Consider the following 57,671-nt stretch of genomic DNA (forward strand, 5'->3'; position numbering starts at 1 on the left):
ACTCACGGCGGTAGACGATCATCGGAACCGCGATCGCAGTTGCCCCAACGAGGACGAGCCGCGTGGTTACCTGATACAGTCGGTCCAGTGCCTCGTGGTGTCCATCAGAGTGAAGCGTCGAGATGACCGGCGAGATGAACTGGTTGATCCCAGTCAGTGGGAGTCTGACGAACCCCCCAAGCAACGCACCGACAACGAACACGGCCCCAGCCGTTCCAGAGAGAAACCACGCAATGAGCGGATAGAAGCCGAGTTGCTGTGTCGTATACGCGAATCCAGTGAAGAACAACGGAATCGTGTACCGGAGGAACTGTACTGCGGTTTCGCGACCTCGGTCGCCCAGCAACCGTGGTCGAACGTCGTGTTTCACGCCTAGCCAACAAGCGAATCCGACACCGAGGATGGCGTTGACGGCGACAGTTCCAATCAGGACGGCGACGAGGCTGTCGAAAACGACGACACCAACAGCTGCGACACCCAGCTGAGCCAGCGGCGAGACCACCCGCATCGAAAGGTTCAGCGCTCCGACTTCTTCGAAGGATCGCAGCAACGAACCGGTGGTGCTGAGCCACACCAGCGCTGGCAGTCCGATCCCGCACAGTTCGAGGAACCGGACAAACTGTGGCCCTTCGTCGGTGAGTGCCGCGAGTGTCGGAGCCGCCAGCGTCAAACTGGTACCGAACAATACCGAAATCGACACCAACAGCACAGACCCGAAAGTCATCATGGCGTCACGTTCAGCCCGTGTGTCGGCCGTCGGAATGTATCGCGGAAACCCAGACATGAACCCGCCGGCAAGGCTACTTGGCACACGTTGGAATCGGCGAGCGAGCGCATACAACCCATACGCACTGGCGACGAATCCGTTGGTGAGTACTGCGGTCAAACCGAACGTGACGAATTTCTCGAACAGGATTGCCAGAATCGACACGGTCGCGCCGTGTGCGACACGTTCGAGAGCGTCATCCAGTTGGGCGTCCGAGGGGTCGGACACATTCTCGCACACACTCTCGTCTGGTGATCCTGTTTCATCCTTCTCTCGTTCAATTGGACTCTTTTTTGACATATTTTGTGGATTTATACAGAGTAAAGAATTCTTCTAGCAGCACCCAGAAGCGAGATAGCAATCATTGTATTAACCTAGTATATATTCTTTCATTATTCCTTCCACGGCGAGAAATGTCCGCACTTCAGCTATCTCAACTCGCTTGAATTCCTCAAAGTATCTCACAAGGATAGGTCAAACACTGGTGAACGTCTTCCGTACCGAACTGAGTCAATCTGGACGGCGTGATTGTACGACTGAGACAACTCCAGAGAAACGAATCGGAGGAGAACCTACCACAGTAATTCCACTGTCTCGTACTGCAGGTCCGACGCAAATCGGTCCTGGAGTGCACCGGAAATACCGTGCGAGACACCCCTGACTCCGCAAAATGAGTGTCTCGATTCGCCAGGTAAATCGGTCGGTCCCACTCGGAACATACTGCTAAACGGACAAACGGTGGGTTGCGTAAGAGTCCGCGTCTGACCACCGAACTACTTCTTGAACAGTATATCAACCTCTCATCTGTCGCTCCCTACACCAACGCGTGACAGACAGGCACGCTTGTGAGTGGATGGTGTTTCTGGTAACGACTTTGAGGCTCGTCGGCGTCCTCCGCACCATATTAATAGCTGATCTAGTGTAGACCAATTTATTGATTTATTTTCTTATACTTTAGTAATTCTTTCCACAGCAATTCATGCGATCTCGTCGCTGTGTTACATCTACATGCATGATGTGTAATATCCTATCTGGTGCTCTTTGTTTCGCGTGCGTTATATCACTCCTCTATCCTGCGTCTTCATCACGCCGGAGTTATAGCCAGCATCCACGCGGACACGAGTGATGCTATGGCTACCTAGTTGACAGTACCAGACAGAACACTGATAATATCTCCATAGTATTGGTTTCGTCCGAAAGTTTATAACTCCGTGAACAGGAGGATAATAAGAAACCAATGGATCCAGCATCGTCAGACATGGGTGGCGAAGCGACTGGAGAACACCTCGCAGACGAGTTGTGCGAGGCATACCTCGGGGACAACGAGGACGACGGTGGTGACGAACTGCAGCGACTCAGCCGCGAGCGGGACTTCTGGAAGCACATGTTCAATCAGCTCGTTGCCGAGTATCCGGAGGGAATTCTCATCACCGCCGCTGATGGGACGGTGACACACTGGAACGAGCGGTTCAGCGACCACATGAAGATGGCTCGATCGGACGCCCTCGGCGAGGACGCCAGCGATGTCTTCAGCACCGCGGAGGAGTCCGAGACTCTTCCTGAAGCGGTAGTTCGCACCGGCGACACAGTCGAGGAAGAAGAGCCCCACGACGTCCCCACGGACTCACTCTGTCAGTACCACGGCGTTCCGCTCCGAGCCCCGACGGGAGACGTTGTCGGCAGCTTTGGAGTGGTCCCGGACATATCCGAGAAAGTCAAAAACCAGCGCGAACTCCACGACCTCCACGAGACCGTCAGCAGTAACGTGGGCGAACATCTCTCAGAGCTCTCCGAATCCATCGACGAGGTCGGGTCGTTTGCCGAGGAGACTGAAGCATTCGCTGGCGAGGAAATCGAACGCATGGAGGGCGTCGCCGACGAGGTGTCTAACCAGTCAGCGACCATCGAGGAAATCGCCTCCAGCGCCGAAGAGGTAAGTCAGGCCAGCCAGCGGGCGCAAGATCGGGCAACCGAGGGTGAACAGACGGCTGAAACCGCTATCGACCGTATGGGGGCGGTTCAGGAGTCGGCCGAGCGGGTCAACGACACCATCGACGGCCTCACCAGCCAGGCCGACGAGATGAGTGAGATCATCGATGCGATCAACGACATCGCCGATCAGACGAACATGCTCGCGCTGAACGCGTCCATTGAAGCTGCTCGCGCCGGCGAGAAGGGGGAGGGGTTCGCGGTGGTCGCTGACGAAGTCAAATCGCTGGCTGAGGAGTCACAGGAGCGAGCCGACGAGATCGAACAGATGATCGTCGAAATGGTCGAAACGACCGATCAAACGGCAGACCGGATCGGACAGACCACGACGGAGATCGAGGAGGCGATCAAAGCCGTAAGGGAGACGATGGATTCGCTTCAGGAGATCCGCAAGGCTGTCGACGAGACTGCCACCGGTGTCAAAGAGGTCGCGGGGGCGACCGACGATCACGCCGCCAGCACTGAAGAGGTGGCAGCCACGACTGATGAGGCTGTTGACAAACTCACCGAGCTCGAGGACAAACTCGACGATCTGAGTCAGATCGCCAGCGAGCAACACGGCCGTGTCGCGGAGATCGAAGACATGGTTGACGAACTCGTGGAGTAACGCCGCTAAATATACGTCGTTGCTACAACTCAGTGCATCGAGCACCTATCCAACGGTTCGGGGGCATCTCGCACTCTCCAGTAACGTCCAGACGGCGAGACACTGCCACGAGTAGGGAGTGCACCGCGTCGTCGGTCGACTAAACACTGTGTTCGGGTTTGTTACGAACCGACCGTGGGGTCTGTGCCGCCGGCTCCAACATTTTGTACGGAGTTCTGACACTAGTACCGAAGTTACCGACAGCGACCCCGCTCCCGAATCTTTTTCATCACAGATTGCGCATAGAAATCATGGCCCTCCAAGCGCCAGGCAGCGAAAGTACCACAGAACCCGAGGACAGCACGCAGATAACGATCCAAACGGACGCGCTCACCAAACGGTACAACGATACCGCCGTGGTGTCCGGGCTCGACATCGCCATCCGCGAAGGAGAGGTGTACGGATTCTTGGGGCCCAACGGCGCGGGCAAATCCACGACGATTGATCTATTGATGGATTACACCCGACCGAGTTCGGGGTCGGCGTCAATCTTCGGGCTGGATGTACGCGAAAAGACCGCGGAAATCCACGCTCGAACAGGGATCCTTCCCGATCAGTTCGGTGTCTATGGGTCGCTCACTGGCCGCGAGCATATCACATACGTTCTCGATGCGAACGACGCGACAGGGGATCCGGCCACCGTTCTCGGTCGTGTCGGACTCTCGGAAGCGATCGACCAGCGGGCCGGTGGCTACTCGAAAGGAATGCGCCAGCGCCTCGGCCTTGGCATGGCCCTGGCGGGTGATCCGGAACTGCTGATCCTCGATGAACCGTTCTCGGGGCTAGATCCGAACGGCGTCAGGCTTGTCCGTGATCTCGTGACCGAGGAGCGAGACCGTGGCACAACGGTGTTTTTCTCCAGTCACGTTCTGGATCAAGTTGAGCGGGTCTGTGATCGTGTTGGCTTACTTGCTGAGGGAGATCTCGTCGCAGAGGGCACTCCTAGTGCCCTTCGAGAGGCTGCGGGAGTCGAAACGACGCTCCGGGTTGAGACGGATAGTCCTGAGACAGCGGTCACAGCCGCCGAACGCCTCGACGCTGTGTCCAGCGCGTGGTCCGTAGACGACACAGTCGTTGTATCGTGTCCCCCGGACCGACGGTACGGTGTCCTCACTGCACTCGACAAGGCGGGGATCAGTGTCCGGACATTTGACGTCGATACCGGAACGATCGAGGATGCGTTTGTCGCGATAGCTGAGACGTAACGGCGACCACACCGTAGTTAGTCGAGGGGCCGCCGCTGAAAGACCAGTACTGCAAGTCCCCCTACAACCCCACACCAGATCGCAAACAGCGCGACCGTGATCGACGGATGCAAGAACCATTCGGGGACGGTTGAGTCGAAGACCTGCGTGACAATGACATCCTGTGAATACGAACCCCGCTGGAGCTCAGAAAGGATCCCGATAGCGTTTCCAGCCGAGTTCGGAGCGTCAAGAACGGCGTTCGTTGCGACGCTGAACACGTTGATCGGTGGGAGCCAGCGGAGCAACACATACACTGGGTCTGCCGGTGGCGAAAACCCGCTTACTGTTATCCCTGTAATCCCACGGTAGATGAGATTTGAGACGTTATACCAACTCAGCTGTATTCCGATGATACCAGTGGTGAGTACAGCACCAACTGCTTGCCGCCGAACTAGTGTAGAAATCCCTACGCCAATGCAAGTCAGGCAGCCGACGTATGCGATTATCAGGAGGAGATACGGAGCAAGCGTGTGGAGTGGGACGACTCCGGTTGATGGGACACTGCTCACGCAGACGCCGAGGACAGCAAGCACAATCGGAATGACGAAGGCTGCTGTGCGGCCAGCGACAGTTCCAGCCAACAACTCGCTTCGTGAGATGGCTGTCCCAGCAGCCACACGGATCCGTCCAGTTTCACGCTCGACCGTCACTGCACGGAAGCTACCGAACAGCACGCCAACAAGGCCAACCGACATGATCGGACGCTGAGCGACTGCAAGTGGGAGAGTTGAGCCGAAGTAGTCGACAGCGAGTGACGGTTGCGAGCGCGTAAGAACGCTCCATGTGAACACTGCAATACCGAGCACCCAAACCCCAGGCCCACGGAGTAGGCGCTGGAACTCACGCCTGGCGACCGGCTGCCAGGACCCCGGAAGCATGTCTGAAACCCCGGATTGACCGACGGATTCGCCGGGCGCGTGGTTTGAACGTGACGGCAGCGTCGGCCGACGTTGCCACAACGCCCGGATGTACCCGACCTGAGTTCCGGGGGAGACGGGACGCCGCTTGAACCGAGCGCATCCGAGGGCGAGAGAAGCACCGGGCCAGGCGACACCAACGACGAGACCAACCCATGACTGCAGAGCTGTGGGGACGGAAGGCTTGTTTGCCAGTGTCACCTCGGAGACAACGTTGGTGATCGGCTCGGGTCTACTTGCCCACCCGAAGGCCCAGTTCGTGACGCCGAAATACGAGTTCGGGAGGCTACCCCAGCCCAGATCGGCGAAAAGCGCTGACTGGACCGCCTGGCTATCGGGTGGTGAGCCGGTGGCGAGAGTCCACACCATTGGACGGGTGAGTGAACTCCAAAGCAGACCGCCGAACAGAAAGACGATACAGCTGAGAAGTGCTGCACGGGTCGTCGAAGAGCTCGCAGCCGAAATGCCAACGATAACGCCAGTCCACGCAAACGCGTAGACAACTGACGCCAGCAGAACAACCAAGAAAATCGGCAGTGAGAACCGGCCCGACTGGAGCGCGTTGCTGCCCACAACAACACAGACAAACCCAACAACTGGGACTGAGATCGCAGCGCCACGACCCACGGTCTTTGCAATGACAAACTCGCTGCGGGTGAGTTCGGTGCCGAGTAAAACACGTGCGGTTCCTGTCTCGCGGTCACCAATGATCGCGCGCACTCCAAGTGCGAGCGCTGCGAAAGGGACGATGATGGCGACAACCACCTGTATACCTGTGAATGCCAGGGCCTCACCGAGCAACTGGCGTTGGGCGGGTGTGAACGTCGGTGCATACTGATTCATCAGGAGCATCGCGAGGACGATCACCCATGGTGTCTTCCCGCGAATGAACCTCTTGAACTCCGTTCTAGCAACGGCGGTGGAGGGCATTACGGTAGTATACAGCAATCCATCGTGTAGTTTCTTTGGGATACAAATCACACTGTGAAAGATAGTGTCCTCATTGAGGGAACCGAAACTGCACCGACGATGGTGCTCTAACTGACTACGTAATACAGGCGGCTGTGACGTAGTTATTCGTCTACCTGGCGTCTAGACGCGACAAAGACCGACCCAGACGGCACTAAGCTCAACCGTCCGACTGTTTGCGTAGAGAAATCCCCCACACAATTCGTTCCTTTCCAAAAAATATACTTATTGATGATTATTCATAGAGATTTTATGAATTAGGGTAGAAATATATTCCAAACTATTATGCGCCAGCTTCGACTCATGCGGTACATAAATGAGATCCCGGACCATGGGTAGTGAGATCAAGCTCCAGTCACCTATCACGGCACATGAAACGAGTTCATAACACGTCCCGACGGGCAGCGATCGGCGTGTTTGTGGTCGTCCTCCTCGTTGGACCTGGGATTCCGGCTGTGGCCGCACAGGCAAGCGACTCCGGGCAAGTGATCGGGAACCCGGATCTCAACGTCCTCACCAGCTCCGGGGAGTTCGAGGCTGGGACGACAACTGAGTTACAGCTCACCGTCTCGAACAAGGGTCACCTCAAGAAAGGAGGACCGTCGCAGTACGAGGATCGTGTGACGACCGCTCGGGGTCTCACGCTCGACGTACAAGATGATACGGTCCCGATCGACGTGACGACGGGAACCATCGGCGTCGGCCGCGTGCCGACTGGCACCACGTCAGTAACGCCGGTCAGCGTGACGGTTCCCGAAGACGTGGACCCGGGAGCGTATCGTGTCCCCATCGAATACTCGTACGCGTACACGCGGGCTGTGAACTACAACACGAAGGGCGCACAGTACAACGACTTCACCGAGACTGGGACGCAGTACATCACGATCCAGGTTCGAGACCAGGCGCAGTTCGAGGTCGTGGATCGCTCCACGACCGCACAGGTGGGGTCGCGAGGCGACCTCAGTGTGACGGTCGAAAACGTCGGGACCGAGCCAGCCAGGGAGGCCAGCGTCACCGCAGCGTCCCGGAGTGATGCGCTGTCAGTTGGCACCAAGTCGACGCAGTCGACGGCCCAAGTCGGCTCGTGGGAGCCCGGTGAACAGCGAACCCTCAACTACACCGTCTCGCTCGATGACGACGCTGCGACACGAGCGTACACGGCTGATCTGACTGTCGACTACACCGACCCCGATGGTATCGCCCGGACCTCGCGCACGCTGAGTGTTGGTGTGGACCCACGAGCAGAACAGCAGTTCTCCGTCGCGAACGTCTCGACCAACCTGCGCGTTGGTCGTGAGGGATCCGTCCAGGGTTCAGTGGTGAATGATGGCCCGAACCCGGTCACCAATCCAGTCGTCCGGATCGCCGCCCAGAACCCCAACATCCACGTGGATTCGACGGCGTACGCAGTCCCGGATCTCGGCCCCGGTGAGCGGGCGCCGTTCGAGTACACGGTCAGCGTGAGCGACGCTGCAAGCGCCAGCGTCCAGCAGCTCAACCTCACAGTGAAATACCGCGACCAGCGGGGGGACGTGCGCTACAGCGACGGCCTAGAGACGAACGCCGACATCAAGCCCTATCAAGACCGGTTCGCGGTGGCTGTGGAGAACAACACGCTGCAGGCGGGCGGCGAGCGGGCGCTGACAGTCACGGTCACGAACAACGGCGACGACCCGATCACGGACGTTGAAGCGAAAGCGTTCGTGGATGACCCACTCGGCAGCGACAACGACGAGGGGATCGTCTCGGAACTCGCACCGGGGGCTTCAGAGACGATCACGATCTCGCTTGACACCGGCGGGAGCACGCTCCCGAAACGGTATCCGGTCTCCATCGAGTTCCAGTACGAGCTACCCGACGGCGACACGGAAACGTCGCGGTCGTACACACTGCCGATCGAGGTGACCGCCAGAAACGGTGGTGGGCTCCCAGTCGGTCTGATCGCGGGCGGGATCGTGGTCGTTGGCGTGGTTGGCGTGGTTGGATGGCGGCGTCGGAGTCAGGACTGAACAGATGGATATCCAGATCGAATACCAGCGATATATCGACGCCGTCGACGAGTGGATCGTCACCCGTCCGAAGACAGTGTTGCTGGTGTTTCTGCTGTTATCAGCAGGGTTTCTGCTCGGTCTCGGTGGGTCCGGCACGTCCTCGGGGACCAGCCAGTTCACCGAGGACGTGCCGGCCCAAGAAGCGCTGAAAAGCGTCAACGAGGACTTCGAACGCGTGACGTTCGAGGCGGACACGGGAACGACGCAGTTGATCCAGTCGGGCACGAACGTGCTCTCGAAGCCCGAGTTGCTGCGGATGCTACGCGCACAGCACCGGCTTCGAACGAACCCCGATCTGGAGGTCGCAGGGACAACAAGCGTTGCTCGCGCGGTTGCGCGGACAGTTGACCCGTCCGCGAAGACGCTTCCCCGAGAGATCGACGCCATCGAGCAGGCGACGCCGGCGGAGATCGACACCGCAGTCGAGACCGCAGTTGAGCGTACGCCTGGGCTCACAGCCAGCTTGAGCACGGATTTCAACGCCGAATCGGCGTCAGCAGCGTCGACGATCGGGATCGTCACACATTCGCTGTCGACGGAAACCTCAAACTCAGCGGGCGCAAGCGGGTCGAGCCCGCTCACGGAGATCCAACAGCACGCTTCGTTCATCGCGTCCTCGGTCGGTGGCGATATTACGGTCTTCGGGAGCGGCATACTCGCCGCGGAGTTCGGGGACGTGATCAGTGACTCGTTGGCGCTTGTGGTTCCGGCAGCGGTTGTGTTGATCCTGTTTTTCCTGATCGTGGCGTACCGCGACCCCATTGACCTCCTGATCGGAATCGTCTCGCTTGCGATGGCGATCCTGTGGACGTTCGGGTTCATGGGGCTGGCCGGGATCGCGTTCTCGCAGATGCTGATCGCCGTGCCGCCGTTGTTGCTGGCGGTTGGCATCGACTTCGGGATACACGCGATCAACCGATACCGTGAGGAGCGTGTGCTTGGTGGCGGCGTCCGAGAATCCATGCGAACGGCCACGGACCAGTTGCTGGTTGCGTTCACGATCGTGACCGGAACGACCGTGATCGGGTTCGCGGCCAACGCGAGCAGTCAGCTCGGTCCGATCCGGGATTTCGGGCTGGTGGCTGCCGTCGGAATCGTGTTCACGTTTCTCATTTTCGGGATCTTCTTGCCAGCGGCGAAGGTGTACGCCGACACGCTCCGGGAGCGTGTGGGCGTCCCCGAGTTCGGCTCCCAGCCACTGGGGGCCGAAGACTCAGTGCTGGGCCGGATCCTTCCGGCTGGCATCCACATCGGTCGCGTCGCCCCGAAGGCGTTCCTGATCGTGTTGGTAGTGAGCACAGCCTGGGTTGGCAGTTACGGGGCCGGCGTGGACAGCCGGTTCACACAGGACGACTTCCTGCCGCCGGAGCACAACCCCCAGTATCTGGAGTACTTCCCGGCGCAACTGCAGCCCCGGGAGTACACCGTGACTGGAACCACGAACTACCTCGAGGAGACCTTCGAAACGGGTGAGGAAGACGTAACGACGGTGTACGTCGAGGGGTCGTTGACTGACGGCAGCGCCCTGGAATCGATGTGGGGTGCAGGGGCTGGGCCCCCGGATAGCTTCGTTGCCGACGACGGGCACGCCAGGGAGACGAGTATTGTCTCAGTCATTCGCTCACACGCGCGGCGTGATCCGGAGTTCGCCGCGTTGGTCGCGCGCAACGACCGGAACGCCAACGGCATCCCCGACGACAACCTGAAAACGGTGTATAGCGAGCTGTTGTCGTCGTCGGCTCGTGATCGAGCACTGAACTACATGACTGCCGACTACACCGCAGCCCGCGTCGAATACGCCGTCGAATCCGATGCGTCGCAGGCGGCGGTCACCGCTGACACCAGGACAGTTGCGGATCGCTTCCGGATGTCGGCGACCGCGACCGGCGGCGTCGTCGTGCTGAAGGCGGTCTCGGACGTGATCGCGGAGTCCGCGTTCGTCAGTCTGGTGCTTGCGTTGCTCGGGAGTGCCGTCTTCCTGGTTGCGATCTACGGGTTGCTCGAAGGGACCCCATCGCTGGGTATTGTGAACTTGCTCCCGATCGCCGTCACAGTGGCCGCTATTGCGGCGACGATGCGGTTCCTCAACGTCCCGTTCAACGTCATGACGGGGACCATCCTCTCGATCGGGATCGGGCTCGGGATCGACTATTCGGCGCACCTCGTCCACCGGTTCGCGGAGGAGTACGACGCGTCGACGGACGTGTTCGACGCGCTGACCAGGACGGTTCGCGGAACCGGTGGCGCACTCACCGGGAGCATGCTGACGACTGTCACCGGAATCGGCGTGCTCGTCATCGCGATCACGCCGATTCTGGGGCAGTTTGGACTGCTCACTGGTGCCGCGATCCTGTACTCGTATCTCGCGTCGCTGATCGTGTTGCCGCCTGCGCTCGTCGTCTGGGCGCGTGTCGTTGGCGACAGCGACGCACACCCATCATCAGTGTCCGATCACATGACACAGTCGTCATGAGGCCCCGTACACGGGGTCGAGTAACGGAGCGCAACCAGTACGCCACTGAAACGGCCTGTTGGGGCAGCAATCAGCGGTCGAACGCCCAGTGGCCGGATGGAGTGCGTTTGATGACGCCGATTTCGCTGCTTGCTTCGAAGACGCGGCGCACCTCCTCGTCGCTTGGCCGGTGATCGAAGTGGATGTCGTTGCGGACGTTCGAGATGGATAACGCGTCGTCTCGGCGGGCGTGGCGGAGTATCGACGCCCAGATGCGGTCTCTCGTGGTGGGCTCGCGGTCCATACGTCTGTGTGTGTGCCACACATCCTTTGCTGTTCGGCATGCGAGCCAATGGCGCGTCAGCCGGCCGCGTTCCCGCCGGACACGAGACGTGCCGTACAGAAGCAGGGGTCAGTGGCGTACACGAGCCGGCCCACATGGGGACGGTTGTGCGGCGCTTCCGTTCGTCCACAGCCGTACGGCCAGTTCCCGCGTTCTGTAGACATCCGCTGAAGCAGCGCGCAGCACGGACTCCACGGATCTCGACGCGCGAAGGCTGGCATCGACATCAGTGCTGGCTGTCTACGGTGTGATCCATGTAGCCCACCCGCTGGGAGGGCCACAACTAGAACCACCAGCCGATAGCTGTCGTATCAACCCAGGAACGAGAACGTTTAAGATTTGTGTGGCGTATCACTGATACATGGGACCAGAGACGGTGCTTCTCGCGGGGAAGCCCGGGGACGAGGGCCGTGGAGCACAACTGGCGGAGGCCGCAATCGCGGTGGCGGAGCCGGCTAATGCTAGGCTACTCGTCGCACAGGTGTTCACCAGCGACGAATACGAAACCACCACGAAGAGCCTCGGGCTGGACACCGAATCCGAGATCACACCCGAACAGATCGCAGAGAAACACGGGACCTTCCGTGGTATCGTAGGTCGGCTTGACGACGCGACGGTCGACTACGAACTCCGGACGGCTGTCGGCCCACACGCCGACACCATCCTCGATCTCGCGTCGGACGTCGACTTCGCAGTCATTGGCGGCAAGAAGCGATCGCCAACCGGGAAAGCATTGTTCGGGTCAACAACACAGGAGGTTCTCCTCTCTGCACCGTGCCCAGTGATCTATGTTCCGGATCAGCTAGCTGAGCACGACGCCTAACCGCCGAGCGGTGATCGCGGCCCCGTTGCATGATCCTCGCCCGGCGTAGTTCACGCAGCGGTGGTGGCTGTCTCACCAGAGCAGGTGTGGCCAGACGAACTTGAACAGCAGCCAGATTAGACCGGTCAGTACCACCGTCATGATGACGTTGAGAACAACGCCGGTCCGCAGCATGTGGCGTTGTTTGATATACCCACTCCCGAAAACGATCGCGTTCGGCGGCGTTGCAACCGGTAGCGCGAACGCAAAGCTCGCTGCGATCGTGCCGGCGACCGAGAGAAAGATCGCGGTCTTGAACTCGGTGAGGCCGAGTGTGGCCGCGAAGACACTACCCAGTCCGATGAGAATCGGAACCAGGATGCTGGTCGTCGCCGTGTTGGATGTCATTTCGGTGAGGAACACGACAACGAGCACGACCACAGCGATGATGAGCACGATCGGCATGCCGGTGAGACCACCGAAGATCGTGGTTGCAAGCCACTCGGTGGTCCCAGTATCCGCGAGCGCTCGTGCGAGGGTGATGCCACCCCCGAACAGCAGGAGCGTCCCCCAATCAATGTCGACGAGTTCGTCCCATTCCATGGTGTCTGCGAGGACCAACGCGGGGATCGCTGTGACACCGACCAGGACATAGTAGAGAAGGCCCTGGTGGCCTTCAAGACCGAAGACAGTCATTCCACTGCCGCCGAACAGCGTCGTCGTCCAGATCGACGGGAGATACGACTGCAGGAACGATCCCAAACCACCTAGAATCCAGAGCCCAGCGGTCCCCGTGAAGACGACCGCGACTCGTCGGCCTCGTGTGGTGAGCGCGTCCTCGTCTTCGAGGTACAGTTGCGCCTGTCGTTGCGCTTCATCGACGTCGTCGATCTGTGGCGGGTACAGAACGAACGTGAGGACATACCAGACGAGAGGAAGTGTGATGAGTACGACTGGGAGGCCGATCAACAGCCAGTCAACGAACCCGATTTCGTAGTTGAGCGCCGCGTTGAGTTGGCCAACGAGAACAGCGTTTGGTGGAGTGCCGATTATCGTTCCCACACCGCCAATGCTGGCTGCGTAGGCTGTTCCGAGCATCATCCCGATCTGCATATTGGTGAACTCGTCGGCTGGCCCAGCCGCGGCGCTGTCGGCAGCCTGTTCCGGCGCCGTTTCACTGGCCGCTTCCCCTGCAGAGGCGACCGCGTCGTCGCTAAGCACTTGCGAGAGAACGCCAACCGCGATGGGCGTCATCATCGCGGTGGTGGCCGTGTTCGAAACCCACATCGAGAGGACGGCCGTGGAAACCATGACGGCCCCGATCAACCGTCGCGGCGAGCTCCCCATTTTCGCCATCGTGTACAACGCGATTCGGCGGTCGATGCCGTATTTCTGAACGGCGTTTGCGAGCATAAACCCCGCCATGAACAAGAAGATCAGGTGGTCAGAAAAGCCAACGAGGGCTGTGTCGATGTCGTCGTAAACCCCCGTCCCGGTGAGGAGGATCGGGATCGTCAACGCAGTCACGGCAAGCGGGAACGCGCCCGTCACCCACATTGTACCGGCAAAGAACATCGTCGCAAGCGAGTACTGGCCGGCCAGGGAAAGGCCAGTCGGAGACGGTGCAAGCGCGATGAGAAGCGCGCCAAGCGTCGCAATGCAGAACGTCACGAGCCGCTGCTGTGCGTCGTTCAGGTGCCGACGTATCATTGATACACAGATGCCCGATCTTTCCTAATTAAACATAGTGATCTCTTACAGTGCGCCGGTACCGTAGCCAGCACCGGGGCTGATCACACGATGTCACTCAGAAGTTGTGGACGATCGCAGCGATCTGCTCTTCGGTGAGTTCAGTCGCATACAGGTCGAAGAGAACCCGGCGGCGATCCATCGAGAGCGCACGAGTTCCGTTTTCCAACATCGAGAGATGCGCCTGTACGAGATCGGTCACCTCTCGTTCCACCTCGCGCTGCTCATATCCGGCAGCGACCCGGAGGAGCCGCCAGGCCACTGTGGAAACGTCCTGTAGTTCGTTGTCGGGTAGGATTTCCGTCTCGTCCATTCCACTCGGTCACTCCTGACGTTCTATTTCTGCCCTACTACCCTTTTCGCACGCACTCGCTGTGTTCTCGATCCGGGCGAGCAGAAGTTCAACAGTAAGGTGGCTTGCGGATGATCGAAGGCGGTTGGTGACTGACGTCACCGAAATCAGATCACAGGGCGAGATGATACTGATACGGAGTTTTTCTATGCAGGGACTCAGCGATAAATCAAAGCGATTTGTAGGGAGTTGGGGCTGCTTCTTCGTGAACATACTGATTAGATAGTGTGGGTTCCAGAACAAACCTGTTCCACCTCAACGCACCGAGTCATGTAATTTCGTGCGCTATCATTAGACGGAACACAGGTCAATATGCACAAATATTTTGTAACTGGTTAATACAGTTTACATGTGACGTTGCGGACTGAGAACCTCGGGAAGAGGTATGGGGAAGACAAGTGGGGCATCCGGGATGTCTCGCTACAACTTGACGACGGAATTCATGGCTTATTGGGACCAAACGGTGCCGGAAAGTCGACGCTAATGAACGTTCTCACGACGGTGATGGAGCCGACAACCGGCACTGCCTACTGGCAGGGCGAAGACATTACCACATCACCAAACGCCGTCCGGTCGGTTCTCGGCTACCTGCCCCAGGATTTTGACGTATACCCCGACCTGACGCTTGAGGAGTTCCTCGAATACATGGCTGCACTCCGTGGCCTCGATAGTGAGACTGCAAGCGCGCGCATCGAGGAGATGATCACCCTCACAAATCTGAACGATGTTCGAAGCCGGAAGCTCAAGGCGTTCTCCGGCGGGATGCGCCAGCGGGCTGGCATTGCACAGGCGTTGCTCAATGACCCAGATCTGCTCATCGCTGACGAGCCAACGGTTGGACTAGACCCCGAAGAGCGCGTTCGACTGCGAAGTGCGCTGTCAAACACTGCGGACGGACGTGTCGTCATTCTCTCGACGCATATCGTTCCGGACGTAGAAGCAACTGCGAACAAGATCGCTATTTTGGATAACGGCCAACTACTAACACACACCGGCGTTGAAAACCTCGTTGAGCGGGTCGCTGGAGAGGTCTACGAGTGTCTCGTGCCACGAGCCAACGTATCGACACTCCGCGAGCAGTATCAGGTCTGTAGTACGGTCCAGCGCTCGGATGGCGTTGCAGTCAGACTGGTTGCCACAACACCACCGACAGACAACGCGACTCAGGCCGCCCCGACGCTTGAGGATGCGTATCTGAAAACGATCGATCAGCAGCCCGGTGTCTAGGATGCGGCGACTCTATCACATCGCACGGGCGGACTTCCTACAACGGATCCGCTCGCGTCGCCTACTGGTTGTTCTTGCAGTTATCGCGTACGTTGGATACCTCGTTAATGTCGGACAGATTGAGCTGGCGTATCAGGTCACTAACGCAGGTGCCACGACGAATTACGGCGGCGTGAACACGGCAGCATTCATCGGGCTAAAGGCTGGGTTGACTGGGGCGGCGGTTGTTCTGTTCGGTGGATTTTATCTGATGAAGGACACGCTCGCACGTGACCACCGATACAATATGGATCAACTGGTCGCCAGCAGCTCGGTTTCAGGTCGAACGTATCTCACTGGGAAGTGGCTGAGCAACGTCGCGCTCGGCGTTGTTATCCTCCTCACGCTCGGATTTGCAACGGTCGTCAATCACGTGGTCCATGGCGTCGGACCAACGAAGCTTCTTCCATTACTAACGCCGCTGTTCGCGTTTGCGCTCCCGCTGTGTGCCCTCGTTGGTGCTGTCGCGCTCTTCTTTGACACCGTCAGCCGTCTGAACGGGACACTCGGCAACATCCTTTATCTGCTGCTCGTGGCGTTGGCACTCAGTACACTGGCTATGGCACAGAACTCGCTACCAGGGGCGATCCCGCTCCAATCACGGGTAGCCGATATAATGGGGCACATGTCTGTATATGAGCTAACGGCTGACGCGCTGCTGGCTGAGGTTCCGAGCTATAGTGGCGGCCTTCCATCGGTCGGGGCGCTCGCCGGCGACCAGACGTTCCGATACACGGGCGGAAATTGGCCACTCTGGGTCTACCTACAGCGTATCGTTGTGTTCATTTCTGCCATTCCGATCCTGGTTGCTGCGACGGTGGCTTTCGACCGAACACCGTCAGCCGAATCGTCTGACAGTTCGGGGTGGATCCCACGACTCGTTGAAGCCCTGCCAACGGTCAGCGACGAAGATAACTCCGTTCGAAATGACGCAGCGCCATCAGCAATCGATTCCGTGTCACTTACAGCCGTAACTGATCGTGACGCTGGCGGATTTATGCGACTCGTCGCTGCGGAGGTTCGGCTCGCACTTCGGGGGCAACCATGGTGGTGGTACATTGGGGCAGTCGCCCTCTTGGGGAGCCCAGTTGTACTGCTACTAACTGGGAGTTCGTCGGGGAGCACGGTCTCATCTGCACGCCGAATCTTGCTCCCGCTTGCGCTCGTATGGCCGATCTTCGTCTGGTCGGAGATGGGTGTGCGGACGGACAAGCACGGGATGACGAGCCTGGTGTTGTCGTCGAAATACGCACACAAGCAGCTCATCGCGGAATGGGTTGCAGGCGTTGTCGTCGCGGTAAGCGTCAGTGGTGGGCTTCCCGTGTTGTTTATCGGTGCTGGCCACCCCGAGCTACTCCTCGGGTATCTCGGTGGGATCTCGTTCGCACCATCGTTCGCCATTGCGGCGGGGATCTGGACTCGCTCAGGGTGGCTGTTTGAGATCGTCTACCTGATGATCTGGTACGTCGGACCGCTCAACAGTGCCGTGCCAGCTGATTTCATGGGTACGACAGCCGAGAGCGTTCACGCGAGAGTCCCGCTCATGTTCGCTGCCCTGAGCATCGTCTTGCTCGGTGCCGCAATACTCCGTCGCCGAGCAGAGATCCAGTAACCAACCACTTAAATAATATGGCTAGATCGGAGCCAGCAGTTGATAAGAGATGAGTGGTTGACGACTACGTTGTCACTAGCTGATTATGTACCACGGAGTTGGGTGTACGCCTCGGCAACAACTCCGATAGCGAGCAGTGAGAACAGGGCGACATTGAGTCCAAAAGATAGATACAAAACTAGGTCGGGACCGACCACGAAACCCATCAGAAGAACACCGAACGAGAGGATGATTGAGCAGATCACACTGGCGACAGAGAGAGCAAACAGCAGGCCGAATACATCGAGCCAATGGCCACGAGTAAGCGTCCAGCTGTCTCGGAAAGCTGAAATGAAGCTTTCGTCTTTGTCAGCAATGTAAATAAACGTAAAGACGAGCGCAGTGTAGGCGATAACTCCCGGCACAATGAGGAGTACCGTACCGGCGGCGACGAGTAGGACAAAGACGAGGCCGCCGAGAAGCGAATTGATGACGACGTAGACGATGTTCCGTGTATAATATTCTCGTGGAATCGTCTTGGTGCGACCACCAACGAACGTTCGGACTGCAACAATCGCCACGTACTGGAGCGCTAGTAGTGAGATCACTGCGCCGATCATGACGAGTACTGGTGCGGCGTCGATAGTAGGGACTCCCTCGACTGATGTCCCGGCCCAATCAGCGACAGCGCTGTAATAGAGGAGCTGCCAAACGAATGCGAAGACAGCGTAACTAAGACCTAATTTTAACCCATTACGGTTCGCGACGCGACGAACTCCGCCAGTGAGTGAGGACCCAATATTCAGAGACATTAATCCATAGTCATAACTCCCTGTATAAGCCTGTGTCGCTTGTGACGTAGACTAACCGAGACGATAATACAAGCTCTAAAGTGTTCGTACATAGCATTCTGTCGACCCTCGCAAGGCCGGTGGCCCAACCACAGTTGATGGCTAGGTTGAAGCTACCACTGAACGAATGGGAGTTCGGGCGCATCGAGGGCGACGAACTCCGAGACGAACTCCGTTGCGGGCGACTCATACACTTCCTGTGGGGACCCAACCTGCTCGAGGCGTCCGTCGTTCATCACGGCAATGCGATCACACATCAGCATCGCCTCCTCTTGGTCGTGGGTAACGTAGAGACCGGTGACATCCAGCTCCGAGAGAAGCTGACTGACTTCCGCACGGAGTCGAGCCTTCAGTTTCGCGTCCAGCCCCGTCATCGGCTCGTCGAGGAGCAAGACGCGTGGCTCGATGGCGAGTGCGCGGGCGAGGCCAACGCGCTGTTGTTGGCCACCCGAGAGTGTCATTGGGTCACGGTCGGCCAGATCATCGATGCCGAGCATGTCGAGGAGTGCGTGAGCACGTTCCCTGCGGTCGGCTCTCTGAACGGCACGCATTTTCAGTCCGAAGGTTACGTTCTCGATGACCGTCATGTTGTCAAAGAGGGCGTACTCCTGGAACACTAGCCCGACGTTTCGGTTCTCCGGTGGAACGTGTGTCACGTCTCGGTCGTCGAACGAGACTGTGCCGGTGTTTGGTGTCTCGAAGCCTGCCACAGTTCGCAGCGTCGTCGTCTTCCCACAGCCCGAAGGGCCAAGCAGGCCGACGATCTCGCCGTCCCCAACGGTGAGCGAGACACCGTCGACGGCGGTCGTTTCGCCGTACTGCTTCCGGATCGAATCGAGTGTGACACGTGCCATTGATCAGCCTCCAATGTCGAAGCCGCGCGAGCCAACCTGCTGGAGCAGGAGTGTGATGGCGACGATGATACAGAAGAACATCGACACCGCGGCGGCAGCCTTGGTGAACGAGCTGTTCGAAATGTGGCGCTGCAAGAACAGCGCGAGCGGTTGGGTGCCTTTCGCCCAGACGACATACGAGAAATTGAACTCTGCGGCCGCGAGCGTCCAACAGATGATCGCGCCGGAGACGATCCCCGAACGGGCGTTCGGAACGATCACGGTAAAGAACGTTCGAGGCCAAGACGCGCCGAGCGAGCGTGCCGATTCCTCCAGGCGTCGAAGCGGCATCGACTCGAACTCGCTTCGAACAGCCATCACCATGAACGGTGCCTTCAGCAGCGAATAACCGACGATGAGCCCAACGCTCGTGCCCGAAAGATCAGGGTAAGCTCGGAGGAACGCCACCCCGAGGATAACTCCGGGGACCAGCGGGAGGACCGAGATAGCGTTCACCCATTCGTCCCCGCGGAACCCATAGCGTGCAACGGCATAGGCGATTGGAACGCCGACAACCAGATTGATCAGCACGCCACAGAGCGCAAGCCCCACGCTGAAGATCAACTCAGACGGCACGGCGAGTCTGTACCCACTGACCGAGACGAGTGTGTCCCAGCCCATACTGCGCTGAGAGCCAACTGTCTCCGCCAGCCCAAGCACTTCCCGCCAGTTCTGCAGCGTTACGAACCCCGACGGGAGGACATCGCTCCACTCGCTCGCGAACGAGCCGACGAACGTGAGCAGCACTGGCAGCACGAGCGAGGCAACAACCAACAGCAGCGTTGCCGTCACGGCTCCGCGACCGAACCGCCGAGACGGGGCAAGGCTCACAGCCCCACCTCCGCGTCGGTGTAGCGGAGCCCCAGCGCTGTGAACGCAAACGTGAACGCGAAGTATATCGTTGCCATCGCGCCGGCAACTTGAATGGTGTACCCCGAGCCGAGTTCCCGGGCGATCTGGAGTGTCCAGACAACGACCGCCTGAATGATGATCAGCGTCCCGAAAATCGCGAGTCCGGTCCGGAACGTGAGTATCAATGCCCCAGTGATCCCGGGCCGAATCTGGGGGAAGGTGACGTGCCGGAACGTCTGCCACGGGGTCGCGCCCAGGGATTGGGCCGCTTCCTCGGCCGCATGATCGATCTCAGCGTACGTGCCCCGTAGGATGAGTGTTGCCCGGGGAATCATCGAGTAACAGAACGCAACGAACAGTCCCGGTGTGCTCACAGCGATAGCGAGATCGATCGCATCCCGACCAGTAACCATCGCAACGATGTTCGTCACTAGCCCGTTGTTCCCCAACGTGACGAGAATCATGAACGCCGCGACAATGCCTGGAAGGCTGATCGGGAACGAGACCAGCGTGACGAGCAGGCTCTCACCGGGTAAGTCGTACTTTTCGAGTGCATGCGCGATGGGGATCGCCAGTCCAACCGATGCGAGCGTCGTCGCCCCAGACAGCCACAGCGAATTGACCGCGATGCCGCGATAGTACGGGTCCGAGGCAAGTGTCTCGTACGCCTGCAGCGAAAACCCGACGGACTGATACTGGTCGACGGAGACGCTGATACGGACGACCTCGGCCAGCGGATAAACACCAGCAACCACGAGCAGCGTGGCGAAAGGCGCACACAGTATCACAATCCGGCGGCGTTCCCGGTCGCGTTCAGTAGTTGGGTCGACCGCCATGTCGACACATCTCCGCAAACGTGAGCCGGCCGTGGTGGAGTGATCGTTGGATGCCGCCATCAGATGGTCGCGCCACGAGTGATCTCCTGGATGATCTCGTCTTGCTGCTCGACGAGCCGGTTGTAGTCCACCTGGAACTCTGTTCTGTCGTACTCCTCGCTGTCGATGAACTCGTCGGGCAACTCCAGCTCCGACGAGCGAATCGGCCGGACGTAGGCGTCGAGGAAGTGTTGCTGCCCTTCCAGTGAGAGGACGTAGTCCATGAACAGTTTCCCGGCTTCAGGGTTCGGGGCGTCTTCCAGCAGCGCGTAGCCGTAGGGCATGTTTATCGCCCCCTGGTTCCCGTTTTCACCTTCGAGGACCGTGACACCGACGTCCTCCTCGTCTATTCCGGTGTTGTTGTACTTGAGATTAAGTCCGGAGTAGTCGTACCGGATGAAGGTTGAGTACTCCCCACTGGAGAACTGTGCAAGGAAGTTGTCGGTGAACTCCGCCCCGCCGTTCTGTATCGTCTTGTAGTAGTCGATAACTGGCTGGCAGTCGTCCATTGAACCGCCGCGGGCGTTGTTGATCGAAAGTGCTGCCGCAAGACCGACTGCGGATTGGGGTGTCTGGAGCGCGAGATCCTGCATGATCTCGGGCTGGAGGAGGTCCGCCCAGGTTGTCGGCGCAGTGAGGCCGCGTTCCTCGTAGATGTCTTTCCGATAGGTGACCGCAGTCGTGACACGCCGTGTGGCGGTCACGTGGCCGTCGGCTGTCTTGAGTGAGTCCGGCACCATCTCCCATCCGTTCGGTTTGTAGGGCTGCGTGAAGCCGTCGTTTTTCGCAATGATCCCGTAAGTGTACCCGCCGTTGTATCCGGAGTGAGTCATGTCCCCGGAGTGGGATCGCATGTGCTGCAGTGCCTCGCCCGACGAGCGGTCGTCGTCGTGAACGGCGACACCGTACTTCGACTCGACGTTGTCCATGATTGTCGGCCAGTTCATCCACCCTGACTGCACGCAGTAGAAGTAGAGCATGTTTGGGAACGCAGACGCACTGATCTCCGTCTGAAAGTCGTCATGGCCGACAGTGTACATGCCAGCATCGGCCGAGCTATTCGCTCCGTCATCGCCGCCTGACGTGCAGCCGGCGAAGCCACTGAGGAGGGCTGTCGTGGATGCGCCGATGAACGACCTTCGAGTAGTTCGCATCAGTCGACATGTCCGAGTACAATCAAAAAACGGTTGCTAAGAGTAGTACGTGAGGTTCTGGACTGCCACCAACGCGTGTGTGTGAGTATAGTTGGCACCAGAGCCAGTCTGGTTGGGATACCGATTTCAGCCATAATCCGACGCTGAAGATTCATCGAGGGGGCAGTCACAGCCAAGCAAAGGCTTCACTGCAGAGGGTATCGACACCTGCCAGAACGTGTTTGTTGGTCTGAATTTGAGCGCCACCGCAGTCCCACGATTGTGGTTGGAGCCGAGTACGGGACAGCGTTCAGAAGCCACTCTTGCAGGCCAACGGAGGACAGAACGAGAACACGACAGAGGTCTGCCGGTCGGCTATCCACACGCTCACGACACTCAGACAGGCACCGACAGCCGTAGTCAGGTTTTTCCTCCACTAAGAATGTGAGATATAACTCTATGACACGCAAGCACTGACGATGATCGCTGCAGCAAGTGCCACGGCCAGTGCGTCTGTTATCGCATTCGATCCGCGCGTTCGTTGTTTTCGACGGTGACTCTTCGCTGACGACGCGGACCCGAACACCGTCTCGTCCCTCTCGTTGGCCCCGGTTGGTGAAAGTGCCTACAGAAGTGTGGCCGGCGACTCCAGTCAGAAGTCTGCGTGGACGTCGCCCCGTCTCCGTCGCCCGACTCATGTGAGATGGGGTTCTTCTTCGAAGAGCGCGCTGGCAGTCCCGATGTATGGACAGCCCGCCCCACACCAAACTGATCGCCAGGAATGTGCATCGGTACGGGCAGTGATACTGTCGGAATGTCGGAGTGGCTGGCTGCGTTGTCCCTCTGCCGTCCAGCGTTCAATGGCTGTTGAACCAATGCATACATCTAACCATACCCCGCTTCTTGACGGAGATGGCGAGAATGTCATTGCTCCCCTCTTCACGCTCGGAGTCTGACTCGTCCCAAGACGGGGCACTCCGGATTCTCGATGTCGACGATGATGAAGCAGACGCAGTGTTCGACGCACTCTCCTCGAAGACGACGCGAACAATGCTCTCGGAGTTGCATCGAACCCCACGAACGCCGGCTGAGCTCGCCGAAACGACGGATACGACGGTGCAAAACGCGATGTACCACCTCGAAAAGCTCGAAGACGTCGGTCTTGCCCGCGTTACGGAGACGGAGTACTCCTCGCGTGGAAAGGAGATGTGTGTGTATGCGCCCTCGGAGCACCCGGCTGTGGTGTTCATCGGCACCGACGACCGAAAATTGAGTTTGATCGCGAAGCTCAAGCAGTTCCTCGGCGCTGTTGGAGTGCTTGGCGTTCTCGCCCTCGCCATCGACCTACTCAAGACGGTCGAACAATCCGTCGGAAACCACGTAGTGAGCCCGCGCACCACCGTTTTCGCGGCAGCCACTACGTTCGTCACACTCGTCATCTCCAGTCGGTCAGCCAACGGTTCGGCAGCCGATCACGCCATCACTGAAATCAATCCAATGAAACGAAAGACCCTCCTGATGACAGTCGTCCTGCTCACCGGCATCTGTGTAATGCCGGTCGCTGTCGCGTACAGTCCCGCCGTCTCCGGCGAATACATAACTTTGACGGCACCCGCGTCAACGACTGCCTCCGCTGCGAATGCTGGCGTTCCGGATCTCGCTAACGAAACCGTTACGATCGTCGTTAGTGGTAGCAGTCCTACTGTTCGCGAAGCCGTTTCCCAGCAACTGGGGCAGTCGTTTCAAGATCGCGGTGCAACCATCGAACAGACGGACCGAATTCAGGACGTTTCCGGTAGCCTCTTTGCTGTCGAACTCGCGGACAGTCGTATTGATGCCGGACGGCTTACACTGACACCGTCCGCAAATCTGACGGCGTACTTCACGTACGTTGAGTCCGGAAACGCCACTGTTGCAAAGTCAGTTCTCACCCACGAACGAGTCTCGGATCGCGGCCCACCGATCTTCCGAACCGAATTGGAGGGACGGGCTGCCGTTGGTTCGATCTCGTTCGAACGTGGTGATGGCTGGATTGTCGATTCCTTGAACACGATCAAGCGTGGGGGTGTCAACCCTGCCGCGTTCAAGCAGGATGTTGGGACAGCGGTCGCGAACACGACGATGCGCAGGGCATTCGACGACCGCCTCTGGACGTAGCCCCTGCCGTCAGCCCACTCAGATTTCAAGACCCATCCAGCTCGGTGGATGCTCGACAAAGCCTGTTCCAAGCCACAACTGTGGGATGTAGATCGATCAGCTGCCTCGGCTCCTGCTCTAGGGCGATACGTCGAAATCCGAAGTGACAGACGGTACTCTGCCCGTCTGAAATTCGAGAACGGAGATACCTTTTATCGAGGACATAGTAATCATAGCTCCTGCATATCGGTTGCGATGAAGTCGTCCTGCGAGTGGGTTGTGATTCAACGCCGGGTTAAAATGGGTTGGTACGTGCTCCCGAATTGTGCGTTCTCCCCGGGTCAACCTCGTAGCACTCGTCGCAATCACCCTCCCGGTTAGAGCCCAAGCGCGGCTTCATCCGCGTCAACCACCGTTGGAAGTGACCGAATACGTGGGTGACTGAGATAGAACACCGCGAGCACAATGTGGGTGCCGCCGACAATGTAGAGCACCCCCTGGCTGGAGATTACATTAGCGGCAGCACCACCGACAAGCCCTCCCAGTGGCATCATGACTGAGGAAAGCGTTCTAGTGAGCGATGAAACCCGGCCGAGAAGTGAGTCGTCCACCGCAGACTGATACATCGAGCCGTATATCACATTGAACGCGCCAACGGGAAGCACGGCCCCGAACAGTAACGCCATGGTCGGGATCGAGCCGGGTATCATCACGGCGGCAATCCAGAACACACCCGCAGTGAGATTCGAGCCGACAGCGATTTGGCCGACTGTGTATCGTTCGATGTACGAAGCGACAGCAGCACCGGCTAGATTGCCGGCACCCATCGCGGCCATCAGAAATCCGTAGACAGATGGGCCCCGATCGAGTTTGCGAACGCAGGGAGGACGACGTTGACAGCCACTGAGACGAAGTTCCCGAGCATCATGCCGAGGAGAATAACGGAGAGTGCCGACCCTCTGACGTAAGCGATGCCGCCACGGAGGTCAGTGAGGTAGCTGTCGTCAGTGGTAGCGTCGTCACTGGCGCTGGACTGGTCGTCTGTGGTGTTCGTGGAGTTCGTGGTGGTGACGCCGAGGAAGAGGACGCCTGCGAGTACGAAGGTGGTGGCGTCAATGGCGAAGAGTGCGATTGCTCCGAGGGCGGATATTAGAACCCCGGCGACTGCGTTTGCTATCATACCGACGGTCCGGATCGACGTCGTGAACATGGAGTTCGCGCGAGTGAGTTGCTCGCTTCCGACTATTTTCGGAAGGGCTGCGTTCTGGGCGGGGTACACGAAGCCATTGATGAGATCGAGAATTGGCATGAGGATGAGAACCCACCAGACCGTGAGGTGGCCGAGTGTAGCGACGAGTGGGACGATGAGGACACCGAGTGCATTGGTCAGTTGTGTGCCGAGGAGGATCGGGCGGAGATCCCAGCGATCGATGAGTGGCCCAACGAGGAAGCTCAGGACGTTGGGGACTTGCAGGAGGGCAGCGGCGAGTCCCGTGTAGAACGTGGAGCCCGTGAGGTCGTACACGAGCCACATGGACCCGATATAATACAGGCTGTCCCCTGCGTCGGTTATTATTCGGCCGGCGAGTAGTCGGGCAAACGTTGTATTGGCCAGGAGATCGGAAAAACGGGTCTTAGTGAGTGGGAGTTGGAATGGCATGCACGAGAGGGGTGAGGTTTCATCGGGGGAAATACGTTAGCAGACACTCGTTTCTGTTACCTGAGTTAATTTAGTGTGGGTGGATGCACTCAACGACGCTCCTCGGCCACCACTTGCCCGGATTCGTCGACAACCAACGCAAGGACCTCCCCGTCGACAGCGTAGCTCACAGCCCCACGCCACGGGTCCCGAGAACGGATTCTCGCTGCTCCGCCTCCAATGAGCAACTGACTGTGCCACCAGTTTTCATGGAGGTTGATGTCGTGCTCGTAGAAAAAGGACACAACAGCGGGGTGATTCGCATAAGCCCACATGCCGGTCGCGGTTGCAGTGTTCATGCAGTCCACGCAGTCGGCCTGGAGCACGAACTCGTGGTTTTCGTACGCCACATCTGTCCGCCAAGAATGCTCCATGGGCCCCGCGCAGTTCGGACAGACACCGTTCGTGATCAGGAAAAACTTGGCTTGAATCCAGTACGACGCCGTCGAGACCAGCGCGCTCTCATCACGATCATCAACCGCCCCTGGGGGCAAATCAACCCGAGAGATCAAGTAGTCACACTCTGTGCACGTGATCCGGAACGCGGAATCGGAATACGACGCCGTGAGCTCCGTATCACACACCGCACACCTGAACCCCGCACCGTATTCGGGGACGCGTCTCTGTTTCGTATATGTGCCATCTAGAATGGCACCGACGACACTGCGACCGGCATAATTCAACGTATACCCGTCTTCCGTTTCTCGCACGAAGACGCCCCTGAGTTCCCCGAGGTGATAATTAAATTGGCCGCTGTCAGTGATTGCCGCTGTGTCTCGGAGCTCGGAGAACGACGCTGGCTCGTTGTCGAGTTCCCACAGGGCTTGGACGATACTGATCCTGATGTCATGACCCAACAATGCAAACGCGTCCTCAGGAGAGATCGCCTCAGTCGAAGCACCATCCATGCTCGTCTAAATGCGCATAAGTCAGCAGGAGTTATATTTACGGTCTACACTGACAGTGCACTTGGGTTCGGAGGCCGTGTCTCGTTGATGGGATCGACGGAGTGCACAGTGCGGGCGTACCCACAGTCACCTGCCCATGGATCGGAGTGTCGACCCGAGAGGGATCAGCTGCACAGAGTCAGTGAAGCGCCGACAGCGGACTGCGAGGAATGCAGTGGAGGCTACACGGCAGGGGTCAGGTGCCCGATGTCGTAGTAGTAGAGCAGGAGGTTCTTGTCGATGTCATCCCGGAGATACTCGTCGATCACCGCCCGGAGGTCCGCTGCGCGCTCCGGGTCGCGGCCGAGAGCATTCAGGTATGCGGGGCCGAGCTCCGCACCGAAGCGCGTGTTGGTGAGTTCGGCACCGTCCCAGAGCGTTGGCTCCGTTTCGTAACCGTACGCGCGTAGTGCCTCCTCCAGACTGGGCCACTTCTCGTTGCGCTGATCAGCCTTTGCCTTTCGGTCGTCGTGAAGCAGGTCGAGGTGGGTGGTCGGCGTATCGAGTGTCGGTCGAGACGTCTGGACGCCATGATGAGCAAGCCGGTCATCGCAGAAGCCGAAGTCGAAGTCACGACCGTTGAACGTCACAAGGAACTCCGCACTAGACTCGTCGAGGATGTCGTACGCCGCCTGCACGAGAGCGGGTTCATCGCGATCGACAGTACGATGCAGGATGTGGGTTTCAGCGCGCTCAACAGCCGTCGCCCGGTCGTGGACAGCGATCCCGATCGAGACGATTTCACCCTCGGTCGGGTCGTAATGCGTCGTCTCAATGTCGAAGCTCGCGATGTGCTGGTACTCTGGATCAGAGCGTGAGAGCTGCATCTACCCAGTTGTGGGAGAGGGCGTGCATAAATGTCTGGATGGCAGTGACTCTAGTTCAGTGACACAGCGGGCTCGCGTGGACCCCGTCGGTTAGTCTTCGTCACGCAACTGTGCCAAGGCAGCGTCCAGCAGCTCAGTGGCAGCGGTGCGATGGAGTGGTTCGTTTTGGTTCCCGCATTGACTGCTCATCAGGCAAGCGGGGCAACCGTCTGTCCGTCCGCAGTCACACTGGGCGATGCGTTCGCGGGTACGTTCCGCGACAGCTTCGAAGTTGTCGTAGATGCTGTGCGCGAACCCGACACCGCCCTCAACGGCATCGTGAATGAACCAGACGGGGGATTCGACCTCCGGATGGGCTAGTTGGGAGAGGCCGCCCAGATCGTCGTTATCGAGGCGTAGCTCTAGTGGGGACATCTTGATCATCCCGTGCTCGCCACCGTGAAGCCCACCAGCCAGCGTGTATTCGCACTCCCCGAGCGCCACGAAGTCGCTGTCTGCATCCGGGGTGAGGTAGTCGTTGGTCGGGACGGCCGCTCTCACGCGGTCGATAATACGGTCCGGGAACGAGATCCACATGAGTTGCGTTCGAATCGATATCGGCGGCAGGTCGATCGGCACCATCGGCTCCTCGACCGTCCCCTCAAACATATCGACGACGTTGTACGCGCTGTAATCGGTGACAACGCGCCCCACCCCAGCAGCTAGCTGATAGCCGTTCCCGAGGGATCGAGTCCGGTCGACCGACAGGTTATCGATCGTCTTCGTGTGGATGGCTTGCGTGTAGTTCCGCGTGTTCGTCGACTCGACTTCCACGTACGGCCGGTACGTATCCTCAACGACCGCTTGGACCTCGTACTGCTGGCCGTCATACACGACGATAGCCCCCGGGTGGTACTGGCGGTACACTCGTTCTTTGTCCAGTGGCTCCATATCGATCTCGCCGTCGGTTTGGCGAACCTCGTACTGCTCGCCCGAGGTCGTGTAAATCGAGATCTCGCTTTGGGGTCGCGCGGTCCCGCTGTACTGCGCGCCACGGTCGAGACTCCCGCCCATCTGGCCGGCATCCGCCCACATCTCGACCGCGCGTTCAAGCCGGTCCTCCGGTCCGAACCAGTCAGCGTCCGCACGAGTGAGCGGTCGCTCGGACGCGGCACACAGGACGTGTTGCGCGAACACGGGATTGTTTGAGAGGGTTACAACCGCGTCCTCGATGTTATCACCCAGCAGATACGCCGGGTTGTCCAGGATGTACTGGTCAACGCCATCAGTTTCGGGGACGTACACGGCGAGTGAGTTCGACGTGCCGCGGCCTGCGCGCCCGATACGCTGCCAGAACGACTGTCGCGTCCCGGGATACCCCGAGATGACCGTCGCGTCCATCGTCCCGATGTCGATACCCAGTTCGAGCGCGCTTGTCGACACGACCCCGTCGACCTCGCCGGCCCGCAGGGCGTTCTCGGTGGCTTCGCGCTTGCCCTGGCTCAGCCCCGCGTGATACGGCGCGTACTCGGTGTCGGTTCTCGACGCCGGATGCGCGGATGCGTTTTCGATCGCACGCTTCACACTGATCTCCGTTCCCTGCCGGGAGTCCGTGAACATCAGCGTCTGCATGTCGTGGTTCGTCAAGTGAGCGAGGACACTCGCGGCTTCGCTGGCCGTGCTCTTCCGCATTGCGGGCAACGGGGAGTCACCGACGGTGTCAACGACGTCGCCGTCGTCCTGGAGGGGCGGCTGCCAGAACGCGATCTCGCGTCGCCCATGCGGACTGCCGTCGTCGGCGATCACATCAAACGCCGCCCCAGTGAGCAGGCGCGCATGCTCGGCTGGGTTTCCGATCGTCGCGGTTGTACAGACGAGCTGTGGGTCGGCACCGTAGTGGTCGAGCAGCCGTCGAAGCCGCCGAATCACCCATGACACGTGCATTCCGTGAACGCCGGAGTACGTGTGTGCCTCGTCGATCACGACGAGCTCGCAGTTCGCAAAGACGGCGCGCCACTTCTGGTGGGCGTCCAAGTACTGATTGATGCCCGCGAAATTCGAGATCGGCACGTCGACCCGCTCGCGGATGATCTGTTTCCTGTCTTGGTCAGTGTCGCCGTCGTACGTCTCGGCTCGGGCGTCCACGCCGAGCTGATCGAACAGCCCATTCAGTGCCTCTTGTTGCCCGGCACTCAACGCCTTCGTCGGGTAAAGGAACAGCCCGCGGGCGTCGGGATTTTCCAGCTTTCGGAGCGCGAAATATAGGGCGTACACCCACGTTTTCCCCGAAGACGTGGACGTGGCGACGCTCACATTCGAGCCGTCCTTGAGCGTCCGTAGTGCTTCCGCCTGGTGTGTGTACAGGTCGTACTCCAGCTGCTCGGCTAGCACGTCCGGCAGCACCTCACCTGGGGGAACCGTGTCGGCGTCGCTGGCCGCCTGGACCGCAGTCTCCTGTAACTGCTGCTCGTACTCCGGGAACGACTCCGCAAGCGATTCAGCGTCCAGCACCGTGTTCGACGATCGAGTTGATTCGTTGCTCATCGTGAGAAGTCCGCAAGGGTTCCCTGTGTGCTCTCCGTGCCCGCTGACTGTGTGCTCTCGCCGGTTTGTGCCATCAGCGTCTCCGTGTCCGCGATGCGGTCGTAGACGTGGACGAGCGCTCGCACGTCGTCCTCGCAGTATCGCTTGTGGCGCTCCCACTCTAACTCCGTCTCCGGACCAGGGTTCTCGGCGTACCGTTGGAACCGACGCCCGACAGCCCGCCCAGTCAGTCCCGTCTCGCTGTCCTCCCAGCCGAGCGCTGATGCAACGTCCGCGAGCTTGTTCGTAATGCCCGGCAGTAACGCGTTGTTCTTCGTCACTGCCCAGTGGTAGAGGTCGAATTTAGCGGTGTTCGCCCACGTTTCGTTGTGTTCGGGACAGTGCTCGGCGACGTGCTCTTCGATGACCGGGAAGTCGAACTGCCAGCCGTTATACGCGACGATTGGTCTGTTCCGGCCGAATTCGGCAAGCCAGTCCATGAACGCGCGGAGCGCCGCTGCCGGTTTCTCCGGGTCAGTCTCGATGAACGGAATGAACCGGTCCCCGGACGCCCGGGTTACCACGCCAATGAGCCAGACCATCGTTGGATTCAGGCCGTCAGTCTCGATGTCAATGAATATCGGCTCGCGTGACGGAAGCGACTCGTCCGGCGCGACTCGGGCTTCGCGCTGCTCAACGACCTCGGCTGACTCGACGATCGTCCTCGCGGTTTTCTTCCCGATGCCGTCAAGCTGAGCGATTTCGTAGACTTCTGCCTGTGCCAAATCTGCCCGCGATCGAATCTCCGCGTTGTTGAGCAGCTCCGCGCGTCGGTGCCCGACGCCAGTGACGGTTTCAAGCCCGAAATCACTGAGCGTTCGCGTCTTCACCAGCACAACGCCGTTCTGCCGGAGTTCGAGATGTGCGACGCCCGCCGTGGGCGTGCCCTGTTGCTCGTTTGCGCCCGGCATCACGCCCTGCACCGAGATCCCAGCCCACTCCCCGCGGTACGATGGGTTCGCACCCGTCGTCAGATGTACCACTTCATCACCGGCCCCATCTAGTGCGTCTTGGTACGCTGATAGCCCGCTAAGCTCCGTTTCGAGCGCCGTGAGATTGATCGAAACGGAGAGCAAGTCTGAGAGCACAAACAACTCCGACTGACGCGCTCCGAGCCCGTCTGCTGCGAACGCTGCAAGTTCACTCGGCGACGTCACTGTGACCAGTTCCACGTCGTTCTGGGGCGTCACGCGCTCGGCGCCCCGCGACCGCGGGTTGTGGTACGCAACCGTCACGGAATCCGGCACACAGTCCCGAAGGAAATGTGTCTGATTTGCCTGCCGTGTGTACAGCACGTCCGTGTCGAAGTACTCGACGATATCCGCCACTTGCGACGCGGAGCAGCGGTTCGTCGCCGCCCCCGAAAGCACGGTCAGCCCGATCACGGTAGCCACCCATCGTTGAGCCCCCCGCTAGCATGCATGTACAGTACGGTATTCACGCAGCCAGCATAAACATCAGCCCACGTTGGCTGCGTGGACAGGTGCACCACTGACCCCGGTTCGATCGCGTGGCGTAGCTGAACGCTGTGGTGGTACACCACCAGTCCGGTTTCGGGTTGGGTCTCGATAGAGCAGTACACAACTGCCGAAAACAGGGCGTTCGCCACGATGATGTAGATGAGACGGCCGAGGACGTGGGCGGTGGAGATGACGATTGGTCCGAAAGACCAGCGCAGCCGGGCAGCAAGCACACTAACTGTTGTTGATCCGAGATGGAGCGTGAGGCCGGAGGGATGTCGAGAGCATCGTAGACGCGTTTCGAGCCGGTACGGATGACTCCTCGCGGGACCTGGAATCTTGTTCTGAGTCAAGAGGAGGGTTTATTGTCAATCCCAGAGATGGATGCGTATGGTGTCCGCCCTCTCACGTGAACAGAGATTCGATCTCAGCATCGCCGCTGGTGCGTTTATACCGTTGTGCTGGATCCTGTACGTTGACCCGCTCACTGGTGAACTGCTGGGACTTGTGCTTGGCAGTCTCCCAGTCCTCGCCGGCGTACACCTGTACATTGAACCGGATCAGTACGTCCACCAGACTTTGGCTGGGCTGGCTGCCGTCGCATTGGGTGGCGCAGCCCCAGCAACGGTCCTCTACCAAACCCCGGTGGGGAATTTGGTGGTTGGAAGTCAGCCGCTTCCACTCTCGCTTGGCATCATGCTGGTCGTCACTGTTGGGACGCTCGTGGGACGGCGCTCCGTACAATCAGCTGTTGGGTCACACGACCCGATACTCTCCTGACCGGTTCGGAACGGAGTTCTGTTGATAACTGATAAGCAGATCCGCTTCCAGCGGATGCAGTGCTCTCACGGGAAACACGCCCGTGAGCAGTTCTTTGGCACCTCGATAGAGGATTCAATCAGTACGCTTCCGGGGAGAACTCGTATCGCAGCCAGAGTATATCCGTTCGAGATCACCCGTGTTTCATGACCGATCGTCAAACTGGCAGTCCCTCTGTTGACAGGGCTGCTTCGCCGAGCGGCCGACCGAGTTAGGCGTGGCGAGGCCTCTTTGTTGTCGGTCAAAACGAGCTCGACGGGGCGGGATCGAAGTACTCTTCGCGGGACGATCGCCAACCGTTTTGATCGGTTGACTGGTGTGCTTGACCTGCCAGAAGGCGCGGAAGCGACGGAACCGATGGCCGAGGAGTGTCCCCTGTGGAGCAACCCAGTTTCATCGTCTCAGTCGACGACTTGGCAGATTCAAATGAACTTATAACTGTCATTGAGCACGGACGCTGGAAGTCTGTCTCGGGATACCCTGTGGGATGGTGGCACGATGATTTGCCTGACTGTTGGGCATAACTTTGAAGCCACAATTGTTCGACGTGTAGCCGGAGGGCACACAGATGTCGGCGTCGAGAGTTAATTCAATTCCATGGTGAGTCCGTCAGTAGTTACCTGCAGCCAGCGATCGGGGAGTTAGCATGACTGACACAGTCCTGCGTGAGAACCGAAGCTTCAGGCGGCTCCTTGCGGGAGAGACAGTAATAAAACTCGGCGGAGGGCTCCGTGGTATCGCCATCCCGTGGCTCGTATTGGAGTTAACTGGCAGCCCAGTACAGCTGGGGGTCGCAATGGCGTTGAGGACCACACCAGACGTCGTGGTCGCCCCGATTCTGGGATACCTCATTGACTCTCTCCCACGAAAATCAGTCGCGATTGGTGCAGTGGCCGCCGAGGCAGCCTGCGTAGCGGCCGTTCCCGTCATCGCGAGCGTGGGTACCGTAGCCCCGATTCACGTGTATACCGTGCTTGCGGCGACTTCGATTACTCGGGCTGCGTACCACAACTCACGTGAGTCAATGCTACCGGATCTGGTCGGGGACGCCGATTTGGACGAGGCGAATTCGCTGTTCTATATAGTCGCAACTACTCTTTCTGTCGCGTTCATGGTTCTTGGCGGAATCGCGACGAGTCTCGTCGGACCGATCACAACGTTGGCAGGGGCGGCCGGTGCGACCGGCGCTGCCGCTTTTGCGCTCTTGTTGCTGCCCCAGACCGACGACGGTGACCAGAACGATGGGGTGTCAACGGCCGATTTCGTGAGTGATTTCCAGGGCGGCGTCTCCGTGATGCGTGGCTCCATTGTCAGGGATGTTCTTTTGTTTGGAATCGTCATCAATATCGCCACAGTACCCTACTCCCTGCTTATCACCGTCGTTGGGCATGATGTCTTCGGACTCGCAATCGCCTACGCGGTACTGATGTGTGGCTTCCAGAGCGGCAAGATTGCGGGAAACTACGGTGTGAACTTCATCAAATGGGGCCGAGAGCGGAAGTACGTGGTCGGAATCGGAGGCGTTGGAATCGCGGCACTGCTCGTTGCCGGAGGCGGCACCGCTGCTGCGGACCTTCCGCCACTGATCTATCTTACCGTCGTGACAGTGCTGCTCGCAGTTTTGGGCGCAATCGAGCCACTGTTCAACGTGCCCAGTGACAGTTTAGTCCAGGTAGCCAGTGAGGAACACCGCGGAATCGTCATCACACTCACTAATGCCCTGTTACAGGCGCCGTTCCCAGTCGCACTTCTCCTCAGCGGCTACCTCGTAGAGACAGTCTCACCGTTCGTCGTTTTCGGGCTGTCGGGGGTAGTCATGCTTGGCCTAGCAGTGATGGGGACATACCGATTCGACGTAGCTGCCGAGCTCGGGACACGACGACCCCCTTCAAATTGAGCTGTTCTGCAGATTCTCATTTCGCCCTGAAACACGGCCATCAGTTGAGAGCAATATGTTCGGAACCCATCATGCGCGAGGCTAAGTATCGTGTAGAGCAGGAAATGAAGGTCAGCTACACGAACTCCATTGACCAGTGGGGTACCCCGTCAGTGCTGTTCGCTGCTGATTAATTCCAGCCATGCACAACAAGCGAGATAATTCACTTCTTCAAAAGGGCAGAAAGAATTTACAAGGGGATGGGAATAACAATGTATGAAACGAAGAACGTTCCTAGCGGCAGTTCCCATCACAGGGCTGACCTCAGTCGCGGGATGTCTGACCGATAGCGAAACCGCCGACAACCCGGATCCGACCTCCAGTTCCACGCAAGGATCAACGATGACTCAAGCTGACACAGGAACGAACGGGAATATCGGCATTAAAATCGACAATCAAACGGCGGAGACGGTGGACGTGAACGTGCAAGTCACAGAAAATGACGACGTCATCGACAAGTTGGACGTTTCGATTGGCGGGGAGAGTATCGAATCCGTTGATACGGCTATCTCCAGCGTAGGGACATACGACTTGGAAGTAACCACTGCACGTCGAAGCAAGACGTTCACTCACGCGGTTGAGCAACGAGCAATAGAGAACGAACTACAAATAATCGTTACCATTAATTCCAAAATAATGCGATCCTATATTCAGGAATAAGGCCGCTTTTCACAGCTCTCAGTGATATTTGGGTGGGGATCGGCGCAACGGCCTATTGAGGGGTAGTTGACTAGTGTTTATGCGTAGCGCTACGTGCTCGCTCGCACCCTTCATCGGGTGGACAGACACGCCCGGTTGCGCGCCCGTTCCCCGGTTTCTGGAATGAGTATCGGGCCAGTTTTCGGGGTTGTGGCTGCGTGCGCAGCGAAGCAAGCACGGAGCGGAGGATGGGTGGCGGGGTCTGGGTTGGCCCGGCGCGTGATCCAGCTAGTCAGCGTCGGTATCATAATCTGTAGCCATTCACGGGTCGAGCCGACCTATGGTGGTTTTAACGTGCCGGGTGAGCGAGTGGCGGCGGCTGATCGGGAAGCCAACCGTGATGTCTACGACGCGCTCGAGGACGAGTAGTCGACCGATCGCTCTAATGCTAGTTCTAGCTCTCAGTCGGTAGCGAACGGGTACTGCCGACGATAGCGTTCTTAGTGCGTATTGATTTGGTTTCAGGCACAGCCTCGCTTGTGGCCCACTTTGGCACTCGAATTTCTGGGTATTCGCAACTAGGTTCGAGGTAGTGGTTTGTGGAGGGGGGTGGGTGTGTCGATGTGAGAATTACATGTTAGCAGAGGCTTCTAACGATATGGCGAATTCGATCAAGCAGCCATCCGACGGGCTGGCATTGCAGATTACCCGGCCGGCCAGACAAGCCGGATTCGTCGGAGAAGACAGCGAAGGGACGGCCACGTATCTCGCAACGATCCGCATCCATGCCGTGGGTGGGGTGCTTATCGCGATCGATGTCGATGGAGTCAGTGACGAGGCGGAGGCAGAAATTGTGGTGGCCGCGATCGAGGACACGGGGTCGGCCTACACCTCGATAGATACCCGTCGCCCGGACCCGAAACGTCGTATCACAGCAGTCGAATTCGAATCGATTGTTTTCGAACCGCTCGGTAGGCGATGTAATCGATCCCAGTTGAGACCCACAGACGAAATTGCACATTCGGTGATTTGTCCCCCGCGGCTATCGCTGAATCGCGTTTGTTGGTTAGCCTGACTAGCGCTGCGACCGACGACCACCGCATCAAACCAAAGGATAGTAATTTCAGAACAAGCAGTCACTAACGAATGCGTGTACTGATCGCCGGTGCTGGCCAGGTTGGGACCAAGGTTGCAGCGGAACTTGATACTACCCACGATATCGTGATGGTTGACGTGGACACTGACCGGACTGACCGGCTAGACTACGACCTCGACGTACTCGCGGTGCCTGGCGACAGTTCATCCATTGAAACACTCAGAGCGGCTAACATCGAAAACACCGACATGTTGATTGCATGTACTGACAGTGATGAGGCCAATCTCCTCACCTGTGCGACGGCGAAATCACTTGCCGACGTCACCACGGTCGCCCGCGTCAAGGACGTAAAGTACATCGACACCTGGGATCAGGCCGAGAACGTTTTCGGCGTCGACTTCATGGTCGGTACGAACCTGTTGACTGTCGCCGCCGCTGCCGGTGGAACCGGCCTCTCGACTGCCCAGAACCTCGATGTGTTCGCGGGAGGGCGGGTCCAGATGGCCAAGTTCAAAATCAGACCCGACAGTACGATCGCCGGCCAGACGATCAGGGCTGCCGATCGGTTCGACTCGCTCACTTTCGTCGCGATCCTCCGCGAGGGAACGACAATTATCCCAACTGGGGAGACACGAATCCAGCCCGGCGACAGTGTGGTCGTCGTGGGGGCTTCGGGATCGGTTCATGACGTCGGCACCGCGATCACTCCCGGCGAGCAGGATCCCACGAACATCTTGCTCATCGGTGGGAGCGATATCGGATACCAGATCGCCCGGCTGCTCGAAGACCGTGGTCTCCGACCGCACCTCATTGAATCCGACGCCGACCGTGCCAGAGAACTGTCCGAACGGCTGTCCGCTACCACTGTTAGAACCAAAGACCCGGGAGACAGCGACTTCCTTGAGAACGAACGAATGACTGATGTCGATGCTGTGGTGGCCGCATTGGAGAGCGACAGTGATGAGAACCTGTTGGCCGCCCTGCGAGCTAAGCGTAAAGGGGCCGACCGCGCGGTCGCCGTCGTCGATAACGGTGAGTACGTCGAACTGTTCGAAGACGCGGGTGTTGACGCCGCAGTAAATCCTCTCCGAGCGACAGCCGCGGAGATCATTGATTTCGTACGCGACCAGGGCACCCTGAACGTCGCTCTACTGGACGACAATCAGGCCGAGGTAATCGAGATCCAGATCGATACGAACAGTGTTCTCGCAGACCGCCCGATTCGTGAGGGGATTCACGATCTTCCGGAAGGGGTTGTCGTCGGGGCAGTCACGCGGAACGGAAGCCTGCTGACCCCTCGCGGCGATACCGTCATCGACCCTGGGGATAACGCAGTGATATTCGTGGACAGCGATGTCGTCGAGGAAACGATTTCACGCCTATGAACTTGCACAGGCACTATCTCACGCTCTCTGAGTTAGGGGTGGCTCTTGCTGTCCCCCCGAATCCGATAGTTAGGGTCGTTGAATGCAGGTGATCGTGAACTGGCGACAGAGCGTTGCGCTCGTCGGCACGGTTTTGAAGTACCTTGCCGTGCCGCTAGTGATCCCACTGACTGTCGCGGTTATCTATGGGGACGATATCGCAGTCTTTGCCGTCTCGATCGTCGCGACAGTCGCTATCGGGCTCACGCTCGAACGACTCGAAGACGGCTCCGACCTGCGGCTCAAGGAGGCGTTCTTGTTCGTCACGCTCGCCTGGGTCGGCGTCTCCATCGGTGGGGCGATTCCCTATCTGCTCGCTGGCTACGGCACGCCATCGACAGTAGGCCTCTCGCTCGAATCGCCGAGCGCCGTCGTCGTCTCGTTCGTCAACGCGCTATTCGAGTCGACGTCTGGATTCACCACGACGGGATCAACCCTCCTCGGGGAAATCTCGTTCGAGCGACACTCTCACGCGCTACTGATGTACCGACAGCTGACCCAGTGGCTCGGCGGGATGGGAATCGTTGTCCTTATGGTGGGGATTCTGTCCGAACTCGCGGTCAGCGGGGCTGAACTGATTGATGCGGAGGCCCCCGGCCCGGAACTCAACAAGCTAACGCCGAAAATCGCCGAGACGGCACGCATTCTGTGGTCGATCTACGCCGGCATCACGCTGCTGTACATTGGGTTGTTGTACGCGCTGCACCTTGCTGGACTCGCCCCCGAGATGAACCTGTACAGCGCAATCGCGCACGGGTTCACAACGCTTCCGACGGGAGGGTTTTCCCCGCAGGCTGCGAGTATCGCGGCGTTCTCGCCGGCGGTCCAGTGGCTCGTAATTCCGTTTATCGTCGTCGCGGGGACGAACTTCGCGTTGTTCTACTTCCTCCTTCAGGGAGAGTACATCGAGGTATTTCGGAACCGGGAGTTCCAGGCTTACGTCGGCGTCATCGCTGGTATCGCCGTGTTACTCTGGGGATTGTTGTTTACTGGCACGGCGCCGGCGCTAGAGTACGGCGGTGTCACGGCGGGCATCGTAGAGAACTCGCTCCGGCAGGCACTGTTCCAGACTGTGACGATACTCAACTCGACCGGCTACGCGACAAGCGACTTCGCACAGTGGCAGTCGTGGGGACAGCTGCTCCTGTTGGCCGTCGCGTTCATCGGCGGGTCGGCAGGGTCGACGGGTGGCGGAATAAAGATCATCCGGTGGCTCGTCTTGTTCAAGGCTGCACGGCGACAGCTCACCGCGACAGTGTATCCGGACGCCGTCGAACCCGTCCGTCTCGGCGACACCGTCGTCGACGAGGACGTGGTTCGAGCCGTGTCCTCGTCGAATACGAGACCAGCAACGACGCCCAGTACTGGGCAGAATGCCCGGACTGCGGCGGCGTTGTCGATCCGAACGCATGATTCGGTTACTCATCCGTGTATTCGGTGGGCCAGATACTGACTCGTTTGTCGAATGCCGCCGCTGTGGGACAACCTTAGAGTCTGGGGACGTCGACCACTGTTCTGAATGTGGGAGTACCGAAATCGTGACGTATCGGCTGTGAAATCCTCCCCTGGCGAAGGTGTTATCGAAACAGCCACGGTTAATGGGTCCGCGAAGCACCCTATTTGAACTGCTAGTCCTCGAGAACCGACCAGGAGGTAACTTTGGGAGTGCGTAGTGTTTCGAAGGCCCATGTTTTCTCTCGTGAACTAATCACACTACGAGATTTTGCGCGACGAGGTTTTGTTTCCGAGATGTACACACGAGCGGCGGGATCTCGTTCATACGATGACAGCCACGGTTCGGGTGTTCCAGCCAGCAGTACGGCGCATTGCGCAAGTCGAGGTCAACACAGGTGTTTTCGTGGCCACGAACCCTAGAGTAGCTTGCGATTAACAGGAGCAAATTCGCTCCAGGAGGGGTTCTGTCCGTAGAAATCATCAAATTGCCATCGGTCGATTCTGGTCCCAATGAGCCGACCTGAACTGGCGTCGTGGATGGCGTCCGTGGGCTACGATATCCTCCGGCGACTGGAGAACGAAGAGAACGCCGAATTGGTGCTAACCTTGCGGACAATCCCTGCGAACACGAACTGGAGCCGCTCTGGCGTTGACGGTCACCTCCGCACCCTCCGTGACCATGGTCTCGTTGCTCCGTTACGACTGCTGGATTTTCAGTCTTCGAGCGAGGTATTTCGGATGAGGGGCGTACTGGTCATCATACGGGAGGTAGAGGTTCTTGCCGTGGTACTGGGCGAGGTCATCATACCCCTCAAGCTCTGGTGAATCGCTCACAGAGATCTCGTATTCTGGGCTAATCTCGAACCAGCCGTTGTCGAATGCCCAGTGATGCTTTGAGCATAATCCGAGACCATTCTGCAGGACGTCTGGCCCCTCCTCCGCCTTGGGGACAATATGAGCCGCCTCTAAATCCAGAGACCCACCGGGAGACTCAGTCAGTTCTCCACAAATTGCACAGCCCGAATAAATCTCGTAGATCCCTTCTCGGAACGCCTCTTTTCGCTTCTGCCGCTCGATCTCTTCAAGTGCGTTGTCACTGGACGAGGCCGGAAAAGCGTCTTCGTCGAGGTCCAGTAGAATCTCTACGATTTCCTGTACGGCCAAGTCTTCAGTTTCGAGTCCCGCAAGCTGTGGCTGGTCTGGTTGGTCTTGATTCCGCAGGAAGGTTGTGAAGGAGCCATAAGAATTCTTGAACTGCTTGAGGGCGGATTCAGATAGCCACTGGACAGCGTCGTCGGTGAAGTCGACGTCCAACGCCTCACTAAGCTCAGCTTCGGGTAGCGAAAATGTCTCTACTTGCTTGCCGATGACCAGCTTCGGCCAGGGCTTCTCGATACCATCCACTCGGATTTCATTGTCGTCGTACTCTACCCACAGTTCCTTCATCACGTTCTGGTTAGATGTGGTGGCAGCCACCGGAACGTAATGTGTGAACCGACCGGACTCCGTCTTAAATATCAAAGCATCGTCCTCGGTGAGTTCAGTCCAAACGTCCGTTTGCTCTCGAGGAAAACCCCATACGGGTCGCGTGCCAAAATGGTACTCCGAATCAAACTCAAGAGTGTCTGTCTCCACTTGATTCGAAACTGACACTCCGAACACGTATTGTAGCGCCTCATCCGAGGTAATATCAATGATAACCAGATTTTCGAACGACGTATCAGCGAACCCCTGGTCAACTAATTCATCGACTAGGTCTTGACCGATTTCTGCCCAAGAAGGCTGGTGATTCTTAATACCTATCTTGATCCCATGTGGAGATCGGTATTGCAAGACGTGCGGATTGTGGCTGAAGAACCGACGAAGAACCAATTCTGGCGCATGCTCACCATTGAGGTAGTATATCGGGTCTGCCGACCGTGTCGGTCCAGACCTAATCTTGAATTTCCAGATTCCTAACTCACGGTCTTTCGTGCTTCGTCCCTGTGGTAGGTCATCGCCTGGTGTAGGGCCATTCTCACGAAGCTTCTGGATATTCGCAGAGCCTTGCTTCTCTTCTGGTGTCTCAACAGAGCTGAACCGGTACTGTTTCTCTGAGGGTTCAATGCCAGCTTCCTCGAGCGCGTGGATGAATGAGTCGAATTCCTCAGTATATAGTTGGTATTCGTACTCTCCCTGATCTTTGAGCGTACGGAGTCGAGGCGCCCCATCGCATTTCTCATCAAGTCGACGAAGTTCGCCTAATAACTCCTCGCGGTCAGCATCAGGATGAACACCGTGAGTTGGCTGGATACCCGAAGCCCGTAGCGCCTCATGCCACGAACCAAATCTATCTTTATAGTAATATGGGGAGTGAGGGCCATCTTCGCGCATTTCTCGAACCGTCGGAACACTATCTATCTCATCAGTGAAAGCTTGGAGCCCTGCAATCAACTCCTCTCGCGACGGTCTGGCATCCATTATACTATAACCAAGTCATCTAATACTAATATGATAACCGGTGTCGAACTGGGTCGTAGAGACCGCCAGACGGGAGTGACATGGTGGAACCATTTGGAATAAAAGAACGCCATTAGTATGCTATCCGGCTACCCTTCACCACGACTGCGTCCGGTTAGCGGCGATTCGCGGGAGGAAGTATGCGGTCATACCGAGGGCGCCCCAGATGACGATGCCAGCCGCGGCGACGATCGCTGAGATGAATGCTAATTCGACGACTTCGGTCTATTCTGTAGGTCAACTGGTAGTGCGGTTTCTGGTTCAGCGACGGATCGGTTCGTCCCTTGTTGTTGGCTGACGTGGATTCGGTAATCGGCACTGTCTATCAGGCCTTCATCGTGGCTGACGACGATAGTTTGTTTGACGCCGGCTGTGCGCATCGCTTCAACGACGTCGTTAAGACGGTCAACGTGCCCCTCGTCGAGGTGCGCTGTTGGTTCGTCGAGGATGAGGGGCGGCATTGGGACATCGTCTTCGAAGCCTTCAGTCAGGAGCCGGTAAATTGCACCGCGGAGCGTGAGATTGAACACGGCGGACTCGCCGCCGGAGAGCTTCGTTGGTGGGAGTTCGCCGCCGCCCTTCTCGATGAGTGTAGCGTCGTAGTCTCCATCCAGTTTAATGTTGGCGTATGCGTCATTACGGTACAGCGTGTCGAACATTTCTTGGAGTAAGTCTTCAAGGCGGTGAACGTTTTGTTCCCGCAGATCCGCTCGAAGGTTGACGAACATTTCTTCCAGCTCACTAACTTGGCTATTGAGCGCTTTGACGGCGGTCGCTTCGCGTTGCCGTGTGTCGCGTGTATCCCGGAACTCGTTCAGTTTCTTGAGTTGTTGACCGAGGTCACCGAGGTGCTCACTAACAGCCCGCTCTGTGGCTCGTAAGCCTTTAAGCTCTGTCTCAAGCGTTTCGAGTTCATCTGTGATTTTCGCGACAGTGTCTTCAGCTTCTTGGAGCTTCTCCGGGTTGAACGAATTCGTTGCGTCGGAGTACGCTCTAATTGCCTCTTGTAGGTCAGTATGCGTGTCGGTGACAGTGGTTGCTTGCGTTTCGAGTTGGGTTTTGGCGAGTTCGAGATCGCGCTCGGCGTTGGTTCGTTTGTCGACTGCCGCTTCAATCTGACTCAGTACGTCTTTTCGCGCAAGGGCGCGGGTAAGGTGTGCAAGAGTGCGTTCCGCTGCCCGGGTGAGAATCGTTGCTGTGAGATGTTGCACGACGGCTTTGAATCTCGTTTCGTGGGCTGCGTGACGTGCCTCTCTGGCATTGAGGTGATGTTCAGCTGCGTCTTCGTGCAGCGGGGTGAGATCGGTGCTTGGGTCTACTTGGATTGCGTTGGCGGTCGTGTCCGTGTCTGCAACGGTGACGGTGAGCTCATCCCCGTACAGGTCTTGAGCTGTCGCAAGGAAGTCAGTTGCTTGCTCTTTTTCTTGTTCTAATTCTGTGATGTTGTCGTCAAGTGACTTGACCAGTTGTTTGGCGGAGTCACGTTCGTCTTCCCATTGGTCGCGGTGTTCGACGTTTGGCGCACCGTCAACTGAACGGCCGCACTCGGGGCAGTTGCTCTCGTCGAGTAACTGGTCCGCTTGTTCGATTCGTTCGCTTAGTCGCGTTGCCTCATCGCGGTAGTGGTCTTGTTCTGCTTGGAGCCGCTCAATTCTGTGTTCTATGCGTTCGGTTAGGGCTTCAAGGGCAGTGTCTGGGGTCTCATCTGCGGTGGCTATGGTGAACTGTGAGTCGTCGATGTTAGCCTGCAGTTGGTCTCGCTTATCAGATAATTCACTGCGACCTTGACGAATATTTGCAATGTCGGCTAGGGTTGTAGCGGCGTCATCAAGTGCTGTGTCAACTGCCCGGTTGTGTTGTTGGGTATCTTGTTCGAGACGGTCTGCTTCACTGCGGGCTTCCTCCGCTGCGGTTTCAAGCGCTTGCAGTCGCTTTCGAATGTTTTTCACGAGATCTCTGGTCTGGTCTTGAGCGTCCTCCGCAAAGCTCAGTTCAAGTGACTCCGCGTCCATGTCAAGACCCGGTGTCGGAACTCGAATTAACGAGACGTCGATGTCTACAGTCGGGTTAGCCAGTGGGTCAACGGCCGTTTTATCGACGGTATCCGTTGTACCAATCGTATCGGAATCGGTGTCTTCTGTCTCGCCCGTCACTGCAGGGGTCAGGGGTGCGGTTGCTGTTGGAATCTCTGTCAAGATATCATCAGCTGTCGCCGCTACTTCGTTCGCCGGCCTGTCGTTTGATTCCGGCACAAGAGAGGCTGCTATCTCACGAGGGCCAGTGTCTGGTTGTTGTAAGCGTCCATCCACTGTCGCGTCCGCTACTTCATTTTTGACGGCAGCATCAGCGTTCTCCGTCACCTCTGTAACGATGTCGTCGACAGCACCGAAGTCCGGGGTGAGATCACCGGTTCCGGCTGCAAAGAGCGAGGTCAATTTGTCCTGGTGCTGCGTGACGTTAGACTCGGCGTTGTTGTACTTATTTTGTAGCGATTGATGCTTGGAAACAGAACTCGCCAAGTCCTCCATGTGTGTCGCTGCAGTGTCTCTGGTTTCTTTGACTGTCTCCTGTGCGTCTTCTTGTGCGTCGACAACCTCCTCGGCGTCTGCTTTCTCACCTTCTAGTTCCTCAATATCTGCCGTGATGTCGTCGCGCCTATCTCCAAGTACAGATTCAAACCCGTGCAGTTGCTGTTTTCTGGACTGAATTCGAGGTTCGTTATATTCCTCGATCTGCGTCGTGAGTTCCTTGACTTGATGTTCTTTCGTATCAGCAACGCGACCGACGCCAGTTCCGATGCTATCCAAGCGAGCTCGATACCGCTCCAATTTGCTCATCTGGAGCAGGTTGTCGATGATTCGCTGGCGTTGTTTCGGCGTGGCGTCGATAAGCCGAGAAACGTCACCTTGTTGCACGTACGCGCTATTGAGGAAATCCTCAGCGTTTAACCGGAGTTCTTGTTCAATTAGATTATCGATAGCACCGATTTGATCAAGGTCTGGTTGGCCCGGTGGTGTGGTAAGATCTGCCTCTTGATACGTCTCTCCTCGAACACGGATTTCTCGGGTGACCTCGTAGGACTCATCTCGATGGGCAAAGGACAGTTTTACTTCAGCAGTATCCTCATCGGCTGTCACCACATCGTCCATGGTGATACCACTATCTAACGCGTCACTACCGTACAGGGCAAAGAACGCGGCTTCCAATAATGAAGATTTCCCCGACCCGTTGTTCCCATACAGGACAGTGACACCATCCTCGAAACGCACTGATTCATCTGTGAAACACCGCCAGTTTTGAACGTGGATTCGTTGAAATTGCATGACTTAGTGAAGTAGTAGCGTTAGCTAGTAATGTTCAGTCGTTGATCTCCTCAAGTGCGTTCTCTAGGAGTTCCTCGTTATCGACTTCGTCATCATCGCCAACAGCAGTCGGTACTGATTCATGGGCTGTGTCTGCCGTCCCACCCCCGCTACTGGTATCGGGAGCATCAGTCCTGTCAACGTGGAGTGCGTCGGGTGACTCGCGCTCAAGGACTGTTGTAACAGTTTCTTGGGCTTTGTCAGTGATGTTGCTGTCTGCAGTTTGGTCAGTATTCATCGCCATTTCGAGGAACAGGTCTGCTGTCTCTGTGACGACGATGTCTTCACGGCGTTCTTCGACAGCGGCATCAACATCTGCGAATTCGACTGCTTGGTATTCTCGTTCGTCCTCAAGCAGATCTCGACGATCGCTGACTCGTGTAACCAACGCTCCGAGTTCGGCACCTAAATTCTCGATTGGGCCGACTGGAACCCGTTCGTGGACAACACGACCAGGTTCACCCCCGTTATTATCACCTTCTGGCGATGGTGCAGAAACTGCCGACTCATCTTCAGCAGCCATTAGCGTCACTTTCAGCACAGAGTCATCCACCGAGTCGACTTCCTCTCTAATGGTTTGTTCGACGGTTTCGATACCCTCGCCGCGATGTAGTGGCACATCAATATAGACGAATTCGCGGGCGTTTTCGATGACTTGACGGTCGATGTGCTCTTCAGGATCGACAGCACCGTTGAGCGGGACAGTTATGAGCGAATATGTCCGGGGGTCGCGCTGGTCTGCCATTGTCCGCTCAGTGGAACCAGCATAACTGAGTGGGATACGCTTTGAGCTTGGTGAGGCCGTTGTTGCTTGGTCACTTTCAGGTGTGCTATCTGAATCCGCTGAGTCGGAGTTGTTCTCGGAACGACCACTACTGACGAGCCGATAATCAGCTCCATGGTCATCGCCGACAAGCATGAGGTCGAAATCAACCGGGCTTTTTGCTAAGATTCGTTGTGTACTCCAGTCGCCGTGTCCGAATGGTTTGAATAGACCGTGGCCAACGAGGATGGCGCTGTCAGTTTCAGCAGCTTCGAAGTGATAGTCAAGTCGATCTCGCTGCCCGGGTGGGACGTGGTCTAAACCGTAGATCGTCGTATCGGCTACTCGAGTTCCGGTTGCATCTAATCGAGTGGCTAGCCCGATTTCTTGGAGTAACTCAACCCAATTCCGGTCATGAGTTCGTTCGTGATTCCCAACGATCAGTAGAAACGGAATACCTGCATCCTGTAGGCGTTGGAGTTCAGTTATAACCGTTTGAAGTGGTGTGATGCCAGGTCGACTAGTATGGAATAAATCGCCGGCGTGAACAACGGCGTCAACGTCGTGCTGAATTCCAGCTGATACGACCTCTGCAAATGCGTCAGCGAAATCTTGGCGACGCTCATCCAAATGATATTGTCGATATCCCAGATGCGTATCACTAGTATGTAAGAGACGTACCATTTCGCTGCAAGGTCATTTTGTCGCACGCTGAATAAATCTGCTGGTCAACACGTCGGCATAATGGAATAACTCTATTGAGTTACTTAGCTTTGGTGAATCGCCATACAGCATCGGATTTGGATGTAGAATGTGGAGTGTGATCTCTGCGGCGATCAGGTCGATTTCGATGAAGCGATATCTCCGTCCTCGCGGTGAACCCTGGTATAAGCACTGCTGGGCTGAGTATACGGGTGCGCCGGACTGGTTCAGTGACTACGTATAGCCGGGGGCTGGTGGATTAGAACAGTTATGGCTCGCTATCACCCTCATGACTTCAGAAATAAGGTTTCTAACTGTAGTTGAGACTGCTCGTCTCAATGCATACGGTTCTCGAACCGATTTGTGGGATGGACGAAATATCCTTCAATATTTTCGTAGCTTTCACTCCTAACACTCTTTGCAGTGGATGATGTATCTCTGCTCAACGATGTCCATCGACCGAGATACTTTCGAAAACAGGAACGAGGACGAACTCACGGACCTCTCTGTCCCCGATCAAGTCATCGGGTTTCTCGCTGCCAACGAGGATCGCGCATTCAAGGCGCGCGAAATAGCGTCCCAAATCGGCGTCGACGAGAGTGCAGTCAGCACGGCACTCTCACGGTTGAAGAACCGAGACCTCGTTGAACACAAGGCAACGTATTGGGCGGTGACCGACGACGAGGAACGTCTCGATGGGTACAGCGGCTACGAACGAGCGACCGCGCTGTTTAACGAGCAACTCGGTACAGAGGATGAGGAGTCCTGGCGTGAACACGCACCAAGTGAGCCGCACCCGAGCATCGAGGACGAACAGTGACCAACGAAGAGACCCCCATTTTCGAGCGTGGCGACGTCGTCTACGGAGATGATCCGTTCAAAAGCGAGGAGGATGCTCGTCCCTGGCTCATTCTCTCGAACCACGACGGGCGTCCGTTCCACGGCGAGCAGTATATCGCGGTGACGCTCACAACAAAATCATGGATGGACGGACTAATCGAGATTCCAGCGGAGAGTTGGCGTCGTGGTGGAATCCCGGATGAAAGTCGAATTGTTCCGTGGGGAGTCCAATCAATCGAGCACGAAGACATCGACTTCTGGCAAGGCCGTCTTGCCAGCGATCCCGTTGATCAGACGGTGGCTGCGCTCGTCGAAGAACTGCAATAGCTTCTTCGAGGTTTCGTTCAAGCAGAGGATGATGAAACGGCTGTTAGGTAGGTATGCGAAGTTACCGGTCAGGAGTTGCGATGTGATACACTGGTTGAAAGCTATCCACCGCTTGATCGTCTACAAGGCACTCCTGTAGAACCTGCTTCTGTCATAGAATACACAATCAGTATCACTCAAAAAACATTCTCCTGTTCAGCACTTCATCTGGGTGTAACTCAAGGAATCCGTACTCCGTTACCTGGGATTACTTTTCTGCTCACGCATTAGGCGGTCGCATGTGGGCCCTACTCACGACACCGTCTGGGAGCGGTTTCTTACAGTACACTGTGCCAGTTATCAGTTGTTGGTAATATAATTTCTTTATTTAGCCGCACCGCTGTATTTTTCTCGCCCGATTCGGCTTCCGTGCCGGAATCCTGAAGTCCGGCGGATGTCTTCATTGACATGGGTTCTTCAATCGCCTTGGGGAACCCGACCCGCGTGTTCCAAGCACGCGGGCATTTCCTACGACAGTCACGCCCCGAGGGGCCGGGCTTCCTTCTCACCTTCTGCTACATAGCATACCGTAATAAGTGTTATGCCTTCTGCCCACGAGCAGAAGGTTGAAGCGAAATACCTGCAACTTAGAGAGTAATGGACGAAGACCGCGAAAGGAACGAAGGCGGTCGATTCGAGCCCGAACACACCGATGAGGAGGTGCTTGAGGCTGTGCGTACTCACGAGCCTGCGGGTACGAAGGAAGTGGCTGACGAGCTCGGAATCGCCCGTCAGAGTGCGGATTATCGCCTTCGGAGCCTTCTGGACGAGGGACGTGTTTCGAAGAAGAAAGTCGGTAATTCTCTGGTTTGGTCAGCCGAGCAGGAGTGAGACGGAGGATTCCATAGGATGGCAAAGGAGAAAGACGAGGACACTGACCGCGACCCTGAGTCAAAGGGTGAAATCCATGAGCGACGGCAGCAGAAGGCGAAGATTTCAAGCCGGTACAGAGAAGCCGAGAGGAAGCTACCCGACGACCCACGGGATGATCCGTGGGCCTACACGGGTCTCCTGAGCCGGAATCCGGCCAACAACATCACGCCGCCGCTGTGGGAAGCCATCAAATCAGAGGTCTACCGCGTCTACCGTTGGTCGGTCGAACGAGATCGGTACGACGAACTTGAGACGCCCGAACATCGACTCGCAAAGGCCCTCGGGAAGATCCAGCTTCGGCACTACTACTGGTCGAAAGGGAAAAACGAGGACCTCACGGAGAATCTGGACGGCGAGGACGCAACACGGCTGTATCTGTTCTTCGACCTCTCGGCGCTCAACCAGTCGGGCGTCGCTCGTGCCATCAAGAATCCTGACATCCGGGAGTCGTTGGGCATCGAGAATTCGGTGAGTCAGCCGACGCTGAACAGGATGCCGGGACGGATAGACGACGAGACGCGGCACTACTACGCGAGTGAGACTGAAACCCTGGTCCGGCGCTTGCAGGACACGAAGCTCGAACACTGGTTTCGGGACCCGACACCGGACACGATAGTCACTGACGGTGAGGGCTTCCCGCCGGTTCAGGTGATCGCTCGGGAGCTTCGCTCGAAGACGTTCAAGTACCTCCGACTGAAGCGCGACAGCAGTACCGAGGTGACGAAGGACGCGTCGCTCCGAGTGCTCATCGCCGCCGCGAACGGGAACGGGTTCGTCAACGACGCCGCGAAGAACCTCAAGTACAAGCCGTTCTACGACGACGGCGACATCCCGACGGGGCAGAACCTCACGCACCACCTTCGCAAGTCGTCACGGGAGTCCGTCTTGCGGATGTTCCGTGAGGCGAACGATGAACTGTTCGAGATCGCTGCCAGGCACGACTACTTTCCCGACAGCGCGGAGGTGGCTATCGACATCACGGACTGGCCGTTCTACGGCGACAACGAAAGCAACGAGTTCATTCGTGGGACGAAGCCGGGACGGAACTACTCGTGGGCGTGGAAGTACATCACGCTCGCTCTTGTCGGGACCGACACGCCGCTGATTCTGGTCGTGCTCCCGGTCAAAGACAAGAGCAAGACGCCAGAGTACATCCGTCGGATGCTCCGGTTGGCCAGACAGCACCTGAATATCGGCCGCGTCTACCTTGACGCGGGAACGGAGTTCTACAACTCGGACACTATCTCGACTATCACCGAGCAGGGCCTGGAACTCGTGATGCAGGGGCGTAAGTCGGGGAAGACGGTCAAACACTTCCTGAACGGGATGGCGTGGGCCGATCTCCGGTCGTCGTACTACCCCTACGACGTCGGCTCCCTCGACGAAGACAGCTACTACGCGGTCGGCCTGAAGTCGGACAAGACGGTGAAACTGCGGAAGTCAGACGCTGATGAGCCGATAGACGACTACACGAACCTGTATCCCGAAGAGGTCCCACCGGAAGAGTTGGGAGAGGCGTACCGGCGTCGGTGGGGTATCGAGACGGACTTCCGCGTGATCAAGGAGGAGCTCCTCGCCAAGTGCGTGTCTCGAAACCCGGCGTTTCGGGCGTTTTATTTCAACCTCGCGGCGCACCTCTTCAACATTTGGACGGTGGCGAATATCCTCCGCGCTGAGGAGACGGGTGAAGCCCTGAGTAAGGGGAAGCAACTGACCGCTGGTGAGCTGATGCAGGCCATCGAGGACGACCCGCGCGACCTTCGGCTTCCGACCGAACCACCAGAGACCAAGCAGGTATTTGGAGATATAGCCGATGCTGATTGGCTATCTTCAGGAGCCGACTAATTCTTCTGTGATCCTTTGAGGGAGACTTGAAATTTCGAATTCAAAAATGGTGGCGTTCACTCTCGATTACCAATAGTTACGGGGATAGAGACTGATCTCATCATTATATCGAGTGAAATCCGAATCCCAAGTCGCAATATGTGGTATATCAAGTAATCTCGCTATGTTTGCGAGAATTGCTTCTTGAATACTAATTTCACGGGGTTGATATTCCAAAAAGTCATTCACCACCAAATCATATTCTGCAGAAGAACAATGGTGAATTTCAAACACTTCGCTCTCACATACTTTTTCCAAGTAGTTATCGGCTCCACTACGATCGCCATTCCCGTGGCCTAGACTTGTGATAGCGATGTTCAAAGTTTCTCTTGTCGTATGAATCGTTGCGAAGGGAGACCCGTCACCAACCACACACTCCAACAGGAAATGAGCATATTTATGTTTAATCGTTGTTTCTTCATCCAAATATTCTGTATCGGTATGGAAGATCCCCTCTAAAAACCGCTTTCCCACAAAAATGTCAGTACTCGGGATTCCAATGGATCCGTTTTTAGACGGTTGGATAAAATCTCCTAGATGTGGATCTCGTAATTCCGAAATTTCGGACATCCAGTTTAACCCACTAAGTCATAAACAGGATCGTCCTCAGGTACCGATGATACAGCATCTTTGGGCAGTGATTGACCTAATTCCCAGTCCAGAAACTCTTCTTTGGTTATCGATTCTCGGTTGATCCATACCTCCGGAAGCTGATCTTCCTTGATATCCACATCAATATCGTATTCAGATGCTGTTTCTGCAAACTCACTGAAGACCTCAACGAATTTTTCCTTTGTCTTTTCGACACGGCCCCAATTGGCTGCTCGCTCGAAGTAGTCCTCAGGACCGCTAACAGTATGGACTGCGATTAGACGAGTGATTTGCTTCCAGAGACCATGGTAATAAAAGGTATCTAAATGTTGAAGGAGCTTCTGGTATTCAGAACGCTGCTCCTGATCCATTTCTGCTACCCCTCGATTAGCGCATTCGTCCAGTACTGTCTCAGCCACCTTGGTAAACTGGGTAACATACGACTCTAAACCTGCGAAGACTTGGAAACGAAGTAGCTCTCGCTTCATCTCGCTTGTCCGTTCAGATAGCGGTTGGATGAGATTCTCAGGGAAGTCCTCAACTGCCGCTTCCGGGTCGCATGCTTTTGCACATTGGTAGAGGTGGAGGTGAGTATCTATGTTGGCTAAATATAGATCCTGGAACGGGCCGTCACGCTGGTCGTAATACTCACGGAGCCAACTGAACGTTTCGGCGTTGATGACCTCCGTAATCGACATCTCTGTTGGAAGACTTTCCGAATTTTCTTCCGTCGCGATATAATACTCAGCGACCTGTTGGACAGCCGGGTAAGGCCCCTCCTCATCACGAATAGCGAGTTCACCGGCGTTCTCAATTCCGTGGTCAAGCTCGGGGAGCATGTCTCCATCGGCGTACCACTGTATCGTTACCTCGCTGTCCAAGTCGTGGTCTCGAATTGCCATCAAGAGGAGCTTCTGCTCGGTAATAGAATCAACGTCGTCCCAACTGTAACCATCAATATCGCTGACGGCCTGTTTGAGGCCCTGCTTGAATGTCGCAATAAGGCGGACCTCTGTTGATGGGAACGACATCTTTGAATGGAAATACAGCCTCACCAGTGAAATAACTAATCATCTCTTGAAAGGCTCAGAGGATTGGCTGAGATCGCTCCTGAATATCATCCCCATTCTCAATAGCGTCAATCAACTCTTCAAGAGATACGGGTTTATACCCGAGTACGTCGGCAGAGATATTGATTCGTTTTGTGTCCATCTCAAGGAATGGCCGCTTGTGATGGTTGTGTCCATGTATATGCCATCCATCGAACTCTTCTGGAATACCCGAGTATTTGTGACTGCAATAGAAATTAAAACCTCTGTGAGAAAACTCGTATGATTCCATAAGTGGTAGTGTCGCATCGTCCAGTTCTGAACGGTTATATGGGTCATGGTTACCTCTCAAGATTATCTCAATATTGTTGACTTTATACGCCCAGTGATAGAACCCTTGTTTATCTATATCGGAGTGGGCAAGGTCACCACCAAACAAAACGGAATCAGATTCGTCAACCGTATTAGTCCAGTTCCGAATTAGAGTGCGGTTCATTTCGGATATATCTTCGAAATTTCGAGGAGATTTGTCTAGTATATCTGGATCGTTAAAGTGAGTGTCTGAAATGAGATATACGGACATATTATTCCGGCCTATTCAGACACTCACTCATAACGCTTTGGTACAATTCTGTGATCATTCACAACATCGCAAATCAACGATGCAGAATAAGACGGCCACACGACCTTCTGATCTAAGCGTAATTAACAGAATTTCTATGGGTTCTCACCGACGTTCACGAGGGTAGTTTAGGTACCTCGTACATCGACTGATTATCTGGGTTCATTGCTGAATAGAATCACCGTGTTTTCAACTACTGTTATCGGTGTCGAACTGGGACAGACGGCAGTGACCGGGATCGGAATCGGCTTGATTCTGCTCCTCATCGTAGGGTCGGGATTCTTCTCGTCGTCGGAGATCGCGCTATTCTCCCTGCCGTCCCACCAGGTGGACGCGATGGTCGAGCAAGGCTTGCGCGGTGCGCAGGCGGTCAAGTCCCTCAAGGAGGACCCCCCCCCCGCCTACTCGTGACGATTCTCGTGGGAAACAACATTGTCAATATCACGATGTCCTCGATCTCGACGACGATCGTCGGCTTCTACTTCGACGCAGGCACGGCAGTTACTCGTCACTCGGCATCACGTCGATAGTGCTGGTGTTCGGCGAGAGCGCACCCCAGTCCTACGCCGTCGAGAACACCGAACTGCACGCACGGCGTGTCGCCCGGGGGCTAAAAATCATCGAGACGCCACTGTGGCCGCTTATCACCGTATTCCACTACCTGACGGGCGTCGTGAACGGACTTACCGGCGGCAGCCCGTCCATCGAGTCGACCTACGTCAGTCGGGACGAGATTCGGAACATGATCCAGACCGGCGAGCGCGAGGGCGTCCTCGACAAGGAGGAACACCAGCGGCTCCAACGCGCCCTGCGATTCACCGATGCCACTGCCAAGGAGGTGATGACCCCTCGCCTCGATATAGCGGCTGTCTCCGGTGATGCGACCGTTGAGGAGGCGATTCAGAAGTGTATCTCAAGTGGTCACGCGGACCTACCAGTTTATAATAGGTCGTTGGACAGTGTGATCGGCGTCTTCGACATCCGTGACCTGCAGAATTCGAACTACGACACTTACGACGATCTCGGCGTAGAGGACGTAATCGCTCCGACGCTCCACATCCCCGAGTCGAAGAACGTCGACGACCTCCTCTCAGAGCAGCGCTCGATGTCCCCAGACTCCAACGTCGTTCCACAACGCCGGCATTCGACAAACAAGCCAGTATCTGGCCGACCGAACATACGGGTGAGTCGCCGGATCATGCGTTCGGATCGACAACGCCGCCGCAGCCCGGGCATTCCGTCCAGCACCGGACGTCATCGCCGGTCCCGTACTCGACGAGGACATGCCGGTGGTGGATCTGATCGCCACATCGGGGGCAGACGCCGAGTTGCGGATTCTGCGAGGGTATAGAGCCCCCGGCACGAACTCGTCTCGCGGCAGATTCGTGATGTACAATGGTAGTCGTCGGCGTCAACCGATGATAGAAGCCACCGGGAGAGATCGCCTCGTCGGCTGTCGAGTTGTAACTGCGTCTGAACCCAGCGAGTGTTCGGCTCTCGCCTGCGGCGAAGCCGAACACGAATGCCCACACGAAGGCGGGGATCTGTAGCTTCCCTTCACGCTCAACCACGCCGAGTTCCTCGGCGTGCTCTTCGAGGAACTCGGAGGGAAACAGTGTAGTGAGCCGACGCATAATTCTCGATGAGGAGGCGCCGTTGGACACAGCTCTTGCCTCCTCGTTCCTCCCGAAAAGTATCCTCAATAAGCCGCCGCTATCGCGCGGTTCTCGTCTTAGCTAAAGACGGATGACCAGTCGTGTTCCTGGTTCGGTTAAGCAGTCTGGTCGCGGTATGAAAACATACCTTTGGACTGCGAGCAGGAAAATTAGGGTTATACAAATAAAACTCGTCTGGTACAGTACTCGAATGTGGGAATCGTGAACCAACTCATAATCCAATAGACCGCAGCGACATATATGAGCCCGACTCCAGTGCTGACAACCCTCGACCCCGGGGTAATGGCGTTCCTGTCTGCGGAACTCGCCAGTCGCATGCAGTTCGGGTGGACAATTTCCGTCCACATCATCTTTGCGTCCCTCTCTATCGGCCTCGCACCGTTTATCATCTACTTCACCTGGAAAGACGTCCGGACGAACGACGACCGGTACGCGCGGCTGCGCTCGTTCTGGGTGAAAGTGTTCGCTGTCGGCTTCGTGATGGGGACGGTCACTGGGATTCCGATGAGCTTCCAGTTCGGCACGAACTTCCCGCAGTTCTCCGAAGTGGCCGGCGAGCTGATCGGCGGTCCACTGTCCTTCGAGGCGAAGATGGCGTTCTTCCTCGAAGCCGTCTTCCTCGGAGTGTTGCTGTACGGTCGCGACCGCGTCCGAGACAGAACGTACGTCCTCTCGTCGGTGCTCGTTGGCGTCGGAGCCTGGCTGTCTGGATTCTGGATACTGGTCGTTAACGCCTGGATGCAGACTCCGCGGGGATACGAGATGATCACCCGAAACGGAATGGAGGTCGCGAAGCTGACCGACCCGTTCGCCGCGTTCCTCACCCCGCGAATGACCTGGATGTACGTCCACATGATGAACGCGTCAGTGATATCGGTCGCGCTGCTGGTCGCGGGCGTCTCGGCGTACATAATCTGGAAGAAGCCCGACACCGACGCCTGGAACACCGCTCTCAAACTAGCTGTCGTGCTTCTGGTCGTCTCCGCGCCCTTCCAGGCAGTTCACGGCGACGCCTACGGCCGGCACGTGGAGGACACCCAGCCACAGAAGTTCGCCGCGATGGAGGCCCATTACGAGACGGGGCAGGCCGACCTCCACTTGCTCGCGTTTCCGAAGTCCGCCTCGGCACTCACCGACCCGCGCGCCGAGAACCTCGTCACGGTGAGTCTCCCCGCAGTTGGGTCGTTCCTCGCCAGTGGCGGGGACTTCAACGCCGAGGTCATCGGATTGAACGAGTACGAAGACAATCCACCCGTCGCGCTTGTGTTTTGGTCGTTCCGCTTCATGATCGGGCTCGGGTTCCTGTTCATCGGACTGGCGCTGTGGGGCGGCTATCTCACGTACAAGGAGCGGCTGTCCGACAACACACGCTACCTGAAGGCGATGATTGCAGCGTCGCCACTCGGCTACGCCGCACTTCTCACTGGTTGGTACGTCACCGAAATCGGTCGGCAACCGTGGGTTATCCAGGGTGAACTCAAGACTAGCGAGGCGGTCTCATCAACGCTCACCGGGACGGAAGCGACACTAACGCTGGTTGGGTTTGTCGTCGTTTACGTGGGGTTGATTCTAACAGCCCTGTACATCCTGAAGTGGCTGGTCCGGGAGGAGCTCCAGGCGCTGGGCGTCCGGGAGTCCAGCGATGGCCGCTGGCACGGCCCGATTCCCGGGGTGAGTGACGATGACTGAGTCGTTGTTGCCCGTCGACGCCTACCTCGTTGAGTCGCTGCCGGAGGTATGGTTCGGCGTCGTGCTGTTCGCACTGGGGATGTACGTCGTTCTTGACGGCTTCGACTTCGGTATCGGGATGCTGTACGCCACCCGAACGGACGAACACGAACGGGAGACGTTCCTCGCGGGGTTCGGACCGGTCTGGGACGCCAACGAGGTGTGGCTGGTCGCCTTCGGGACGATGCTGCTGGCGGCGTTCCCGCGAGTGTACTCTCAGCTGCTTGCGGACAACTACTTGCTCACAATCGGGTTCGTCCTCGCACTGCTGTTCCGCGGACTTGGTCCGGAACTGCGCGAGCAGCGCGACGACGACCAGTGGCGGCGGTACGCCGACTACGCCTTCGTCGGCGGCAGCGTGTTCGCGCCGCTGCTGCTCGGGATGCTCGCCGGCCGCTGGCTGTTCGACAGCGCCACGCTGCCAGTGGTGCTGACTGGCGTCGGCCTGGTCGCCGTCTCGGTCGTCACCGGTGCAGCGTTCCTCGCGAGCAAAACCGGGCCCGACCTGGCGGCGGAGCTGCGTACGTACGGGATCGGGGCGACAGTGGCGTACCTCGGGGGGGTGGTCGTGCTGCTGGGGACAGTCGTTCTGACCGACGCGGGCGGCGCCGCCGACACGATTCTCTCGGGTCCCGTGGCTGCAGTCGTCGCGCTCTCGGTCGCCGCCGGCGTGGGCGGGAGTCTACTGGCGAGGCGCGGCAAGTACCGGGCCTGGCTGGCGAGCGCGCTGGCGCTTCCCACGCTGTTGACCGTCCTGATCGCACTCCTGCTGTATCCGGTCATCTACCCACCGACTGGCCTGCTGGTCAGGGAAGCAGTCGTGTCGCCGCTGGCGCTGAACCTCGTGACCGTCCTTGGGCTCCCGGTGCTGATAGTGGTCCTGTGGTACTTCAAGTTCCTCTACGGCGTGTTCAGCGGTCCAATCAAAGGCGAAGGCTACGAGGGCTAACGCCAGCCCCAACCCCCTGGGCTTCCACCCCTTGGTGGGTGTCCGCTTCGACGGGTCGGTCGTGACACCGGCCGCGTCGCCAGCCGCGTTCAGAGCGTCTGCGCAACGAACTGCGACATCATATGGTCTTTGGCGGTCCGGAGCCGATACTGGACGGTCGAGCGAGGCTCGTCGAGTATCGATGCCAGGTCGGCTACGGAGACCTCCCGCGGCCGTTCGTAGTAGCCGTGTGCGACTACGGGTCTAGCACCTGCCAGTGCGCCGGCGAGAACTCCGTCGCAACCCGCTCGGTCGCCTTCCAGTTGCCGCGCTGGTCACGTATGATACCGACACCGTTCCCCGTCTCAGACGTGGGATTCAACCGTGTCGTACACATCGTCGATCGGGTAGTCGTCGGGATAGAGCACGCGCCAGCGATACGCACCGCCGGCCCGGCGAGACTCGAACACGGTCCCTTTCTGGACGTGATCCTGGATACGGTGTGAGAGAGCGATACTTATTGACCTCGCCACGGAGCGTATAGATGGGTTGGCTCGTCTCCTGACGGTCGAGGACGTGGTACGCGCGTCTGGCGTCACAATCGGTGACGTCGAAACACTCGTTGCAGCGACCTCGTCCAGAAATACCTAGCCAAACGCGCGCAACGCCTCCGGCGTCCCTTTCGCGTGGTCGAGTCGCCACATATCAGTTGTTGTGAATACGATTTCTTTATTCACGGAATCGCGTGATGTTTAGTCGCCGATTCGCCTGTCATCGTTCGGATTTCTCACTCCGTTGTTTCGCCGTTCTTCTTTGAGTTCTTACACTGCTCTGACCGGGGTTCGACCGGCTTCACTCGAAGCTCTCCGAAGCCGTACTTCGAGTGACTGCCGACCCGAAGAATACCACTCTTCGCGGTCTCGATGGGCCGGTCGCCCTCGTACTTCACGACCTGCCCGTGGTCGACGGTCTGGAGCTTGTAGACCTCCCGTTGCTCGAGGATCTTCTCCTCTCGCTCACGGAGATCCCGGCGGCTCCCCTTCC

The 57,671-nt window shown here is 57.5% G+C and carries 43 protein-coding genes and 3 pseudogenes (2 of these 46 cut by a window edge); 21 read left to right on the plus strand and 25 right to left on the minus strand.

Features of this window, described 5'->3' with window-relative positions:
• Positions 1–994, minus strand: the 5' portion of a protein-coding gene (locus JT689_RS00780) for a lipopolysaccharide biosynthesis protein (RefSeq protein ID WP_205250668.1). The gene continues 539 nt to the left of window position 1, outside the view; 994 of the gene's 1,533 nt are visible here — the first part of the coding sequence; it begins with the start codon at positions 992–994; its stop codon lies beyond the left edge, outside the window.
• A 1,009-nt stretch (positions 995–2,003) separates the two neighbouring features.
• Between JT689_RS00780 and car the strand changes: the two genes are divergently transcribed.
• Positions 2,004–3,362, plus strand: coding sequence for a chemotaxis signal transducer protein Car (gene car, locus JT689_RS00785; RefSeq protein WP_176705234.1), 1,359 nt, complete (start codon positions 2,004–2,006; stop codon positions 3,360–3,362).
• 290 nt (positions 3,363–3,652) lie between these two features.
• Entirely contained in the window at positions 3,653–4,606 is a 954-nt protein-coding gene (locus tag JT689_RS00790) for an ABC transporter ATP-binding protein (protein WP_205250669.1), read from the plus strand.
• Between the two features lie 17 nt (positions 4,607–4,623).
• Here JT689_RS00790 and JT689_RS00795 read toward each other — a convergent pair whose 3' ends face one another.
• Positions 4,624–6,495, minus strand: a complete 1,872-nt coding sequence (locus JT689_RS00795; RefSeq protein WP_205250670.1) for an ABC transporter permease subunit — start codon at positions 6,493–6,495, stop codon at positions 4,624–4,626.
• Between the two features lie 452 nt (positions 6,496–6,947).
• On the opposite strand from JT689_RS00795, the gene JT689_RS00800 reads away from it, so the two are divergent.
• Entirely contained in the window at positions 6,948–8,543 is a 1,596-nt protein-coding gene (locus JT689_RS00800; protein WP_229373315.1) for a COG1361 S-layer family protein, read from the plus strand.
• A gap of 4 nt (positions 8,544–8,547) precedes the next feature.
• On the plus strand, positions 8,548–11,058 hold the full coding sequence (locus tag JT689_RS00805; RefSeq protein WP_205250671.1) for an MMPL family transporter: 2,511 nt from the start codon (positions 8,548–8,550) through the stop codon (positions 11,056–11,058).
• A gap of 70 nt (positions 11,059–11,128) precedes the next feature.
• Here JT689_RS00805 and JT689_RS00810 read toward each other — a convergent pair whose 3' ends face one another.
• Positions 11,129–11,341 (minus strand): hypothetical protein, encoded by a 213-nt coding sequence (locus JT689_RS00810; protein WP_049892723.1) that lies wholly within the window; start codon positions 11,339–11,341, stop codon positions 11,129–11,131.
• Positions 11,342–11,741: 400 nt separating this feature from the next.
• On the opposite strand from JT689_RS00810, the gene JT689_RS00815 reads away from it, so the two are divergent.
• Positions 11,742–12,203: a universal stress protein gene (locus tag JT689_RS00815; RefSeq protein ID WP_012289653.1), complete on the plus strand. Its 462-nt coding sequence runs from the start codon at positions 11,742–11,744 to the stop codon at positions 12,201–12,203.
• A 72-nt stretch (positions 12,204–12,275) separates the two neighbouring features.
• Here JT689_RS00815 and JT689_RS00820 read toward each other — a convergent pair whose 3' ends face one another.
• Both JT689_RS00820 and JT689_RS00825 read right to left on the minus strand, forming a co-directional pair.
• Positions 12,276–13,892 carry a DASS family sodium-coupled anion symporter gene (locus JT689_RS00820; RefSeq protein WP_012289654.1) on the minus strand — a complete coding sequence of 539 codons (1,617 nt, stop codon included), beginning with the start codon at positions 13,890–13,892 and terminating at the stop codon, positions 12,276–12,278.
• A gap of 97 nt (positions 13,893–13,989) precedes the next feature.
• Positions 13,990–14,244, minus strand: a complete 255-nt coding sequence (locus JT689_RS00825; RefSeq protein ID WP_049892725.1) for a transcriptional regulator — start codon at positions 14,242–14,244, stop codon at positions 13,990–13,992.
• A 390-nt stretch (positions 14,245–14,634) separates the two neighbouring features.
• Here JT689_RS00825 and JT689_RS00830 point away from each other — a divergent pair, with 390 nt between their 5' ends.
• Positions 14,635–15,510 carry an ABC transporter ATP-binding protein gene (locus JT689_RS00830; protein ID WP_012289656.1) on the plus strand — a complete coding sequence of 292 codons (876 nt, stop codon included), beginning with the start codon at positions 14,635–14,637 and terminating at the stop codon, positions 15,508–15,510.
• A gap of 1 nt (position 15,511) precedes the next feature.
• Entirely contained in the window at positions 15,512–17,161 is a 1,650-nt protein-coding gene (locus JT689_RS00835; RefSeq protein WP_012289657.1) for a hypothetical protein, read from the plus strand.
• Between the two features lie 83 nt (positions 17,162–17,244).
• Here the strand turns inward: JT689_RS00835 and JT689_RS00840 are convergent, their stop codons facing one another.
• The 5 genes from JT689_RS00840 to JT689_RS00860 form a co-directional block, all read right to left on the minus strand.
• Entirely contained in the window at positions 17,245–17,952 is a 708-nt protein-coding gene (locus tag JT689_RS00840; RefSeq protein WP_012289658.1) for a hypothetical protein, read from the minus strand.
• Between the two features lie 152 nt (positions 17,953–18,104).
• Positions 18,105–18,845 (minus strand): ABC transporter ATP-binding protein, encoded by a 741-nt coding sequence (locus tag JT689_RS00845; RefSeq protein ID WP_012289659.1) that lies wholly within the window; start codon positions 18,843–18,845, stop codon positions 18,105–18,107.
• Between the two features lie 3 nt (positions 18,846–18,848).
• Positions 18,849–19,676 carry an ABC transporter permease subunit gene (locus JT689_RS00850; RefSeq protein WP_012289660.1) on the minus strand — a complete coding sequence of 276 codons (828 nt, stop codon included), beginning with the start codon at positions 19,674–19,676 and terminating at the stop codon, positions 18,849–18,851.
• A gap of 35 nt (positions 19,677–19,711) precedes the next feature.
• On the minus strand, positions 19,712–20,572 hold the full coding sequence (locus JT689_RS00855; RefSeq protein ID WP_049892729.1) for an ABC transporter permease subunit: 861 nt from the start codon (positions 20,570–20,572) through the stop codon (positions 19,712–19,714).
• A 59-nt stretch (positions 20,573–20,631) separates the two neighbouring features.
• Positions 20,632–21,765, minus strand: coding sequence for an extracellular solute-binding protein (locus JT689_RS00860; protein ID WP_012289662.1), 1,134 nt, complete (start codon positions 21,763–21,765; stop codon positions 20,632–20,634).
• 993 nt (positions 21,766–22,758) lie between these two features.
• Between JT689_RS00860 and JT689_RS00865 the strand changes: the two genes are divergently transcribed.
• The gene (locus JT689_RS00865; protein ID WP_229373317.1) at positions 22,759–23,901 is read left to right on the plus strand and encodes a helix-turn-helix domain-containing protein; all 1,143 of its coding nucleotides are present in this window, start codon (positions 22,759–22,761) and stop codon (positions 23,899–23,901) included.
• Between the two features lie 356 nt (positions 23,902–24,257).
• On the opposite strand, the gene JT689_RS12390 is transcribed toward JT689_RS00865, so the two are convergent.
• From JT689_RS12390 to JT689_RS00895, 6 genes are all read right to left on the minus strand, one after another.
• Positions 24,258–24,716: a hypothetical protein gene (locus tag JT689_RS12390; RefSeq protein WP_049892731.1), complete on the minus strand. Its 459-nt coding sequence runs from the start codon at positions 24,714–24,716 to the stop codon at positions 24,258–24,260.
• Positions 24,716–25,540: an MFS transporter gene (locus JT689_RS12395; RefSeq protein WP_012289666.1), complete on the minus strand. Its 825-nt coding sequence runs from the start codon at positions 25,538–25,540 to the stop codon at positions 24,716–24,718. The genes JT689_RS12390 and JT689_RS12395 overlap by 1 nt, the downstream gene beginning before the upstream one ends.
• A gap of 89 nt (positions 25,541–25,629) precedes the next feature.
• Positions 25,630–26,487 (minus strand): helix-turn-helix domain-containing protein, encoded by an 858-nt coding sequence (locus JT689_RS00880; RefSeq protein ID WP_012289667.1) that lies wholly within the window; start codon positions 26,485–26,487, stop codon positions 25,630–25,632.
• A 221-nt stretch (positions 26,488–26,708) separates the two neighbouring features.
• Positions 26,709–27,353, minus strand: a complete 645-nt coding sequence (locus JT689_RS00885; RefSeq protein WP_012289668.1) for a ribonuclease H-like domain-containing protein — start codon at positions 27,351–27,353, stop codon at positions 26,709–26,711.
• A 90-nt stretch (positions 27,354–27,443) separates the two neighbouring features.
• Positions 27,444–29,876, minus strand: a complete 2,433-nt coding sequence (locus tag JT689_RS00890; RefSeq protein ID WP_012289669.1) for a DEAD/DEAH box helicase — start codon at positions 29,874–29,876, stop codon at positions 27,444–27,446.
• The gene (locus JT689_RS00895; RefSeq protein ID WP_148265526.1) at positions 29,873–31,300 is read right to left on the minus strand and encodes a ribonuclease H-like domain-containing protein; all 1,428 of its coding nucleotides are present in this window, start codon (positions 31,298–31,300) and stop codon (positions 29,873–29,875) included. Before JT689_RS00895 ends, JT689_RS00890 begins: the two co-directional genes overlap by 4 nt.
• A 465-nt stretch (positions 31,301–31,765) precedes the next feature.
• Here JT689_RS00895 and JT689_RS00900 point away from each other — a divergent pair, with 465 nt between their 5' ends.
• From JT689_RS00900 to JT689_RS00925, 6 genes are all read left to right on the plus strand, one after another.
• Positions 31,766–32,155, plus strand: a complete 390-nt coding sequence (locus tag JT689_RS00900) for a hypothetical protein (protein ID WP_012289672.1) — start codon at positions 31,766–31,768, stop codon at positions 32,153–32,155.
• A gap of 685 nt (positions 32,156–32,840) precedes the next feature.
• On the plus strand, positions 32,841–34,091 hold the full coding sequence (locus JT689_RS00905; protein ID WP_012289673.1) for an MFS transporter: 1,251 nt from the start codon (positions 32,841–32,843) through the stop codon (positions 34,089–34,091).
• 255 nt (positions 34,092–34,346) lie between these two features.
• Positions 34,347–34,790 carry a hypothetical protein gene (locus tag JT689_RS00910; protein ID WP_148265517.1) on the plus strand — a complete coding sequence of 148 codons (444 nt, stop codon included), beginning with the start codon at positions 34,347–34,349 and terminating at the stop codon, positions 34,788–34,790.
• Positions 34,791–35,427: 637 nt separating this feature from the next.
• Positions 35,428–35,844, plus strand: coding sequence for a hypothetical protein (locus tag JT689_RS00915; protein WP_148265518.1), 417 nt, complete (start codon positions 35,428–35,430; stop codon positions 35,842–35,844).
• Positions 35,845–35,915: 71 nt separating this feature from the next.
• Positions 35,916–37,250: a Trk system potassium transporter TrkA gene (gene trkA / locus JT689_RS00920; RefSeq protein WP_012289678.1), complete on the plus strand. Its 1,335-nt coding sequence runs from the start codon at positions 35,916–35,918 to the stop codon at positions 37,248–37,250.
• Positions 37,251–37,332: 82 nt separating this feature from the next.
• A complete protein-coding gene (locus JT689_RS00925) occupies positions 37,333–38,742 on the plus strand; it encodes a TrkH family potassium uptake protein (protein WP_205250672.1) in 1,410 nt (469 codons plus the stop codon).
• Positions 38,743–39,440: 698 nt separating this feature from the next.
• On the opposite strand, the gene JT689_RS00930 is transcribed toward JT689_RS00925, so the two are convergent.
• The 3 genes from JT689_RS00930 to JT689_RS00940 all read right to left on the minus strand — a co-directional run bounded on the left by JT689_RS00930 (position 39,441) and on the right by JT689_RS00940 (position 46,052).
• Positions 39,441–41,204, minus strand: coding sequence for an HNH endonuclease (locus tag JT689_RS00930; RefSeq protein ID WP_205250673.1), 1,764 nt, complete (start codon positions 41,202–41,204; stop codon positions 39,441–39,443).
• Positions 41,205–41,449: 245 nt separating this feature from the next.
• A complete protein-coding gene (locus tag JT689_RS00935; protein ID WP_205250674.1) occupies positions 41,450–44,566 on the minus strand; it encodes an AAA family ATPase in 3,117 nt (1,038 codons plus the stop codon).
• A 34-nt stretch (positions 44,567–44,600) separates the two neighbouring features.
• The gene (locus JT689_RS00940; protein ID WP_136361706.1) at positions 44,601–46,052 is read right to left on the minus strand and encodes a metallophosphoesterase; all 1,452 of its coding nucleotides are present in this window, start codon (positions 46,050–46,052) and stop codon (positions 44,601–44,603) included.
• 466 nt (positions 46,053–46,518) lie between these two features.
• Between JT689_RS00940 and JT689_RS00945 the strand changes: the two genes are divergently transcribed.
• The 4 genes from JT689_RS00945 to JT689_RS00960 all read left to right on the plus strand — a co-directional run bounded on the left by JT689_RS00945 (position 46,519) and on the right by JT689_RS00960 (position 49,994).
• Positions 46,519–46,890 (plus strand): helix-turn-helix domain-containing protein, encoded by a 372-nt coding sequence (locus tag JT689_RS00945; RefSeq protein WP_136361730.1) that lies wholly within the window; start codon positions 46,519–46,521, stop codon positions 46,888–46,890.
• On the plus strand, positions 46,887–47,237 hold the full coding sequence (locus JT689_RS00950) for a type II toxin-antitoxin system PemK/MazF family toxin (protein WP_136361707.1): 351 nt from the start codon (positions 46,887–46,889) through the stop codon (positions 47,235–47,237). The genes JT689_RS00945 and JT689_RS00950 overlap by 4 nt, the downstream gene beginning before the upstream one ends.
• 636 nt (positions 47,238–47,873) lie before the next feature.
• A complete protein-coding gene (locus JT689_RS00955; RefSeq protein ID WP_136361708.1) occupies positions 47,874–48,107 on the plus strand; it encodes a FaeA/PapI family transcriptional regulator in 234 nt (77 codons plus the stop codon).
• An 18-nt stretch (positions 48,108–48,125) separates the two neighbouring features.
• On the plus strand, positions 48,126–49,994 hold the full coding sequence (locus JT689_RS00960) for a transposase (protein WP_205250675.1): 1,869 nt from the start codon (positions 48,126–48,128) through the stop codon (positions 49,992–49,994).
• 66 nt (positions 49,995–50,060) lie between these two features.
• Here the strand turns inward: JT689_RS00960 and JT689_RS00965 are convergent, their stop codons facing one another.
• The 3 genes from JT689_RS00965 to JT689_RS00975 are packed head-to-tail and all read right to left on the minus strand — an operon-like array spanning position 50,061 to position 52,256.
• Positions 50,061–50,603 carry a hypothetical protein gene (locus JT689_RS00965; protein WP_136361710.1) on the minus strand — a complete coding sequence of 181 codons (543 nt, stop codon included), beginning with the start codon at positions 50,601–50,603 and terminating at the stop codon, positions 50,061–50,063.
• A gap of 5 nt (positions 50,604–50,608) precedes the next feature.
• Complete coding sequence (locus tag JT689_RS00970; RefSeq protein ID WP_136361711.1) at positions 50,609–51,655, minus strand: hypothetical protein; 1,047 nt, start codon at positions 51,653–51,655, stop codon at positions 50,609–50,611.
• Positions 51,656–51,710: 55 nt separating this feature from the next.
• Positions 51,711–52,256, minus strand: a complete 546-nt coding sequence (locus JT689_RS00975; RefSeq protein ID WP_136361712.1) for a metallophosphoesterase — start codon at positions 52,254–52,256, stop codon at positions 51,711–51,713.
• A 240-nt stretch (positions 52,257–52,496) separates the two neighbouring features.
• Here JT689_RS00975 and JT689_RS12400 point away from each other — a divergent pair.
• Positions 52,497–53,397: pseudogene (locus tag JT689_RS12400) on the plus strand (hemolysin family protein); the annotation flags it as partial.
• A gap of 301 nt (positions 53,398–53,698) precedes the next feature.
• Here the strand turns inward: JT689_RS12400 and JT689_RS00985 are convergent.
• A pseudogene (locus tag JT689_RS00985) lies at positions 53,699–53,929 on the minus strand (IS4 family transposase); the annotation flags it as partial.
• Between the two features lie 282 nt (positions 53,930–54,211).
• On the opposite strand from JT689_RS00985, the gene JT689_RS00990 reads away from it, so the two are divergent.
• Both JT689_RS00990 and JT689_RS00995 read left to right on the plus strand, forming a co-directional pair.
• Positions 54,212–55,660: a cytochrome ubiquinol oxidase subunit I gene (locus tag JT689_RS00990; RefSeq protein WP_136361714.1), complete on the plus strand. Its 1,449-nt coding sequence runs from the start codon at positions 54,212–54,214 to the stop codon at positions 55,658–55,660.
• Positions 55,653–56,648: a cytochrome d ubiquinol oxidase subunit II gene (locus JT689_RS00995; protein ID WP_136361715.1), complete on the plus strand. Its 996-nt coding sequence runs from the start codon at positions 55,653–55,655 to the stop codon at positions 56,646–56,648. Before JT689_RS00990 ends, JT689_RS00995 begins: the two co-directional genes overlap by 8 nt.
• Before the next feature lie 89 nt (positions 56,649–56,737).
• On the opposite strand, the pseudogene JT689_RS12485 reads toward JT689_RS00995, so the two are convergent.
• Positions 56,738–57,334 (minus strand): annotated as a pseudogene (locus JT689_RS12485) (helix-turn-helix domain-containing protein); the annotation flags it as partial.
• A gap of 80 nt (positions 57,335–57,414) precedes the next feature.
• Positions 57,415–57,671, minus strand: the 3' portion of a protein-coding gene (locus tag JT689_RS01005; protein WP_136361716.1) for a hypothetical protein. Its footprint extends 676 nt past the window's final position; the window shows 257 of its 933 coding nt (coding positions 677–933); its start codon lies off the right edge, out of view; it ends in the stop codon at positions 57,415–57,417.

The sequence above is a fragment of the Halobacterium sp. GSL-19 genome (assembly GCF_016917855.1).
Lineage (GTDB): Archaea > Halobacteriota > Halobacteria > Halobacteriales > Halobacteriaceae > Halobacterium > Halobacterium salinarum.

Coding starts and splice junctions, on each gene's coding strand:
- car (WP_176705234.1), top strand. CDS start 2,004: ATGGATCCAGCATCGTCAGACATGGGTGGCGAAGCGACTGGAGAACAC.
- JT689_RS00790 (WP_205250669.1), top strand. CDS start 3,653: ATGGCCCTCCAAGCGCCAGGCAGCGAAAGTACCACAGAACCCGAGGAC.
- JT689_RS00795 (WP_205250670.1), bottom strand. CDS start 6,495: ATGCCCTCCACCGCCGTTGCTAGAACGGAGTTCAAGAGGTTCATTCGC.
- JT689_RS00805 (WP_205250671.1), top strand. CDS start 8,548: ATGGATATCCAGATCGAATACCAGCGATATATCGACGCCGTCGACGAG.
- JT689_RS00810 (WP_049892723.1), bottom strand. CDS start 11,341: ATGGACCGCGAGCCCACCACGAGAGACCGCATCTGGGCGTCGATACTC.
- JT689_RS00815 (WP_012289653.1), top strand. CDS start 11,742: ATGGGACCAGAGACGGTGCTTCTCGCGGGGAAGCCCGGGGACGAGGGC.
- JT689_RS00820 (WP_012289654.1), bottom strand. CDS start 13,892: ATGATACGTCGGCACCTGAACGACGCACAGCAGCGGCTCGTGACGTTC.
- JT689_RS00825 (WP_049892725.1), bottom strand. CDS start 14,244: ATGGACGAGACGGAAATCCTACCCGACAACGAACTACAGGACGTTTCC.
- JT689_RS00835 (WP_012289657.1), top strand. CDS start 15,512: ATGCGGCGACTCTATCACATCGCACGGGCGGACTTCCTACAACGGATC.
- JT689_RS00840 (WP_012289658.1), bottom strand. CDS start 17,952: ATGTCTCTGAATATTGGGTCCTCACTCACTGGCGGAGTTCGTCGCGTC.
- JT689_RS00845 (WP_012289659.1), bottom strand. CDS start 18,845: ATGGCACGTGTCACACTCGATTCGATCCGGAAGCAGTACGGCGAAACG.
- JT689_RS00855 (WP_049892729.1), bottom strand. CDS start 20,572: ATGGCGGTCGACCCAACTACTGAACGCGACCGGGAACGCCGCCGGATT.
- JT689_RS00860 (WP_012289662.1), bottom strand. CDS start 21,765: ATGCGAACTACTCGAAGGTCGTTCATCGGCGCATCCACGACAGCCCTC.
- JT689_RS12390 (WP_049892731.1), bottom strand. CDS start 24,716: ATGGCCGCGATGGGTGCCGGCAATCTAGCCGGTGCTGCTGTCGCTTCG.
- JT689_RS12395 (WP_012289666.1), bottom strand. CDS start 25,540: ATGCCATTCCAACTCCCACTCACTAAGACCCGTTTTTCCGATCTCCTG.
- JT689_RS00880 (WP_012289667.1), bottom strand. CDS start 26,487: ATGGATGGTGCTTCGACTGAGGCGATCTCTCCTGAGGACGCGTTTGCA.
- JT689_RS00885 (WP_012289668.1), bottom strand. CDS start 27,353: ATGCAGCTCTCACGCTCTGATCCAGAGTACCAGCACATCGCGAGCTTC.
- JT689_RS00890 (WP_012289669.1), bottom strand. CDS start 29,876: ATGAGCAACGAATCAACTCGATCGTCGAACACGGTGCTGGACGCTGAA.
- JT689_RS00900 (WP_012289672.1), top strand. CDS start 31,766: ATGGTGTCCGCCCTCTCACGTGAACAGAGATTCGATCTCAGCATCGCC.
- JT689_RS00905 (WP_012289673.1), top strand. CDS start 32,841: ATGACTGACACAGTCCTGCGTGAGAACCGAAGCTTCAGGCGGCTCCTT.
- JT689_RS00910 (WP_148265517.1), top strand. CDS start 34,347: ATGAAACGAAGAACGTTCCTAGCGGCAGTTCCCATCACAGGGCTGACC.
- JT689_RS00915 (WP_148265518.1), top strand. CDS start 35,428: ATGGCGAATTCGATCAAGCAGCCATCCGACGGGCTGGCATTGCAGATT.
- trkA (WP_012289678.1), top strand. CDS start 35,916: ATGCGTGTACTGATCGCCGGTGCTGGCCAGGTTGGGACCAAGGTTGCA.
- JT689_RS00925 (WP_205250672.1), top strand. CDS start 37,333: ATGCAGGTGATCGTGAACTGGCGACAGAGCGTTGCGCTCGTCGGCACG.
- JT689_RS00930 (WP_205250673.1), bottom strand. CDS start 41,204: ATGGATGCCAGACCGTCGCGAGAGGAGTTGATTGCAGGGCTCCAAGCT.
- JT689_RS00935 (WP_205250674.1), bottom strand. CDS start 44,566: ATGCAATTTCAACGAATCCACGTTCAAAACTGGCGGTGTTTCACAGAT.
- JT689_RS00940 (WP_136361706.1), bottom strand. CDS start 46,052: ATGGTACGTCTCTTACATACTAGTGATACGCATCTGGGATATCGACAA.
- JT689_RS00945 (WP_136361730.1), top strand. CDS start 46,519: ATGTCCATCGACCGAGATACTTTCGAAAACAGGAACGAGGACGAACTC.
- JT689_RS00955 (WP_136361708.1), top strand. CDS start 47,874: ATGGACGAAGACCGCGAAAGGAACGAAGGCGGTCGATTCGAGCCCGAA.
- JT689_RS00960 (WP_205250675.1), top strand. CDS start 48,126: ATGGCAAAGGAGAAAGACGAGGACACTGACCGCGACCCTGAGTCAAAG.
- JT689_RS00965 (WP_136361710.1), bottom strand. CDS start 50,603: ATGTCCGAAATTTCGGAATTACGAGATCCACATCTAGGAGATTTTATC.
- JT689_RS00970 (WP_136361711.1), bottom strand. CDS start 51,655: ATGTCGTTCCCATCAACAGAGGTCCGCCTTATTGCGACATTCAAGCAG.
- JT689_RS00975 (WP_136361712.1), bottom strand. CDS start 52,256: ATGTCCGTATATCTCATTTCAGACACTCACTTTAACGATCCAGATATA.
- JT689_RS00990 (WP_136361714.1), top strand. CDS start 54,212: ATGAGCCCGACTCCAGTGCTGACAACCCTCGACCCCGGGGTAATGGCG.
- JT689_RS00995 (WP_136361715.1), top strand. CDS start 55,653: ATGACTGAGTCGTTGTTGCCCGTCGACGCCTACCTCGTTGAGTCGCTG.